Source organism: Bacillus sp. FSL K6-3458, assembly GCF_038005045.1.
In the GTDB taxonomy this organism is placed as follows: domain Bacteria; phylum Bacillota; class Bacilli; order Bacillales; family Bacillaceae; genus Bacillus; species Bacillus altitudinis.
In genome coordinates, this window is record NZ_JBBOSI010000001.1 from 3516134 (window position 1) to 3573804 (window position 57671).

Annotated in this window: 63 protein-coding genes, 7 tRNA genes, 1 pseudogene and 1 riboswitch (1 of these 72 cut by a window edge); of the genes and pseudogenes, 15 read left to right on the forward strand and 56 right to left on the reverse strand. The window is 41.4% G+C overall.

The genetic code is table 11. From position 1 onward, the window contains the following. Positions 1–322, reverse strand: the 5' end (the start) of a protein-coding gene (locus MHH23_RS18630; RefSeq protein ID WP_073415861.1) for an MFS transporter. The gene continues 875 nt to the left of window position 1, outside the view; the window shows 322 of its 1197 coding nt (coding positions 1–322); the start codon lies at positions 320–322; the stop codon falls past the left edge of the window. A 31-nt stretch (positions 323–353) separates the two neighbouring features. Next, positions 354–959 (reverse strand): TetR/AcrR family transcriptional regulator, encoded by a 606-nt coding sequence (locus MHH23_RS18635; protein ID WP_007496429.1) that lies wholly within the window; start codon positions 957–959, stop codon positions 354–356. Between the two features lie 137 nt (positions 960–1096). Between MHH23_RS18635 and MHH23_RS18640 the strand changes: the two genes are divergently transcribed. The 3 genes from MHH23_RS18640 (at position 1097) to MHH23_RS18650 (ending at position 2788) form a co-directional block, all read left to right on the forward strand. Beyond that, positions 1097–1282: a hypothetical protein gene (locus MHH23_RS18640; protein WP_041507606.1), complete on the forward strand. Its 186-nt coding sequence runs from the start codon at positions 1097–1099 to the stop codon at positions 1280–1282. A 103-nt stretch (positions 1283–1385) separates the two neighbouring features. Further along, complete coding sequence (locus MHH23_RS18645; RefSeq protein WP_019743356.1) at positions 1386–1838, forward strand: MarR family winged helix-turn-helix transcriptional regulator; 453 nt, start codon at positions 1386–1388, stop codon at positions 1836–1838. A 56-nt stretch (positions 1839–1894) separates the two neighbouring features. After that, complete coding sequence (locus tag MHH23_RS18650; protein WP_268430875.1) at positions 1895–2788, forward strand: alpha/beta fold hydrolase; 894 nt, start codon at positions 1895–1897, stop codon at positions 2786–2788. 34 nt (positions 2789–2822) lie between these two features. On the opposite strand, the gene MHH23_RS18655 is transcribed toward MHH23_RS18650, so the two are convergent. The 6 genes from MHH23_RS18655 to MHH23_RS18685 all read right to left on the reverse strand — a co-directional run bounded on the left by MHH23_RS18655 (position 2823) and on the right by MHH23_RS18685 (position 9262). Then, entirely contained in the window at positions 2823–3971 is a 1149-nt protein-coding gene (locus MHH23_RS18655) for a type II asparaginase (protein WP_007496435.1), read from the reverse strand. A 716-nt stretch (positions 3972–4687) separates the two neighbouring features. Next, positions 4688–5449, reverse strand: a complete 762-nt coding sequence (locus MHH23_RS18665) for an SDR family NAD(P)-dependent oxidoreductase (protein WP_116307480.1) — start codon at positions 5447–5449, stop codon at positions 4688–4690. Between the two features lie 111 nt (positions 5450–5560). Beyond that, entirely contained in the window at positions 5561–5938 is a 378-nt protein-coding gene (locus tag MHH23_RS18670; RefSeq protein ID WP_019743360.1) for an MmcQ/YjbR family DNA-binding protein, read from the reverse strand. A gap of 149 nt (positions 5939–6087) precedes the next feature. Then, a complete protein-coding gene (locus tag MHH23_RS18675; protein WP_019743361.1) occupies positions 6088–6981 on the reverse strand; it encodes an alpha/beta hydrolase in 894 nt (297 codons plus the stop codon). A 190-nt stretch (positions 6982–7171) separates the two neighbouring features. Further along, on the reverse strand, positions 7172–8611 hold the full coding sequence (locus MHH23_RS18680; RefSeq protein WP_116307478.1) for a DHA2 family efflux MFS transporter permease subunit: 1440 nt from the start codon (positions 8609–8611) through the stop codon (positions 7172–7174). Between the two features lie 72 nt (positions 8612–8683). Continuing rightward, on the reverse strand, positions 8684–9262 hold the full coding sequence (locus MHH23_RS18685; protein WP_116307476.1) for a TetR/AcrR family transcriptional regulator: 579 nt from the start codon (positions 9260–9262) through the stop codon (positions 8684–8686). Between the two features lie 266 nt (positions 9263–9528). Here MHH23_RS18685 and bglS point away from each other — a divergent pair, with 266 nt between their 5' ends. After that, positions 9529–10260, forward strand: coding sequence for a beta-glucanase (gene bglS, locus MHH23_RS18690; RefSeq protein WP_340960044.1), 732 nt, complete (start codon positions 9529–9531; stop codon positions 10258–10260). Between the two features lie 42 nt (positions 10261–10302). Here the strand turns inward: bglS and MHH23_RS18695 are convergent, their stop codons facing one another. Then, positions 10303–10704 (reverse strand): MerR family transcriptional regulator, encoded by a 402-nt coding sequence (locus tag MHH23_RS18695; RefSeq protein WP_039169850.1) that lies wholly within the window; start codon positions 10702–10704, stop codon positions 10303–10305. A 223-nt stretch (positions 10705–10927) separates the two neighbouring features. Here MHH23_RS18695 and MHH23_RS18700 point away from each other — a divergent pair, with 223 nt between their 5' ends. Beyond that, positions 10928–11977, forward strand: a complete 1050-nt coding sequence (locus MHH23_RS18700) for an NAD(P)-dependent alcohol dehydrogenase (protein WP_096881049.1) — start codon at positions 10928–10930, stop codon at positions 11975–11977. Positions 11978–12227: 250 nt separating this feature from the next. After that, entirely contained in the window at positions 12228–12689 is a 462-nt protein-coding gene (locus MHH23_RS18705; protein ID WP_096881048.1) for a CarD family transcriptional regulator, read from the forward strand. A 290-nt stretch (positions 12690–12979) separates the two neighbouring features. Here MHH23_RS18705 and cspC read toward each other — a convergent pair whose 3' ends face one another. The 16 genes and pseudogenes from cspC to MHH23_RS18785 form a co-directional block, all read right to left on the reverse strand. Continuing rightward, a complete protein-coding gene (gene cspC, locus MHH23_RS18710) occupies positions 12980–13183 on the reverse strand; it encodes a cold shock protein CspC (RefSeq protein WP_008346765.1) in 204 nt (67 codons plus the stop codon). A gap of 360 nt (positions 13184–13543) precedes the next feature. Beyond that, positions 13544–13921, reverse strand: a complete 378-nt coding sequence (locus MHH23_RS18715; protein ID WP_024719193.1) for a hypothetical protein — start codon at positions 13919–13921, stop codon at positions 13544–13546. A gap of 396 nt (positions 13922–14317) precedes the next feature. Continuing rightward, positions 14318–14590: pseudogene (locus MHH23_RS18720) on the reverse strand (alpha/beta fold hydrolase); the annotation flags it as partial. 155 nt (positions 14591–14745) lie between these two features. After that, a tRNA-Leu gene (locus MHH23_RS18725) sits at positions 14746–14829 on the reverse strand. A gap of 48 nt (positions 14830–14877) precedes the next feature. Beyond that, positions 14878–14960, reverse strand: a tRNA-Leu gene (locus MHH23_RS18730). A 7-nt stretch (positions 14961–14967) separates the two neighbouring features. Further along, a tRNA-Lys gene (locus MHH23_RS18735) sits at positions 14968–15043 on the reverse strand. 30 nt (positions 15044–15073) lie between these two features. Further along, positions 15074–15148 (reverse strand) — tRNA-Gln (locus MHH23_RS18740). Between the two features lie 21 nt (positions 15149–15169). Next, positions 15170–15241, reverse strand: a tRNA-Glu gene (locus MHH23_RS18745). A 9-nt stretch (positions 15242–15250) separates the two neighbouring features. Then, positions 15251–15341: transfer RNA gene (locus MHH23_RS18750), tRNA-Ser, on the reverse strand. Between the two features lie 4 nt (positions 15342–15345). Beyond that, positions 15346–15420, reverse strand: a tRNA-Asn gene (locus tag MHH23_RS18755). Positions 15421–15629: 209 nt separating this feature from the next. Further along, on the reverse strand, positions 15630–17477 hold the full coding sequence (locus MHH23_RS18760) for a sigma-54-dependent Fis family transcriptional regulator (RefSeq protein WP_256689029.1): 1848 nt from the start codon (positions 17475–17477) through the stop codon (positions 15630–15632). A gap of 108 nt (positions 17478–17585) precedes the next feature. Then, on the reverse strand, positions 17586–18965 hold the full coding sequence (gene lpdA / locus MHH23_RS18765) for a dihydrolipoyl dehydrogenase (RefSeq protein WP_335352463.1): 1380 nt from the start codon (positions 18963–18965) through the stop codon (positions 17586–17588). A gap of 18 nt (positions 18966–18983) precedes the next feature. Continuing rightward, complete coding sequence (locus MHH23_RS18770) at positions 18984–20114, reverse strand: dihydrolipoamide acetyltransferase family protein (RefSeq protein ID WP_217967515.1); 1131 nt, start codon at positions 20112–20114, stop codon at positions 18984–18986. Positions 20115–20131: 17 nt separating this feature from the next. Continuing rightward, the gene (locus tag MHH23_RS18775) at positions 20132–21169 is read right to left on the reverse strand and encodes an alpha-ketoacid dehydrogenase subunit beta (RefSeq protein WP_024719198.1); all 1038 of its coding nucleotides are present in this window, start codon (positions 21167–21169) and stop codon (positions 20132–20134) included. 20 nt (positions 21170–21189) lie between these two features. Further along, the gene (locus tag MHH23_RS18780; RefSeq protein WP_203144132.1) at positions 21190–22167 is read right to left on the reverse strand and encodes a thiamine pyrophosphate-dependent dehydrogenase E1 component subunit alpha; all 978 of its coding nucleotides are present in this window, start codon (positions 22165–22167) and stop codon (positions 21190–21192) included. Between the two features lie 191 nt (positions 22168–22358). Continuing rightward, positions 22359–22832: a SprT family protein gene (locus tag MHH23_RS18785; protein ID WP_268363222.1), complete on the reverse strand. Its 474-nt coding sequence runs from the start codon at positions 22830–22832 to the stop codon at positions 22359–22361. A 99-nt stretch (positions 22833–22931) separates the two neighbouring features. Between MHH23_RS18785 and cmpA the strand changes: the two genes are divergently transcribed. Then, the gene (gene cmpA, locus MHH23_RS18790; protein WP_008346893.1) at positions 22932–23066 is read left to right on the forward strand and encodes a cortex morphogenetic protein CmpA; all 135 of its coding nucleotides are present in this window, start codon (positions 22932–22934) and stop codon (positions 23064–23066) included. A 19-nt stretch (positions 23067–23085) separates the two neighbouring features. Here the strand turns inward: cmpA and MHH23_RS18795 are convergent, their stop codons facing one another. The 14 genes from MHH23_RS18795 to acpS form a co-directional block, all read right to left on the reverse strand. Beyond that, positions 23086–25245: a Tex family protein gene (locus MHH23_RS18795; protein ID WP_047946999.1), complete on the reverse strand. Its 2160-nt coding sequence runs from the start codon at positions 25243–25245 to the stop codon at positions 23086–23088. Between the two features lie 76 nt (positions 25246–25321). Beyond that, positions 25322–25921 carry a PP2C family serine/threonine-protein phosphatase gene (locus MHH23_RS18800; RefSeq protein ID WP_017358391.1) on the reverse strand — a complete coding sequence of 200 codons (600 nt, stop codon included), beginning with the start codon at positions 25919–25921 and terminating at the stop codon, positions 25322–25324. Next, positions 25921–26709: an RNA polymerase sigma factor SigB gene (sigB, locus tag MHH23_RS18805; RefSeq protein ID WP_012009000.1), complete on the reverse strand. Its 789-nt coding sequence runs from the start codon at positions 26707–26709 to the stop codon at positions 25921–25923. The genes MHH23_RS18800 and sigB overlap by 1 nt, the downstream gene beginning before the upstream one ends. Next, entirely contained in the window at positions 26675–27163 is a 489-nt protein-coding gene (gene rsbW / locus MHH23_RS18810; RefSeq protein ID WP_108611672.1) for an anti-sigma B factor RsbW, read from the reverse strand. The genes sigB and rsbW overlap by 35 nt, the downstream gene beginning before the upstream one ends. After that, the gene (locus MHH23_RS18815) at positions 27160–27489 is read right to left on the reverse strand and encodes an anti-sigma factor antagonist (protein WP_017358393.1); all 330 of its coding nucleotides are present in this window, start codon (positions 27487–27489) and stop codon (positions 27160–27162) included. Before MHH23_RS18815 ends, rsbW begins: the two co-directional genes overlap by 4 nt. A 59-nt stretch (positions 27490–27548) precedes the next feature. Beyond that, positions 27549–28556 carry a PP2C family protein-serine/threonine phosphatase gene (locus tag MHH23_RS18820; RefSeq protein ID WP_017358394.1) on the reverse strand — a complete coding sequence of 336 codons (1008 nt, stop codon included), beginning with the start codon at positions 28554–28556 and terminating at the stop codon, positions 27549–27551. Between the two features lie 10 nt (positions 28557–28566). Beyond that, positions 28567–28968, reverse strand: coding sequence for an anti-sigma regulatory factor (locus MHH23_RS18825; protein WP_003214085.1), 402 nt, complete (start codon positions 28966–28968; stop codon positions 28567–28569). 2 nt (positions 28969–28970) lie between these two features. Beyond that, the gene (gene rsbS, locus MHH23_RS18830) at positions 28971–29339 is read right to left on the reverse strand and encodes an RsbT antagonist protein RsbS (RefSeq protein ID WP_003214235.1); all 369 of its coding nucleotides are present in this window, start codon (positions 29337–29339) and stop codon (positions 28971–28973) included. A gap of 4 nt (positions 29340–29343) precedes the next feature. Further along, positions 29344–30174: an RsbT co-antagonist protein RsbRA gene (locus MHH23_RS18835; RefSeq protein ID WP_058336383.1), complete on the reverse strand. Its 831-nt coding sequence runs from the start codon at positions 30172–30174 to the stop codon at positions 29344–29346. 114 nt (positions 30175–30288) lie between these two features. Further along, on the reverse strand, positions 30289–30639 hold the full coding sequence (ndoA, locus tag MHH23_RS18840; protein ID WP_003214169.1) for a type II toxin-antitoxin system endoribonuclease NdoA: 351 nt from the start codon (positions 30637–30639) through the stop codon (positions 30289–30291). A gap of 4 nt (positions 30640–30643) precedes the next feature. After that, positions 30644–30925, reverse strand: a complete 282-nt coding sequence (locus MHH23_RS18845; RefSeq protein WP_003214273.1) for a hypothetical protein — start codon at positions 30923–30925, stop codon at positions 30644–30646. A gap of 293 nt (positions 30926–31218) precedes the next feature. Next, positions 31219–32400 carry an alanine racemase gene (gene alr, locus MHH23_RS18850; protein ID WP_159159395.1) on the reverse strand — a complete coding sequence of 394 codons (1182 nt, stop codon included), beginning with the start codon at positions 32398–32400 and terminating at the stop codon, positions 31219–31221. Between the two features lie 127 nt (positions 32401–32527). After that, entirely contained in the window at positions 32528–33544 is a 1017-nt protein-coding gene (locus MHH23_RS18855) for an outer membrane lipoprotein-sorting protein (RefSeq protein ID WP_007496489.1), read from the reverse strand. Between the two features lie 160 nt (positions 33545–33704). Further along, positions 33705–34070 (reverse strand): holo-ACP synthase, encoded by a 366-nt coding sequence (gene acpS, locus MHH23_RS18860; RefSeq protein ID WP_017366663.1) that lies wholly within the window; start codon positions 34068–34070, stop codon positions 33705–33707. A gap of 94 nt (positions 34071–34164) precedes the next feature. Between acpS and MHH23_RS18865 the strand changes: the two genes are divergently transcribed. Further along, on the forward strand, positions 34165–34770 hold the full coding sequence (locus tag MHH23_RS18865) for a rhomboid family intramembrane serine protease (protein WP_007496491.1): 606 nt from the start codon (positions 34165–34167) through the stop codon (positions 34768–34770). A 55-nt stretch (positions 34771–34825) separates the two neighbouring features. Here MHH23_RS18865 and MHH23_RS18870 read toward each other — a convergent pair whose 3' ends face one another. The 7 genes from MHH23_RS18870 to MHH23_RS18900 all read right to left on the reverse strand — a co-directional run bounded on the left by MHH23_RS18870 (position 34826) and on the right by MHH23_RS18900 (position 42272). Further along, entirely contained in the window at positions 34826–36322 is a 1497-nt protein-coding gene (locus MHH23_RS18870) for a PH domain-containing protein (protein WP_024720487.1), read from the reverse strand. Next, a complete protein-coding gene (locus MHH23_RS18875; protein WP_340960050.1) occupies positions 36312–36791 on the reverse strand; it encodes a PH domain-containing protein in 480 nt (159 codons plus the stop codon). The genes MHH23_RS18870 and MHH23_RS18875 overlap by 11 nt, the downstream gene beginning before the upstream one ends. Before the next feature lie 110 nt (positions 36792–36901). Beyond that, positions 36902–38392, reverse strand: coding sequence for a degradosome RNA helicase CshA (gene cshA / locus MHH23_RS18880; protein WP_041507152.1), 1491 nt, complete (start codon positions 38390–38392; stop codon positions 36902–36904). A gap of 166 nt (positions 38393–38558) precedes the next feature. Next, positions 38559–38897 carry a n-acetylglutamate synthase gene (locus MHH23_RS18885; protein WP_113767287.1) on the reverse strand — a complete coding sequence of 113 codons (339 nt, stop codon included), beginning with the start codon at positions 38895–38897 and terminating at the stop codon, positions 38559–38561. Between the two features lie 127 nt (positions 38898–39024). Further along, positions 39025–39717, reverse strand: coding sequence for an alpha/beta hydrolase (locus MHH23_RS18890; RefSeq protein ID WP_045035109.1), 693 nt, complete (start codon positions 39715–39717; stop codon positions 39025–39027). Positions 39718–39743: 26 nt separating this feature from the next. Further along, entirely contained in the window at positions 39744–41108 is a 1365-nt protein-coding gene (locus MHH23_RS18895) for a UDP-N-acetylmuramoyl-tripeptide--D-alanyl-D-alanine ligase (RefSeq protein ID WP_268430847.1), read from the reverse strand. Positions 41109–41189: 81 nt separating this feature from the next. Next, positions 41190–42272 (reverse strand): D-alanine--D-alanine ligase, encoded by a 1083-nt coding sequence (locus tag MHH23_RS18900; RefSeq protein WP_039169882.1) that lies wholly within the window; start codon positions 42270–42272, stop codon positions 41190–41192. A 184-nt stretch (positions 42273–42456) separates the two neighbouring features. Here MHH23_RS18900 and MHH23_RS18905 point away from each other — a divergent pair, with 184 nt between their 5' ends. Further along, positions 42457–42777, forward strand: coding sequence for a thioredoxin family protein (locus MHH23_RS18905; RefSeq protein WP_008346934.1), 321 nt, complete (start codon positions 42457–42459; stop codon positions 42775–42777). 338 nt (positions 42778–43115) lie between these two features. After that, a complete protein-coding gene (fbpB, locus tag MHH23_RS18910) occupies positions 43116–43265 on the forward strand; it encodes a Fur-regulated basic protein FbpB (protein ID WP_017366658.1) in 150 nt (49 codons plus the stop codon). 98 nt (positions 43266–43363) lie between these two features. Here the strand turns inward: fbpB and MHH23_RS18915 are convergent, their stop codons facing one another. The 8 genes from MHH23_RS18915 to MHH23_RS18950 form a co-directional block, all read right to left on the reverse strand. Beyond that, a complete protein-coding gene (locus MHH23_RS18915; RefSeq protein ID WP_017366657.1) occupies positions 43364–43699 on the reverse strand; it encodes a hypothetical protein in 336 nt (111 codons plus the stop codon). Positions 43700–43816: 117 nt separating this feature from the next. Continuing rightward, on the reverse strand, positions 43817–44584 hold the full coding sequence (locus tag MHH23_RS18920; RefSeq protein ID WP_148943814.1) for an ABC transporter permease: 768 nt from the start codon (positions 44582–44584) through the stop codon (positions 43817–43819). Continuing rightward, the gene (locus tag MHH23_RS18925) at positions 44562–45488 is read right to left on the reverse strand and encodes an ABC transporter ATP-binding protein (protein ID WP_144668458.1); all 927 of its coding nucleotides are present in this window, start codon (positions 45486–45488) and stop codon (positions 44562–44564) included. Before MHH23_RS18925 ends, MHH23_RS18920 begins: the two co-directional genes overlap by 23 nt. A gap of 126 nt (positions 45489–45614) precedes the next feature. Beyond that, on the reverse strand, positions 45615–46889 hold the full coding sequence (locus MHH23_RS18930) for a dicarboxylate/amino acid:cation symporter (RefSeq protein ID WP_082627000.1): 1275 nt from the start codon (positions 46887–46889) through the stop codon (positions 45615–45617). A 44-nt stretch (positions 46890–46933) separates the two neighbouring features. After that, positions 46934–47067, reverse strand: a riboswitch (cyclic di-AMP (ydaO/yuaA leader). A gap of 63 nt (positions 47068–47130) precedes the next feature. Beyond that, complete coding sequence (locus tag MHH23_RS18935; protein ID WP_007496515.1) at positions 47131–48153, reverse strand: AI-2E family transporter; 1023 nt, start codon at positions 48151–48153, stop codon at positions 47131–47133. Positions 48154–48362: 209 nt separating this feature from the next. Continuing rightward, positions 48363–49631: a C4-dicarboxylate transporter DctP gene (dctP, locus tag MHH23_RS18940; protein ID WP_007496516.1), complete on the reverse strand. Its 1269-nt coding sequence runs from the start codon at positions 49629–49631 to the stop codon at positions 48363–48365. A gap of 124 nt (positions 49632–49755) precedes the next feature. Then, positions 49756–50439, reverse strand: a complete 684-nt coding sequence (locus MHH23_RS18945; protein ID WP_039166112.1) for a response regulator — start codon at positions 50437–50439, stop codon at positions 49756–49758. Then, complete coding sequence (locus tag MHH23_RS18950) at positions 50436–52055, reverse strand: ATP-binding protein (RefSeq protein WP_041507162.1); 1620 nt, start codon at positions 52053–52055, stop codon at positions 50436–50438. Before MHH23_RS18950 ends, MHH23_RS18945 begins: the two co-directional genes overlap by 4 nt. A gap of 67 nt (positions 52056–52122) precedes the next feature. On the opposite strand from MHH23_RS18950, the gene MHH23_RS18955 reads away from it, so the two are divergent. Then, positions 52123–53220 carry a TRAP transporter substrate-binding protein gene (locus MHH23_RS18955; protein WP_159145424.1) on the forward strand — a complete coding sequence of 366 codons (1098 nt, stop codon included), beginning with the start codon at positions 52123–52125 and terminating at the stop codon, positions 53218–53220. 26 nt (positions 53221–53246) lie between these two features. Here MHH23_RS18955 and MHH23_RS18960 read toward each other — a convergent pair whose 3' ends face one another. Further along, on the reverse strand, positions 53247–54077 hold the full coding sequence (locus tag MHH23_RS18960; RefSeq protein ID WP_024720476.1) for an EcsC family protein: 831 nt from the start codon (positions 54075–54077) through the stop codon (positions 53247–53249). Positions 54078–54233: 156 nt separating this feature from the next. Here MHH23_RS18960 and MHH23_RS18965 point away from each other — a divergent pair, with 156 nt between their 5' ends. From MHH23_RS18965 to MHH23_RS18980, 4 genes are all read left to right on the forward strand, one after another. Continuing rightward, complete coding sequence (locus tag MHH23_RS18965) at positions 54234–54494, forward strand: GlsB/YeaQ/YmgE family stress response membrane protein (RefSeq protein WP_003214275.1); 261 nt, start codon at positions 54234–54236, stop codon at positions 54492–54494. Positions 54495–54723: 229 nt separating this feature from the next. Then, entirely contained in the window at positions 54724–56001 is a 1278-nt protein-coding gene (locus MHH23_RS18970) for an Nramp family divalent metal transporter (RefSeq protein ID WP_008346963.1), read from the forward strand. Between the two features lie 67 nt (positions 56002–56068). Then, entirely contained in the window at positions 56069–56638 is a 570-nt protein-coding gene (locus MHH23_RS18975; RefSeq protein WP_340960055.1) for a GNAT family N-acetyltransferase, read from the forward strand. 99 nt (positions 56639–56737) lie between these two features. After that, positions 56738–57001 (forward strand): hypothetical protein, encoded by a 264-nt coding sequence (locus MHH23_RS18980; RefSeq protein ID WP_008346966.1) that lies wholly within the window; start codon positions 56738–56740, stop codon positions 56999–57001. Between the two features lie 40 nt (positions 57002–57041). Here the strand turns inward: MHH23_RS18980 and MHH23_RS18985 are convergent, their stop codons facing one another. After that, positions 57042–57266, reverse strand: coding sequence for a hypothetical protein (locus tag MHH23_RS18985; RefSeq protein WP_024720475.1), 225 nt, complete (start codon positions 57264–57266; stop codon positions 57042–57044). Positions 57267–57671: the final 405 nt, after the last annotated feature.

Genomic DNA, 57671 nt, shown 5'->3' on the forward strand with positions numbered 1-57671 from the left:
CTAGAAGCCTTGCAAAATACAGAACATACACATGTGTCCCAAGGCCAAAAACGAGTTCTGATAACGCGAATAGAAACAGCCCAGACACAATCATGATCTTTCTTCCGTATCGGTCTACCCATCTTCCCGCAATAGGTGATGCGATAAGCTGTGCAACAGCAAACGCCGCCACAAGATATCCCATCGTACTGCCCGTTAAATGCATGACATTCATAAAGAGCGGCATGACAGGTATAATCAGACCGATACCTAAAAACGCAATAAATATATTACTTAATAAAATAACAAGTACGGCTTTTTGCTCACGAATCGGTTTTTGCATGATGTTTGTTTCCCCTTTACTGACTCACTTGTTACTCATGATGATTGATTCCGTGAATAAACAATGAGATCGCCTCTTTTTGTAATTCCTTTTTCTGCTGCATCGTGTCGTTTTTATATAACACGTCTAATCCATAGAATACGGAAAGTAATATTTTCACTTTTGATTCAACATGCTGAATCGACCAGCTGCCATCTTCGTTTCCTTCAAGCAGGATGTCTCTCATCACATCATCAAAGTCCACATCAATTTTGTTCAGACGCTCCATGACTTCATCTGATGTAAATGCACTGGCACAGAATTCTTCACTTGCTCTCATTAAAGGATAGTTAATCCCCATTTGACTAAGCAGCTCTGCAAACCCTGCGAGCTTATCAATGGCCCGGTGCAGCGTTTGTTTCTCTTCATGCCACGTCTCCATCATGAATCGATGATCCTCTTCCATAATATGAAGGAACAAAAACTCTTTTCCTTTAAAATGATGATAAAGGTTGCCTTTACTAATCTCAGCCGCCTCTAGAATATCTCGCACGGATGTTTCAGAATATCCTTTTTTCGCAAATAAATCACGTGAAGCGGTGACAATCTTCTGCTTCGTCTTTTCACTTTTTCCAGCCCCGCTTTGTGTACTTGTCATCTATGAACAATCCCTTCTACCTTGCTTTTCTTCACATGGACAAATAAAACCGACCAGTTGGTTTATTTTTTTATTATAAATGGAGATCGCCCATAATACAATGAAAAAGGCATCGACTTCCTAAGGAGTGAATCTAAGTGAAAACAAACAAAACGATCATTTATGCTATCACCAAAAAGGACGTATACTTGTTTTTCTTTTATGATCTATTCATTGCCACCTTAGCCTACTACATGTTCAAAATCAAACCAACTATGTTTTATGAATGCTTAGGGATAACAGGAAGTATTCTTTGTCCATTGTTGATGAGAAAGTGGAAGTAGAGGTCATTTTCTCATCACATCTATCCCTCTTTTATTTAATTTTAATTAACATTTAACTTCACTTAAATATTAAGATCGCATATAATATAGGAGAAAAGAGGTGATGTCATTGGATGAGGATATCATTCATTACAGCAAAAAAATCATTGAGTACTCAAACGCACTAGGTTCTATCTATGTAGAAGAGTATCAACGATTCTTAAAAAATGAGTATGCAGATTTAACAAGCAAACAAGAACTGACACTTGAATTGCTGCGGTCGAAGACGAGAACAATCAATGAACTAGCTGATTATTTCTCCATTTCATCTAGTGCCGCTAGCCAGCTCATATCAAAGCTTGAACAGCTTGGATATGTGAAAAGAGAGATTAATCCACATAACCGTAGAGAAATCATTGTTGATTTTGCTCAAAAGGGCCATGACTATCATAAAGATATTGAAAAAATTCAGCTGCATCTTATTCAAAAATACTATGCCAAGCTTTCAAAAGAAGATCTAAAAACATTATTATCGCTTTACGAAAAAATCTATCAAATTGCGAAAGAAACGCCTTAACCCAGCCTTTCATGCATGAATATGTAAGCTAGATAAACGATGAAGGGGATGATCATATGGACAGGATTCATTTGCAAGATGGACGTCATATTGGTTTGTCTCAATACGGTGATCTTGAAGGATTCCCAGTATTCTTTTTTCATGGGACACCTGGATCGAGAGTGATGTTTTTAGATGATGATCCAATCTCAAAAGAGCTTGGCATTCGTCTCATTTCTTTAGACAGACCTGGTTTTGGTTTATCTGATCCGCAACCTGACCGCACCATTTTAGACTGGGCAAAAGACGTACAGGAAGTGGCCGATCATCTTGACATCTCCCATTTTTCAGTGATTGGTGTCTCTGGAGGTGGGGCATTCGCTGCTGGTTGTGCCTATCAATTGCCAGATCGCATTCTTTCGGCTGCTCTCGTCTCAAGTACCACTCCATTTCAGGATGGTAAACCGCCTAAAAGTATGCTAAAGGAGAACAAGATTGCCTTTTTCCTCAGTAAAAGAATGCCTTGGCTCTTAAAGGCAAGTTATCGCGCTCAGAAAAAACTAATTGAAAAAAAACCAGAGAAATTCAAGAAACTAACGAAAAAAGGGAACAAACATTTACATCCATCGGATCGGCAATTTCTTCAAACCGATGAGCAACTGGAGCTGATGATGATGCATTTATACGAAGCCACTCGTCAATCGGTTGATGAATGTATTTATGAGCCAGATTTACTCTCACGGTCATGGGCATTCGATATGAAAGATATACAAATCCCTGTGGATGTCTGGCATGGAAAAGAGGATCAGATGGCCCCTTTTGCAGAGATAGAAAGCATTGCTCCGAACATTCCAAACGCCAAAACGCACTATATCGAGCAAGCAGGACATTTTCTTACTGATATAGATGATGTTTGGAGAGACATTTTACTCTCTTTAAAAAAACGGGCTGAACATCAGGTACACATATAAAAAAGACCCAATGATACGTCGGGTCTTTTTCTTTTTAATACTGCTCGTAATAGGATTGAATTTTATCTGGATCTTTTGTTTTCGTCAGAGCCAGCATGAGTAGAATGCGGGCTTTTTGTGGATTTAATGAATCCGATGAGACAAAATGATGTTCATCATCCATTTTTTCATGTGTGACAATGCCATTTCCTGCACGGCTTGACCTCACGATCACCACGTCTTTCTTCACTGCATCTGTTGCCCCATTGATCGCTTCTGTTGACATCGTTCCATTTCCTGCGGCGGCAACGACAATGCCTTTCGCTCCTGCTTTAACCGCAGCATCATACACATACTTTTGATCATTTTGATAGCCGTATAAGATATCCACTTGCGGCAGCTCTTTTAGCTTTGAAATATCGAATTCACTGTCAGCTGTATGTTTTCTTGTCGGTTCGTTATAAAAAGAGACAACTTCACCCGCCACTTCTCCAATGTACCCTTGCTCAAGAGACTTGAACGAATCGGTTGTGGTGGTATTTGTCTTCGTAATAAAACGAGCAGAGGCAATTCGGTCATTTAATGTCACCATTACACCTTTGCCTTTGGCTTCTTTTGTCGAAGCAATTTTCACTGCATGATACAGGTTAAGCGGGCCATCCGCACTAATGGCAGATGCTGGCCTCATGGAACCCACAACCACCACTGGCTTATCACTTTTTACAACCAAATGTAAAAAATAGGCCGTTTCTTCTAAAGTATCTGTACCATGTGTCACCACAATGCCATCCACTTGATCATCATTTAAAAGCTGATTGACTCGTTTCGCTAATTTTAAAAGAAGAGCGTTATCCACATTTTCACTGCCGACGTTCGCTACTTGCTCACCCGTGACATTTGCAATATCTTTCAGCTGTGGTACGGAAGCAATGACTTTATCGATTCCAAGTGCACCAGATTTATATCCAGTCGTATCTGTATTACTATCTGAACTACCGGCAATCGTTCCGCCTGTTGCCAACACCTTAATATTGGATAAAGATTTGTTCCCTGTCTCAACAGCCGTGTTTTTTTCTTTTGTTTCACTAGTAGTGCTTTCTTGATTACTTTGATTATTCTCTTGAGTGCTATCGTTCGCACAAGCTGCGGTCACCAATAGTGAAACAGAAAGAAGGGCAGCACCAAACCATTTTGTTACGTTCATAAGATCATCTCTTTTCTTAAATGTGATGAATAATTATCTGTCTATAGGGTTTACTTTATACCATTCCTTCATTCATCAGCATGAGGTGAAAGTCACAGAACCAAATAAAGGAAAAAGGGCACTATTATCAAAATTTATTTATACCATAATACCTAAATTGACTTCAGAAATTGTTCTCAACCCATTTATGATAAAATATAGGAAATCTTACAAAAAAGGAGTACATACAGTGCGTTCCGTTCAACCATTTTACAAAATCCTACTCACACTATTCTTCAGTTCCATTTTACTCAGCTTGTTCGTATGTTTATATCCACCGATTCAGGGCGAGCCTGCGTTTATGATGTTTTACACTCCCATCTTTTTTGTTTATTATTTCATCTTTGCGGTACCTTTACAGTTGTTGTTTTCTTTACAGCCCAAGGCTTTTCATCCTCTTTATTTAGCGGCTTACTTACTGATAGCAATGATTGTCATGCTTTTTGTTATGGATGGAATTGAGAGCTCCACATCCCTTCCGATCATGATTGTCAGCAGTCTCATCTACTGGACCTGCGATTCTTTGATTTATCAAAAAATGCATAAAAAAACACCTAATGTGTAGGTGTTTTTTTCTATTCTAGTATGTGTTGACAGTGCTCCACATTATCCAAGACATCTTTCGGCTCGGTGACCTGCTGATCGCTAAGAGAATCTATCTCAGTGATTGGAACTTTTTATTTCATGCTTGTGCCAGCGTGTGAAAAAATGGGGTCCTTCAATTCAAAATCAAATGTCTTCCCATCAACGATACCAACTGTTTGTGAACTGTCGTAAAGCTCAAGCAAGCACGCTGCCATTTCTTTTGATGTGTGATATTTCTTGATAGTGCCTTCATATTCGAATTGATCGACATCTAATGAACGCTTTGCAAATTCCGATTCTGTCGCAGCAGGCGCTAATACTTTTGCCTGTAATTTGGCTCCTTTTTCTTTCAATTCTAGGGCCAGCCCTTCTGTAAAGGCGCTCACATAAAATTTCGTTGCTGAATAAGTGACAGCATTGGCGACGACGGTATAACCCGCTCTTGAAGAGATATTGATTAGCTGCGTCCCCTCTTTTTGCTCATAATCACGGACATACAGAGTGGATAAAATTGTTAACGCTTCAATATTGAGATGAAGCATGTCCCCAATTTTTTTCACATCCTGCTCTCCTATTGAACCAAAATGGCCAAACCCAGCATTATTAATGAACGTATCCAGCTCATCACCAGCTAATGACTCATAGAAAGAATACACTTGCTCTCTGTCTGTTAAATCAACAGACTGGATTTTCACTTGAATATCGGGATATGTTTCTAGAATCTTTTCTTTCAGTTCTTGGAGTTTATCAAGCCGGCGTGCAGCTAAGATCAGATTTTTTCCTCTTGCTGCAAAGGCCAAAGCCGTTTCATATCCAATACCTGAACTTGCCCCTGTAATGACTGTATAGCCCATTGTATATCCCCCTATTCGTATCTTCTAGCTGTTTAAAGTATAGCGAGAGCATGTGACTCTAGTCAATTTTGAAGAAATTCAAAGAGTCATGAACAACTGAACGTTCAGCTTTTAATCGGTTTCTTTTGAATCATGTTGGAGGATAGCCTGCTGAGCTTTTTTTGTTAATTTGTGAAAAACCAGTTGATAGGAATGTTCAATTAGCTCTTCGACAAATGAAGATGGAATATCTGCATCGAGATAAATAGAATTCCAATGCGTCTTATTCATGTAATAGCCGGGAATAATTCCTTCATGCATTTCTCTTAATTCTTCAGCGCGTTGCGGATCACATTTTAAAGTGATGACTGGCTTGCGATCGACGTCTCCCCCCATCATGGCGAACATCTTTCCACCTATATGATAACGATCTGCCTGCCACTCAGGTTGATAGTCGTGGGTTGCTCCTTGTAAAGAAAGACAAAATGCTTGTAGTGTCTCTTTTTTCATTCTATTAGCTCCTTTTTAGATGTCTTCTATCTTACTATTATATCGACAGTTGTGATTGTTGTATCTACACTTCTTTTCAGGACGTCAGCAAGAACAAAAAAAAGCACAGAAAAAAAGGTCTGTGCTTTTTACTTATATCCGAATATTTCTTATTCAAACGCCTTCTTAAGCTGATCGCTCATCAGATGCCAAGCCTCTTCAGCTATCTCTAAGTCTCCGGCATGAGTGAACGCATGAGGGACTCCTTTAAATTGTTTGTATGTGACATCTACCCCTGCTTCTTTTAACTTGTCCGCATAATGCTCAGCTTCTTCAGCTAGTGAATCTTTCTCAGCTGTGATAACAAGAGCTGGGGGCATTTGTGCTAAGACTTCTCTCTCTGCAAAGACTGGAGAAACGAGCGGATTGTGCGGATCTTGACCTTGCAGATAGAAGGCATTAAACAGTCTCGCCATTTCAACTGGAATTGCTTCTTCAAACGCTGGCTTTTGTGCTGGATCAGTAGCTAAATCAAGCGGCGGATAATCAAGCACTTGATAGACAATCGGAAGTTTGTTCCCTTTTTGGATATCAAGCAAACAAACCGCTGTTGCCAAATTCCCACCTGCACTATGTCCGCCAATGGCTAATCGATTTGGGTCTATTTGTAGTTCATCAGGATGTTCATATAACCATTTCATCACATCGTAGCATTCATGAAGAGCGGCCGGAAAAGGGTGTTCCGGTGCCAGCTGATACTCCACATTGACAACGATACACTCCGCACGATCTGCTATGACCGGACACCAATGATTATCCATTTCAGCACTTCCAAGTATAAAACCGCCCCCATGCAAATTCACGAAAACAGGTAGGGGTTGTTTCAATGTTTTCACAGGTTTAAATACCCACACCTTTGTTTCACCAGCACCCGTTGGGATATCATATTCCATTTTGTTCACTTCAGGAGGGTGGACTGGCTTAAGTTCTGATTGACCAGCTAATGAATCTTCAGCTGGTTGACGCAATGACTCAGCCATTTTAATTTGTTCGTCTAAGTTCATGATCTCAGCTCCTATCTTATTCTTTTATCTCTATCCATTCGTTACGAATTTCGCCTTTTCCTTCAATGTCGTCAGAGAGTCGTTGCTTTTTATCTATCTCCCCATTTTCAGCTCCTTTGAAACAAACATTCACCCCTATGAGTAAATAAAAAAAGCACTGCGGCGCTAAGTCCTCAGTGCTTTTCATATATTATGATACTTGTTGTTCTACTTTCACTCGTTTAATAAAGAAAGCAATCACCAAACCAATCACTGTCATAATGACAGCAAAGATAAAGGCATGCTGGACGCCATTTGTAAAGGCGAGCAGCTGATTGACTGGATTTGCGGGATCACCCACATTTTCCATAAAACTGCGCGCTCCTGATGAAAGGATCGAGATACCAACCGCAGTCCCAATCGCTCCTGACACTTGCTGCAATGTATTCATAATCGCTGTACCGTGCGGATATAGCTCTGGCGGCAGCTGATTTAATCCATTTGTTTGGGCAGGCATCATGATCATCGCAATTCCTATCATTAACGTAATATGAAGCGTCACGATATAACCGATGGACGTATTCACACTTAAGTTCGTGAAGCCAAACATGGTCGCTGCAACGATGACAAGGCCTGGGATGACAAGCCACTTCGGCCCAAATTTATCAAAAAGCCCACCCATGATTGGCGATAACAGTCCATTGATAATTCCACCTGGTAATAGCATTAAACCTGCTGTAAATGTAGAAAGTGCCAAGGACGTTTGCAGATATAATGGCAAAATCATCATAGCAGACAGCATCACCATCATACACACTAAAATCAGAAGTAACCCGATCACAAACATTGGATATTTAAATGGGCTTAAATTCAACATCGGTTCTTTCATGTTTAACTGTCTTAGGGCGAACACAAGAATGCCAATGATACCTACAACAATCGCCACAATCACATGCATACTGCTCCAGCCGCCGCCTTCACCAGCACTGCTAAAGCCATACACAATTCCACCGAAACCGATGGTTGATAACACAATCGATAAAATGTCGATTTTCGGTCTTGTGGGTTCCGTAATATTTTGCATAAAAATATACCCAAATACGAGTGCAGCAACTAATAACGGAAGCGAAATCCAAAAAATCCAATGCCATGTTAACGATTTAAGAATAAGACCAGAGACCGTTGGACCCACTGCTGGGGCAAACATAATGACAAGACCGATAATCCCCATTGATCTACCTCTTTTATGAGGCGGAATGATGACCAAAATCGTATTAAACATCAATGGAAGGAGCAAGGCTGTTCCTACTGCCTGCACCACACGTGCCACCATTAAAATACTGAAGACTGGTGCAACGGCCGCAATAAATGTACCGATGATCGAAAAGACCAGTGAGGTTATGAAAAGCTGTCTTGTTGTAAACCATTGAAGAATGAGACCTGAAATTGGAACAAGAATCCCTAGTGTTAATAAATAGCCGGTTGTAAGCCACTGAGCAGTCGTTGCTTCAATACCAAAGTCTAATGTTAAACTTCTCAGCGCCATGTTGAGTGCCGTTTCACTAAACAGTCCAATAAATCCAGCTGTGATAAATGAAATAATAATGGGCAGCGTTCGAATGTCGGAAGCTGCTGTTTGCTGTTTGTTCATATTAAGTTGGCTCCTTTTCTTTTTCAATATTGAGCAATCTTAGGAAGTCAGGCTAGTCAGAAATGAGCCACTTCATTGTCGTTGAAAAACAGATAAAATTTGTTTTTCCGCAGCGAATTGTGCAATTTTTTCGATTGAGTAGCCGGATTCATGAATATAAAACATGAGTTCAGGCGTCATTGGAGAGGACATACATAATGTCGTCAACTCAATGTCTTGTATGTTCGCTTCTCCTTTTACTTTCGCTTCCTCGAGCAAATCACGAATGATTTGTTTAAGTGATTGACTGTAATGACAATCATATACTTTACTTGTCTGCTCTAAGTTCCCAGAGATTGTGAGCATGCGAATCCAATCTAAATGATGACCGACGATGAGATGAATTTCTTCAAGAACATATCGTAAACGCTCACGAACCGGCTGATCACTGATTTTCCTTAAGTAAAGATGCAACGCAGGGATCAGCTGTTCAAATCTTTCTCCTAGGATCGAAAGGCACAAATCACTTTTATTGGCATAACGGCGGTAAAGAGTACCCTGCCCAACACCAACTGTTTTAGCAATTTTATGCATGCTGACATTCTCTACACCAAACTCTTGAAACAAAGAAAAAGCGACCTCTTCAATTTCCTTTCCAATATCCTTTTCCATGATGCTTCACCTTCTTTACCTTCATCCACCTTGCATATATCTCTATGTGTAAATCAAATTTCTTTCATTTTCATTAGGACAATTGTACCGGTATTATCTTACGGACAACTGTCCGCTTTGTCAATCATTATTTTTTACCTATCAATTTTCTTTTCATTCTATTAAAAAAACACACTGTTTATCATTATTTAGACCGATTTTCCATTTTGAGAGAATCATGTATGATCAAAAAGAAAACGCTTTCAAAAAGAGAGGGGAATGCCTACATGTCTTACGGTGTAAAACGAATGTTGATGCTGCTTGTCACTGGATTATTCTTAAGTTTGTCCACATTTGCTGCAAGTGCCTCGGCACAAACGGGTGGGTCGTTTTATGAACCGTTCAACAACTATAATACCGGGTTATGGCAAAAAGCCGATGGGTACTCGAACGGAAATATGTTTAACTGTACGTGGCGCGCAAACAATGTCTCCATGACGTCGTTAGGGGAAATGCGATTATCGCTCACAAGTCCTTCGTATAATAAGTTTGACTGCGGAGAAAACCGCTCCGTTCAAACGTACGGCTATGGGCTATATGAAGTAAACATGAAACCAGCCAAAAATGTTGGGATCGTGTCTTCGTTCTTTACTTATACGGGACCGACTGATGGTACGCCTTGGGATGAAATCGACATCGAATTTCTAGGAAAAGATACGACAAAGGTTCAGTTTAACTATTATACCAATGGTGTCGGAAATCATGAAAAAATCGTCAACCTTGGTTTTGATGCAGCAAGCTCTTATCACACATATGCGTTCGACTGGCAGCCTAACTCAATTAAATGGTATGTGGACGGTCAATTAAAACATACGGCTACTACTCAAATCCCTCAAACACCTGGAAAGATTATGATGAACTTATGGAATGGTGCAGGTGTCGATGAATGGCTCGGCTCCTACAACGGTGTTACCCCACTTTACGCTCATTACAATTGGGTGCGTTACACAAAAAGATAACCACATCACAAAACCTGTGACAAGTCACAGGTTTTTCTTCATTTAAATAGAGCTCGTTTTTAATTGATGAACTAGTTTTTGTTCATAGCTGTGGATAATATCTTCATAACTTTCGATCTTGTAATCTAACCGTTTAATCGTTTCTTCGATTTCCTTTTGTTTGTCTACGAGTCTTTCTCTCTCATTGACCAAAATACTCTTCCTTGAGGACAATGTACGATCCTCTCCCTCGATAAATAAAGCCGTATATTCTCTAAGAGCATCAATTGACAGACCCGCATTTCTCATACATTTAATAAATTCTATCCACTGAATATCTTCTTCTGTATAATCACGAACACCATTTTCATCACGCCTGATCGGTCTAATTAAACCTATATTCTCATAATACCTGAGCGTAGCAGTAGATAAATCGAGCTGCTTGGCGGCTTGTGCTATTTTCATTGTTTTCACCCTTCTCTTCTTTCTCTTAATTGACGATCTCCCTTTTCCCATCATCTCCATTTTTATCGAGAAGACAAGATACTTTTGGCTCAAATCTTGATTCAAGGATGATGCTAAAGCCTGAATTGAGGCGATCAGAGGGTTCTATGTTGACTTAAAGTTCACTTTAAGACGTACAGTATAGAGGAAGGACCGAATCTTACTTTTGAAAGGATGATCAAGAATGTGTCAGACGCACCAATCAAACGTTTTAAGTGTTTCCCATGCAAAAGCAAACTTTGAACGGACAACCATTGAACGAAGAGCACTTCGTCCACATGATATTTTAATTGATATTCAGTTTAGCGGGATCTGTCATTCAGATATCCACAGTGCCTTTGATGAATGGGGCGGCGGTATTTTCCCAATGGTTCCGGGTCATGAGATTACTGGAGTTGTTTCAGCTGTTGGGGATGCTGTCACGAAATTCAACATTGGTGATCGTGTAGGTGTTGGTTGTTTTGTCGATTCTTGCGGTACATGTGAATATTGCCAAAATGGAGATGAACAATATTGCAAGAAAGGAGTCGTTCAAACTTATAATAACCTGGATTATGATGGAGAACCAACTTACGGCGGCTACAGTCAGAAAATTGTTGTGACAGAACGATTTGTTGTCAATATTCCTGACCAGCTTTCCCTCGATGTCGCCAGCCCCCTTCTCTGTGCCGGCATCACAACATATTCTCCGTTAAAACACTGGAAGGCTGGGCCTGGCAAAAAAGTGGCAATTGTCGGAATGGGCGGTCTAGGTCATGTCGCCATTCAATTTGCACGCGCACTTGGCGCAGAAGTGACTGTATTAAGTCGTTCTTTGAATAAAAAAGAAGAGGCGCTGTCATTTGGTGCAAAAGACTATTTTGCTACAAGTGACCCTGATACGTTTAAGACACTAGCCGGTCAATATGACCTCATTCTCAATACCGTCTCTGCCAATATCAACGTGGATGCCTATTTGTCCTTACTTCGTGTTGACGGAACATTAGTAAACGTCGGTGCACCACCAAAGCCAGACAACTTCCATGTGTTTTCATTAATTACGGGACGTCGCAGCATCGCCGGCTCACTCGTTGGCGGCATCCAAGAAACACAAGAAATGCTCGATTTCGCAGCTGATCACAATATCGCACCACAAATTGAAGTGATCAACGCAAACCAAGTCGATGAAGCATATGAACGTGTGCTCAATAGTGATGTGCGTTATCGGTTTGTGATTGATATTTCGACATTATGATCGGATTCTATTTGGAAAGACCAGCTCAATGGCTGGTCTTTTTTTAATGGTGGATATTCTGTTTTTCTTGTAGCAAGGATTCTTGAGGATATGATCAAAAACCATCCGAAATTCACATGAAAAAATCTCTCTTTTTCAGAACAAAATTTATTGACAAAAAATAAATAAACATGTTATTATTAAAAATTTGATTATTTTACCCATAAGTGTGGTACCCTTAAAGTAGATACATGATATGGAGGCGGATGATATGTTTCAAATTGGTGATAACATTGTTTATCCAATGCACGGAGCAGGTATAATTGAAGCCATAGAAGAAAAAGAATTCTCTGATGAAAAACAGCAGTATTATGTGATCAAAATGTCAATCAGTCATATGAAAGTGATGATTCCAACACGGAAAATGTCAAGTTCACGTATTAGACCTGTTACAGATATACTGGCATTAAACAATGTGATGCACATTTTCCAGCATGGCGAATCAGATCAATTACTGACATGGAAAGAACGCCACACAATTAATACAAACAAAATAAAAACGGGTGACATCCAAGACGGTGCTGAAGTTGTACGTGATCTGATGCGGATGAAGAAAGCGAAAGCACTAAATGCAAGTGAAAAGAAAATGCTAGATGATGCTCATGAATTTTTGTTAAGTGAATTAGAAGTTATCGAAGGGATTACAGAAAAACAAATTAAAAGTTTCTGTTAAGAACTCTGCCGGGCTTTACGGTATCCCTCACCATTTTTGAATACATGTTCTCTACGAATTGATCCATCCTTCAATTTTGTTAAAGAAAAAAAGAATTTATTTAAGCAAATTCCGCATATTGTAAATCCAATATGCTATACTGTTGATAAACCTTTGAAGCATGAATTTTTTTACGATTACCTTGTAACATCTCCCTACTTGTACGTTGAGTAGGGTTTTTTATTGCAGAAATAAATGAAAGCACAAAAAAACAGGCTCTCTACAGAGAACCTGTTTTGATAGAATGAAGATTAAGCAATTTTTTGAACGTTAGCAGCTTGAGCTCCACGAGAACCTTGCTCTACGTCAAATGATACTTTTTGACCTTCGTCTAAAGATTTGAATCCGTCACCTTGGATAGCTGAGAAATGTACGAATACATCGTCGCCTTCTTCACGTTCGATAAATCCAAAACCTTTTTCTGCGTTAAACCATTTTACTGTACCTTGTTCCATGTTTGTTGCCTCCTAGTGCGTTATCACACAATGTATTATACTATCCTTGCCCAAAGTATCCTCAAGACGAAAAGTCTTTCTTCATGCTATCCTTTACGCCGAACAAAAATAATTATTCTTATTGTAACATGAATCGGAAATTATTGCAATTTAGGATTTAAAAGAGTAAAATCAACGATCATATTCAATTTTGTTCTTCTCTGACTTTAAGATATTTTTTCTACAAAATGGGCGTTCAATCATGAAATGAATAAATAAGTTCATAACGCAAACCTTTTTTTCAGACATCTGTCAGTTTTATTTAAAAGTAAAGAATAAGAAACATTACTTTACTCTTAGAAAATTGATGTCATTTTTATTTTAGTTAAGGTTAGCATCTCTATTCCTATCAATTCTTAAAGTAACTATAAGACTAGCTACGCTGGCTAAAGTTCCTGCAACAGAAACAACAATTGTTAAAAAATCTGGAATAAGAAATCCTATTGGAATGAGCCCCAGAAAAGATAGAACAATAAAACATTGATATACACTAGATATAGTTCTCACAATCAAGTGACTGAAAAAGGACATCACTAACGGAGGAATGAATAAACATAACATTATTCCAATTGATATTATTAAGATGTGAGGCTGATCAAATGAAATGACATTATCCCCAGGGGAATTTTTGGCAGCCACTAGCAAAACAACTATAGACATCATGAGAGTAAGTAAAACTAGAGAAAACCTTTTTATCATGTTATAACTCCTTTGGTTGATCTTATGCGACTTAATTTATTTTTATCAAATTATCTCATTATCACCTTTATTTAACAATATAAAAGGTGATTAGAAAACCACCCCATCATAACTAACAACTATTCTCTAGAGGATAGTCATTAAGATTTCACAGCTAAGTTAATTTGAAGTGGAGTCGTTTGTTCAAAGAGAAACTGATATTAAAATCGACTGGACACGTTTCCACCCTGCATATAATCGATGTATCTTGTGATCTCTTTCTAATAAAAGAGCACATAAAAAAATACCAAAGGTACACTACCCTCGGTATTTTTTAGAGGTGATCGAGAGGACTTAAACCTCCATGGGTTATTCACCCCTGACTCCGATTTGCACAAATTTTGCACAAGATCTAATCTATTTCTTCACATTTTCCGACTCAAGTCTGTTTAACCAGTTATGGACTAATGAATGAAACACATCGGGTTGTTCAATCTGCAGGTTGTGACCTGCCATATCAAGCACTGCAAAAGTGGCCCTTGGATAGTCTTCGATCAGCCGCCACGCATCTTGATATCCGACTACATCGTCTTGACGTCCTGTGATCATGAGCGTGGGATATTGAAATTCAGCTGAAATGTCGAAGGTATAGCCATATCCATTTTGAAGAATGTTATTGATGAATTTGTAACAAAACCAAACTTAGGGGGAAGTATAAAAATTTAACACAGATCATATAATGCTCTTACTCGAGAAATATAATATTATACAAATTTTTCTCTCCAAAATAAGAACATTGAAAATAAAACAAAAAACCAAAGGTCTACAACCTTTGGTTTCTTAGATGCGGCCGAGAGGACTTGAACCTCCACGGGTTATTCACCCACTAGGCCCTCAACCTAGCGCGTCTGCCATTCCGCCACGACCGCGTGTATGATGTGCTCATATATTCATAAGTGCACTGTTTGAAAAAACAATGCGGGTGAAGGGACTTGAACCCCCACGTCATAAAGACACTAGATCCTAAGTCTAGCGCGTCTGCCAATTCCGCCACACCCGCGTGACAATGGTGAGCCATGAAGGACTCGAACCTTCGACCCTCTGATTAAAAGTCAGATGCTCTACCAACTGAGCTAATGGCTCATCTGCTATGCAGAAAAACATATAAAAAAATGGCTGGGCTAGCTGGATTCGAACCAACGCATGACGGAGTCAAAGTCCGTTGCCTTACCGCTTGGCTATAGCCCAACGAATCAAAATAACAAAACATGACCCGTACGGGATTCGAACCCGTGTTACCGCCGTGAAAGGGCGGTGTCTTAACCGCTTGACCAACGGGCCATATCATAATGGCGGAGAAGGAGGGATTTGAACCCTCGCGCCGCTCGCGCGACCTACACCCTTAGCAGGGGCGCCTCTTCAGCCACTTGAGTACTTCTCCATTATGGCTCCGCAGGTAGGACTCGAACCTACGACCGATCGGTTAACAGCCGATAGCTCTACCACTGAGCTACTGCGGAATAATAAGACATGTTTCATTATATCTATGCCAGAAAAATGTGTCAAGAATTTTTAAACGTTTCATTCCTGCTCCATTTGCGACGGCTTTTATAATTTAACATATACTAATATAACAGTCAAGCCTTTTTCCATGCCATTTGTTTAACTTGGCAGAAAGCCCCCGACCTCCACGTAGACCAAGGGCCTTGATGCAGCCTTCCTCATAAGATTAAGACAAATGAAACTTTCGCATCCACTTATAAAAAGTACTTCTTGGCACTCCTGCTAACCTCGCTGCTTCTGACACATGACCTTTTGTTTTATGCAGTGCGTCTATCACTGTTTGCTTTTGAATGCGTTCCCTGAATGTGAGTTCTTTTGAAGTCTCGGGTTGCTCCGCTGGATGCAGCTTCTGTTTTTTCTGATCAATCGTCTCTAATACTGAAGCATATTGCGATTCACCAATCCATCCACCTTTCGGAAAGAGGACCCTTAGATGTTCAAACAGGTTAAAAAGCTCTCTTATGTTTCCTGGCCAATGATACGCCTGTAATTTCTGAAAAAATGATTCAGCAAACGCTGCATTCCAGTGATGCTTCTTTTGGTAATAACGATACAAATCATGAATGTCTTCTTTTCTTTCTCTAAGCGGCGGGATATTGATCGGATAGACATGAAGACGGTAATACAAGTCTTCTCGTATTTTTCCTTCTTTCAGCAGTTCGTTCATATTACGGTGAGTCGCTGTAATGATTCGAATATCCAAAGGGATTTCGTGTGTCCCGCCGAGCGGTACGACTGCCCTTTCTTCTATCACCCGAAGAAGCGCTACTTGCATCGCATATGGGATTTCGCCTATTTCATCTAGAAAGAGTGTTCCTTTATGGGCTTGTTCAAATTTACCTTTACCTCCGTGGCGTTTTGCTCCTGTAAAAGCACCTTCAGCATAGCCAAACAGCTCACTTTCTAACAGGCTTTCAGGAATGGCTCCGCAATTAACAGCAATGAACGGCCCTTTATGCCTTTCACTGGCGAAGTGAATGGCTCTAGCGGCGAGTTCCTTCCCTGTCCCTGTTTCTCCCCAAATATACACATGAGCATCTGTTTGTGCCGCTCTCTTCATCTCACTAAGCGTCTGTTGAAATACCTTACTTGTTCCTGATTCCCCGGGAAATTGAGCAAAAGAAACGGTCATGCTGCTTTTCGCTACTTCTTCAAGAGAAAGGGATATGCCTAGCACCTTCCCGTCTTGCTCTGATTGAATGATCTGCTTTCCCCGGATAACAAATGGATGATCCTTAAGCCGCTCAACATCCATTCCATGCCAGTCTGAAAATCGATCTCTAATCGACCTGCTGGCAGACACAATTTGCTTTTTTTCATTACAGACCACATACGGTTCATCTGCTTCCACCTGCTGAAGACAATGAGTGATCAGTTCCATCTCTCTCCTTTTTTGCTCGACTTGAATGTCTCTCTCTATGGCATAAGCAACCGTTGAAGCCATTCCAAGCATAAAAGGGTGCTTGTTATCCGTCATACAGGAGATATCAATCACCCCTATGATCGTACCGTCCGCATCGCGAATTGGAGCAGCTGAACAACTCCAATGATGAGAGGCGATAGAAAAATGCTCCGTTCCGTTGATCGTCACCGCTTCTCCGATGACGAGTGCCGTTCCGATCGCATTTGTCCCTACATCTGTTTCAGTCCAGCGTGAACCCTCCATAAAATTAATTCTTCTGGCTTCCACCATCGTTCTTTCGCTTCCTGTCAGACTTAGCACATAACCATCTGCATCGATGAGTAAGGCCAGCATATCAGAATCTTTTAATTGCTGATTGATTTTATTTAAGTAAGGAAGAGCCGCATTTAGGAATAATGAATATTTCTTTTTTTGGGCACTGAATCGTTCCTTTTCTAACAACGACTGTCCTTTATCTAAATACGGATTCACATTTGCCTGTTTACACCTGTGCCATGATTCTGCCACTCTCTTATTCAGACGAGACTGATCAAGCAAACCTTCACGAACAAAACGTTTCCACGTATTTAAATAACAAGGCGTCGGATTCATTCCATCCTCTCCTCTGGGGGCTTTTTATTCATTATAGATAAACATAAAAGCGCTTTCAATTATCATTGGCTAACCCAAGAAGTCAATTGGATAGAAAAGGAGTCTCTTTCAGCAGTGCACCGCTCTTCCAATGGTTTGCAGAACGGCTTCGTGTATTGCCTCTGACAGTGTCGGATGTGCCGCAATAAACTGCTCTAATGTATCAGCGGTCAACTCTGCATGCATCATCACCGCCGCTTGTCCAATCATTTCTGTTGCATTCGGTCCAATGATTGAAACGCCTAATATTTCTTGATATTGCGGCTCTACAATGACCTTTACGTGACCGGCTGGTTGATTTAAGATTAATGCTTTTCCATTTGCAGAAAATGCACATGTCCCTATCCGAATCTCCTCATATTGTTTTCTAGCACTCTCTTCATTTAAACCAACACTCGCGATTTCTGGAGAGGTGTAGATGCACCTCGGAATCACTTGTTCATTGACCTTTATATGTTCACCTGATGCATGGGAAGCCGCAACCGTCCCTTCATGAAAGGCAGTATGAGCAAGCTGGACACCACCTGTCACATCACCGCACGCATAAATATGCGGGAGATTGGTTTGCATATGTTCATTGACGTAGATTCCATTTCTATCAAATTCAATTCCAATCTGATCAAGATTCAACTCTCCAAGTTGCGGAGTTCTGCCAATCGCCACTAAGCAAAGATCCGACTGGATGTCACAACGTTCTCCTTGATTATTCTCCACCACTACTTTTCTTGAAGAGGAATCAAGCTGTTTGACTGCGGCGGACGTCAAAATGTTTACACCCGTTTCTTCGAGCTGCTCGTGAAGACATTGTGCTGTATCACGATCTTCTTCTGGTAAAATGTGCACTGCACGTTCAACCATAACAACCTTTGATCCCATTCTGCTAAAGATGCTCGCAAACTCACAGCCAATCACCCCGCCCCCAATGATACAAAGTGAATCTGGGATCGAAGAAAGTGACATGGCGTCCTTGCTGTGAATGATCCATTCGCCATCAAAAGGTGCAAACGGTAAAGCCGCAGGCACAGCCCCTGTTGCAATAATGATTTGTTTTGCTTGAATGATTTCAGACTTTCCTTCACTTTCTATGAATAGCTCATGTGCTGATAGAAATGAAGCCTTCCCATTTACCACGGTAATTTTGTTTTTATTCATCAAGTAACGAACACCATCAGTGAGCTGCTTGACGACAGACTGTTTCCGCTTTTGGACAGCATTCCATTGAATGATAGGCTCATGTTCTGGAAGCTCAATTCCAAAATGTCCAGCCGATTTCACATGCTCATACATATCGGCGCTTTGCAAAAGTGCTTTGGTCGGGATACAGCCTTCATTGAGGCAGGTACCTCCCAGCTGACCTTGATCAATTAACACAACCTCTCTGCCAAAACGGGCGGCTGTTATGGCCGCCACATAACCTGCTGGTCCGCCTCCTATAATGACCAGTGTCATGGTACATTCACCTTCTTTCTATAAAAGAATGGATAATGGTTCTTCTAAGTGTGCTTTGACCGTTGATAAAAATGCAGAGGCAGGCACCCCGTCCAGCACGCGGTGATCAAACGTAAGACTGAGTGGTAGGATGGTCCCTTTGCACAATTCATCCTCTCGATAAACAGGGGTGTCATACATTGTTCCGACGCCAAGGATCCCCGCTTCCGGCGGATTCAAAATTGGTGTGAAATGCTCTACACCATACGCTCCAAGATTGGTGATGGTAAAGGTAGAACCTTTGATTTCGTCATGTAGAAGCTTTCCTTCACGTGCTTTTTTACCATACAATTTAATGCCCTTCGCCAGCTCTATCAGCGTTAACCGCTCCGCATGCCGAATGACCGGTACAGCCAATCCGTTATCTAACGCAGCAGCAATCCCAAGATGAACATTCTCAAAGGTTTCGACAACTCCGTTATGATATTGACTGTTCATCGCAGGATGTTCTAACAACGATAGGATCGCTGCTTTGGCTACAAAATCGGTGATGGTCAACTTTGTCTCGTAACGTGCGATGGCTGTTTCATTCAGCTGTTGTTGTAGGTTTGTCAGTTTTGTCACGTCCGCTTTCATCGTAATGGTTAATTGTGCACTTGTTTGCAGGCTTTCCATCATTCTTGAGGCAATTGTTTTCCGCATCATGTTAATAGGCTGTTGCACTGTCTCGTTTTGTTTCTTCTCTTTCCGTTCAGGAAGTGCACGAAGCACATCCTCTTTCGTAATTCTTCCACCTGGTCCTGTCCCCACTAGCGTATCAATGTCTAGATTTGCGCTATTCGCCATTTTACGGGCAACAGGGGAGATTTTCTTTCTCTCTTTCTTTGGTTTTGACTGGATTTCTTTTTCTTTCTTTCTCTCCACCTGTTCATTTCCTTCACCGATATAGCAGATGACCGTGCCGGGCGGTACACCTTCTCCCTCAGACACTTTTATATCCAAAATGGTTCCTTCAGCAGGTGATTCGATCTCCATTTCAATTTTTTCGGAGTTGATGCTTGCAATGCTTTCTCCTTTACTTACGGTCTCACCGACCTCTTTATTCCAGACAGATACCGTTCCTTCTTTCATCGACATGCCCAATTTAGGCATCACAACTTCGACAGCCATCTCCCTCTCTCCTTTCTCTAGTTCAAGATCTTGTCATGACTCTTGCCAATCATCTCTAATACGGTGTTCACAACTTTATCAGGTGTTGGCAGATAAATATCTTCAAGAGGTGGTGAAAATGGTACCGGTGTATGAGGAGCCGTCACTTTTTTGATTGGTGCGTCCAGTAAATCAAATCCTTTATCTGCAATCAAAGAAGAGATATCTGCGGCAATTCCGCATCTTGGATTTGCTTCATCGACAATGACAAGTCGATTTGTTTTTTCTACTGAAGTCAGAATGGCCTCCTCATCGAGCGGCGACAAGCTTCTTGGATCAATCACTTCCGCTTCAATACCTTGAGCAGACAATTGCTCTGCCGCTTCGAGTGCTGTATACACTTGTTTGCCCACCGCAAAGATGGTTACATCAGAACCTTCCCTCTTCACATCTGCTTGACCAAGCGGCAATGTGTAATACCTCTCCGGCACATCTCCTGTGATATTGTAAAGCGTCTTGTCTTCAAAAAAGATGACAGGGTCCTGATCCTCGATGGCTGCCAGCAGCAGCCCTTTGGCATCATATGGTGAAGAAGGCACAACTACTTTCAATCCAGGGATACTTGTAAATAGTGCATACAAACTTTGCGAATGCTGGGCAGCTGCTCTAAAACCCGCCCCATGGGTCGTTCTAATCGTGATTGGCACCTCTGCTTTTCCGCCAAACATGTATCGAAATTTTGCGCCTTGATTCAGCACTTGGTCAAGACAAGTACCGATAAAATCATTAAACATGAGTTCAGCAATTGGTCTTAGCCCTGTTGAAGCAGCAGCCATGGCCGCACCTATATAGCCAGCTTCACTAATCGGTGTATCAAGGACACGTTCACGCCCAAATTCCTGAACAATCCCTTTTGTTACACCAAGAACACCGCCCCATGCTTCATCATCCTGTAAGTGATCTACATGAGCACCTCCCGCAACATCTTCCCCCATTAAAATGACATCTTCGTCTCTTCTCATTGCCAGTTTAATCGCTTCATTCAAAGCACTAGACATGCTGATTTCTCTTGTCATTTCCCTCTCTCCTTTCAGATTTATTGATACGAAACATACACATCAGTTAGCAATTCAGTATGATCTGGATATTCACTTTCTTCACTAAATCTCACGGCTTCATCTATCGCTTCTGCTACAGACGCTTCAATACTTGATATTTCTTGATCTGTTAGCAGCTGCTGCTTTAATAATTCATTTTTAAAAAGAGTGATGGCATCTTTCTCTTCTTGATGTTCGGCTTTTTCTTGATTGGTTTTGTAGCGCTGAGCGTCTCCTTCAAAATGACCATAATTCCGATATGTCATGCATTCAATCAATGTCGGACCTTCTCCATTTTTTGCTCGTTCTATCGCTTGTTCTGCTGCTTGATAAACAGCTGTCACATCTTTTCCATCCACTTGAATACCCGGAATACCATAACTGGCAGCTCGATCCACAATCGATTTGCAGCTTGAAGCATACGAAAATGGCGTCGCTTCCCCGTAACCATTGTTTTCTGCGATGAAAATGACGGGCAGTTTCCAGATAGCGGCGAGATTGATTCCTTCGTGAAAAGTCCCTTGATTATTAGCACCATCCCCAAAAAAGCAAACGCTTACATTATCTTTCTTTTTATATTTAGCCGTGAGGGCTGCCCCGCACGCAAGTGGAAAGCCGCCTCCAACAATCCCGTTGGCACCGAGCATTCCTTTATCAAAATCTGCAATGTGCATAGATCCACCTTTACCTTTACAAAGACCTGTGGCTTTTCCATAGATTTCTGCCATCATTCCTTTTAGATCACAGCCCTTGGCGATACAATGACCGTGGCCACGATGTGTACTTGTAATACTGTCTTGTTCATTCAGATGAGCGCAGACTCCTACAGCAACAGCTTCTTCACCAGCATAAAGATGGACAAAACCTGGCAAGATCCCCTTTGTAAAAAGCGTGTGTACTTGATCTTCAAATTGGCGAATTTCCTGCATTTTTTGATACATCCAAACGGCTTTTTCTTTTGTAAGTGCCATTTCCATGTTAAAACCTCCTATCTTTTTTGCTTGCACTTCTATACAAGCAAAAAGCGTGCCAACATCATGGCGCTTGAAAGCTTAGGATTTGAGCGATTCCCATCGATCAAAAAAGAGACAAAATGAGACTCGCGTCTCTATTTGTCTCAATATGTCTACTTCATCTCACAAAAAAAGCATCCCATAAGGAATGCATATCACTCTGAACCGATTGTACGCTGCCATTTTAATTTTCCTTTGCAGACGCCGCACACATAACGAGAGGTATCAACTCGCCTTTTCCTGATAAAATACTGACCGCATCCTGTGCAAACATATTCTTGTCGCTTCTGTCCACGTCGTTTATTTTGTACGGTCTTTAGCGCTGTACAAAAACGCGGGGCTCCTACTTGTTTTAATAACTCTTTAAAGGATCGGTCACGATGCTGATAGCCTTTTCCCTCAAGATGCAGATGATAATGACACAGCTCATGCTTGATGATCCCGATTAATTCTTCTCGTCCATGTTCTTCTAGGTATCGGTGGTTCAATTCGATATTGTGTGTTCCAAGTAAATATCGCCCGCCTGTCGTTTTTAAACGGGGATTGAAAACAGCCTGATGGCGAAACGCCTTACCAAAGCACTGCTCTGAAATGTCTTCTGTTAACTGCTGTAACTCTCTCTCGTTCAATCAAGATCGTTCCTTTCTATAAAAACCTCGAACGGGACAATTTCCTCTTTGCATACATTGAAGGTACACCCACTGTTTTGATCAAAGGAGGAATGGGCGATGCCCAACTGGCTGAAAAATCAGATGCAGAAAGCATTTTATGAGAAAAATCATTATCAAATCAAATTGCTTAATCAATGCTGGTACTTCTATAGAAAAAAGCATTCAGTCACATCAAGGCACACCCCATCCTAAGGTGCGCCTCGTTTTTTGTTTACTCTGGTTTTAGCATTGATAGAGCCACTCTGCCTTTTGCCTGGTCAACGGAGTCTACCCATACGGTCACAATGTCACCAACTGACACGACGTCAAGTGGGTGCTTCACAAAGCGGTTGCTCAGCTTGGAAATGTGGACAAGTCCATCCTGTTTTACGCCAATATCAACGAATGCGCCGAAGTCTACGACGTTTCTCACCGTTCCTTGTAGCTCCATCCCTTGCTTCAAGTCCTCCAATTTCAACACATCTGTTTTCAAAAGAGGTTTTGGTACTTCATCGCGCGGATCACGCTCAGGTCTTGTGAGCTGATCAATGATATCCTGGAGTGTAATTGGACCAATGTCAAGCTGCTGTGCGGCTTCGTCTAGCTTGACCTCTGCGATTTTCTCTTTTAACTGCTCTGTACCAAGATCGTCTGGCGTCATCTTAATCATGCGTAAAAACTGTTTTGTTTCTTTATAGCTTTCAGGGTGAATACCTGTGCGGTCAAGTGGATCTTGTCCATCTGTGATGCGCAGGAAGCCGATACACTGCTCATATGTCTTTGCACCAAGCCTTGGGATATCCTTCAGCTCTTTTCTGCTTGTGAATCTCCCAATCTCTTCACGGCGCTTGACGATGTTCCCTGCGACGGCTTTTGAAAGACCTGACACATATTGCAGCAGTGCCTGTGAAGCTGTATTAACGTTCACACCGACTTGGTTAACAACCGTCTCTACCACAAAGGTTAACGAGCTGTTTAATTGCTTTTGACTCACATCGTGCTGGTATTGTCCTACACCGACAGATTTTGGATCTATTTTCACGAGCTCTGCTAATGGATCTTGTAATCTTCTAGCAATGGATATAGCGCTTCGTTCTTCGACTTGCAAGTCTGGAAACTCTTCTCTTGCCAGTGCAGATGCAGAGTATACACTTGCCCCTGCTTCATTCACGATCAAATATGAAACTGGCTGGTCCAGCTCTTGGATCAAGTCTGCGATGAATTGTTCGGTCTCTCTTGAGGCTGTTCCGTTTCCGATCGCAATGACTTCAATGTTGGATGATTGAATGATTTCTTTCACTTTTTGTTTGGCTTCCGCTTTTTTCTGCACAGGCGGGTGCGGATAAATGACGCCAATATGATGGACTTTTCCTGTATCATCCACGACGGCTAATTTACAGCCTGTACGAAACGCAGGGTCTACCCCAAGTACACGTTTCCCTTTCATCGGCGGTTGAAGTAGGAGCTTTCTTAAGTTTTCAGCGAAAATATGAATGGCTTGTTCCTCTGCTTTTTCTGTCAGCTCTTTTCGTATTTCCCGTTCAATTGAAGGCTGAATCAAGCGCTTGTATGCATCATCAATGGCCGCTTCAATGTAAGGCCTCGCCGTCGTTTGCTTGCCTTTTAAGACTTGTTTATCGAGGTAGAAACGAATATTTTCAGCAGGTGGTTCGATGGTTGCTTTCAAAATCCCTTCTTTCTCGCCTCGGTTGACCGCAAGTACACGATGAGGCACAATTTTTTTAATCGGCTCTTGATAGTCGTAATACATTTCATAGACGTTTTTCTCGTCGTTTTCAACGTCTTTTCCTGATGTGACAAGACTTCCCTTTTGGTACGTCTCACTGCGAATCCATTTCCGCATATCAGGATCATCCGCAAGCTGTTCAGCAATGATGTGCTGGGCGCCCTCTAGTGCTTCTTCTGCGGTTGTGACTTCTTTTTCTTCATTAATAAAAGCCGATGCTTTCTTTTCGATCTCATCGTTTGGCAGCTTCAGTAAATACTCCGCAAGCGGCTCAAGTCCTTTTGCTTTGGCTACATTTGCCTTCGTTTTTCGTTTTTGTTTAAATGGTCGATATAAATCTTCGACCTCTTGCAACTTATGCGCCTGTTCGATCTTCTGTTTTAATTCATCTGTTAATTTGTCTTGTTCAGCGATTAAGCGAATCACTTCTTCTTTTCGATTCGTCACATTTTGGATATATGTATAGCGTTCAGAAATGGTTTGAATTTGCACCTCGTCTAGTGAGCCTGTCTGCTCTTTCCGGTAGCGTGCAATAAACGGGACGGTGTTGCCATCCTCTAATAGCTGGATTACACTTCCAATTTGTTTTGTTGAAAGCTTTAATTCTGTCGCAATTTGTTTCAATAAAAAGTCAGATGTCTTCATACTTTGCATCCTCTCACTGTGTCTTCTCTTTTAGTGTATCAAAAAAACTGGCAAAACAGAAAAAAGGTCAGCTATTTCATGTAAGCTGACCAAGTACATAGGTGAGATCGTCTTTCTTGTCTTGTGTGTATGTTTCAAGTTCTTTTGCGATGTCTGCAACTGAATGGCTATGCTTTAAACACATTCGCATGTTTGGCACATTCAGCCCGTCTGAATACATAATGAATGTCGAACCTTTTTCGTAGGAATAGGTGTATGTTTTGTATTTTCTAGGTTTACCTGATAGATATCCTGATGTCGGAAGTGGATAAATATAGTCGCCAGAAGGTGCATTCAAGATAAAACGAATGTTACCAACCGAACAATAGGTAAACTGCTGCTGGGAAAAATTCACCTTTAATATGGCTACAGTGGCTCCGCGTTTATTTTTCATGGCCTGATTGCATCTATCGATGAGGGTTGTCACATCCTCATGTCCATATTCTTCGACAATTTCGCTGACTAAAGAAGATGATTCATTGGCGAACTGGCCGCTGCCTAATCCGTCTGCTACAGCACAAATTAGTTCTTCATCATCTGCTTTAATAAAAAAACTGTCCCCGCAGCATGATTTTCCTTCTTTGTTCGATTGATAGATAATGGCGTTTACATGCTCATGCTGTTCGATCTGCTTCATTACCCTAGCTCCATAGACGCATCTTCTGACAATGCATCTCGCAGCTTTTTAACTGCCTTCCGCTGCAGCCTTGATACATGCATTTGAGATATGCCGAGTAAATCGCCTGTTTCTTTCTGGCTTTTATTTTGCAAATACGTGAGATTGATAATTTCTTTTTCTCTATCTGTCAGAACGTGAAGCACACTTTCAAGCATCATTTTTTGGTTTACACGTTCGTACCCTTCTTCTTGTGAGCCGACGACGTCTAAAATCGTCACAGTGCTTCCTTCAGAATCTGCCTCTACGCCTTGGTCAACAGACAGCGCTTGATAGCTTTTGCCCATCTCCATTGTTTCAAGAACTTCTTCTTCTGTTACATCTAGATATTCTGCGATTTCTTGTACTTTAGGTGACTTTTGCGTTTCCGTTGTCAGGTGATCAACTGCCATCTTGATTCTTGGTCCAAGCTCTTTAATTCGTCTTGGTACATGGACACTCCATGTTTTATCACGTAAAAAGCGTTTGATTTCCCCGATAATGGTTGGAATGGCAAATGCCTCAAATGATTTACCGACAAGTGGATCATAACGCTTAATTGCGCCAAGTAGACCAATCATTCCAACTTGTCTTAAATCCTCATGAAAGCTTTTTCCTTTGGAGTATTTCTTCGCGAGCATATCCACAAGATTTGTATAACACTCAACTAGTGTCAGCTGCGCCTGCTCGTCTTGGTTGGATTGATAGCTTTGAATGAGGCGATCCACTTCATCTTTAGTTAGTTTCATAGTTTTGGATGGTTGTGTCATGGTCAACTCGCTCCCTGTTTAAAAACTTTGTCATCGCCACGGTAACTCCGGAGTTTGCTTGCACCTCGACTTCATCCATCAATGTTTGCATTAAGTATAAACCAAGACCTCCTTCTGCCAATTGATCCACCGTATGAGCAGATGTGTACGGCCCTAGGTCTTCCTGCTTTTGCTTAAAGTCAAAGCTACCGCCTTTGTCTGCGACAATGATTTCTAGACGATCTTCGTAGACAAGAAAGCGAACCGCTACCTCTCCATCTTCACCGTCTTTTCCTTTATAGGCATGCTGAACTGCATTTGTACAAGCCTCACTGACGGCAATTTTCAAGTCTTCAATCTCTTCGTAGACATAGCCCATTCGGCTCGCTACGCCTGAAAGAGTCAGACGAATGATGCCTACATATTCTGGTTTTGCCGGTATTTTCATCTCGATTAGATCTACTGTTTCGTTCATTGTACCCCACCCTCTGACTTTGCAGAAATGTCAATGATGTCCTTTAATCCAGTAATTTCAAACAACCTTACAAGCCGCTCTGACAAGTTCTCAAGCTTTAGTGTTCCACCTGCTTTTTGAGCTGCTTTAAACAACCCAACAAATACACCTAATCCTGTACTATCCATATACGTAACATCCTTCAAACAGATCTCTAGATGCTCGCCCGCCTCGGCTTTAGGCATGAGTGTTTCTCTTAGCTGAGGAGCAGAGTACACATCGATTTCTCCACTAACACTAATTTTTGTTTTTTGATCTATTTGATGCTCTTTTACAGACATATTCATTATGCATTCACCTCGAAATTCTTGTTTCCTTGAATTTTATTTACCCGTCTATGCACTTTCTAAACCTTCCTTTTGAGGACAAGTAACGTAAAATCATCATGCAGCTGAAATTCTTGCAGCTTGAGTAAGCTGTCATAGATGGAATCCACCATTTCCTGAGCTGAATAGGATAGGTTCTCAGATATCAGGGCTTTGATATCCTCACGCTCTAGGAAGCCATCCTCCGATTTGGATTCTGTGACACCATCAGAGAATAAGATCACCATATCCCCTACGTCCAAATGCTTCTCATACTGCTTATAATCAAAATCTGGTGCAATTCCAAGCACAAGACCCTTTGCATCTAAATCGTAAAATTGATTCTCTTTTTTGCAATAGAAAAAGCCCGGCTCATGTCCAGCCGATGCGTACTTAAATTCATGTGTTTCTTTATTATAGCTGCCATAAAACATGGTGATAAACATGCTTGGGTCTACGTTTTGCTCGACCACACGATTAAGGGTTTTGAGCACTTTCGTTGGGCCGCTGCCTGACTCTGGCAAGGAGTCCATCGCATACTTAATCATCGACATACAGAGCGCAGCTGGAATGCCTTTCCCAATGACGTCTGCAATCGCGATATTGATTGTATCGTGATCTGTTACGAAATGGTAATAATCCCCGCTCATCTGTTTTGCCGGCACACTGATGGCTCCGATATCAAATGTGTCTCCTTCTGGAATTTTCGTTTCCAGAAGGGTTTGCTGAACATTTGCAGCAATTTCAATTTCCGACTTAATTTCTTGCTGGATGCCTCTTAGTGTTAAATGCTCCTGGTAGGCAAGTCCGTATCCAATCATGACTTCAATTAAGAAGTCTAGTGAATGAAAGACATCTTCCGGCAAATCAGGGTAAAGCTCCTGAATCACTTTTCGGTGAACACTCACTATTTCTTCAGGAGGTATTTGATGCTCAATGGTTTTACGGCTAAATTTTTGAGCTTGATAAAGCGATGTTTCAGTTAAATCACTGATATAACGACTGAGCAGCTGATGATAACGCTGCTCCATTACCTCCTTAAAATCCATGGTTTCCCTCCTAGCGAAGCCACTTGACAGCTTGTATCTCAGTTCCTTGTTCTGGTGCGGAATCTAATTTAAATTCATCCATCAGTCTTCTGACGCCCGGCAAGCCTGCTCCGAGTCCGCCTGATGTAGAAAATCCGTCTTCCATTACTTTACGTATATCCATGATGCCAGGCCCCTCATCGGCTGCGATGACTTTGAGTCCACGCTTTCCGCGCTCCATCACTTCTTCTATACAAATCTGACCTTTACCAGCGTATAAATAGATGTTACGAGCTAATTCTGAAATGGCCGTCGTAATTCTTGCTTGGTCAACTGTTCCAAAACCAAGTTCTTTTGCAACATTCCGCCCCAATTGTCTTGCTGCGACTATGTCCCATTCCGTCAATATTTTTACACAGGATTGGTCTTTCATATCTATTCCCCCAATTCCCGCTTCAGTGTCTCAAGCCCTTGTTCAAGATCTAGTGCTGTCTGAATTTCTTCCAGTGAAATGCCAAGTTCAATAAGCGTCACAGCGACTGCCGGCTGTATTCCTGTTAATACAACTTTTGCCCCCATGAGCTTGGACATGGTGATCACATCGCCTAATACCTTTGCGATAAATGAATCAATCATATCGACGGATGTTAAGTCAATGACCACACCGTTTGCTCCTGTTTCATGAATTTTATTCAGTAAGTCTTCTTGAAAGTGAAGAGCTGTTTGATCATCAAGCTCCCACTGTATTGAAATCAGAAGACAATTATATAATTTTAAAATTGGAATCTTCGGGTGATTTCTCAATTGGTTATCCCTCCAATGAAACAATTTTTCGATTTGTCATTTCCAAAGCAGTTTGAATTCCTTTTTGAAGGGTATTCTTTGTTGTAACCTGAGATAAATCAATTCCAAGGTTAACGATTGTTTGGGCTATTTCTGGGCGAATACCGACAAGTAAACACTTCGCTCCTACTAATCTCACAGCCTCTGACGCTTGAATAATATGGTGGGCCACCATTGTGTCTACGACAGGTACACCCGTGATATCAATCAAAACGACCTGTGAGCGATGTTTGACGACACCATTAAGTAGGTTCTCCATAATTTTTTTCGCACGATCTGTATCAATTGTGCCAACAAGTGGCATGACGGTGATGTGCTCAAACACAGGGATTAGCGGGGCAGAAAGTTCCTGCAGCGCAATTTTTTGAAGGCTGACGGTTTTTTCCCATGAGATGGAATACTGGTTTAAGATCTCATTATGGATGGGTGTGATGAATCGATCGATTTGCCAGATGAGGTCATGACTTTCTTGTGTTGTATCTTTGTCATCGTTCATTTTTTCATATAAATGTGTACGGATTTCCGTTAGACCGTTTGCCAGTAACTTAAGTGATATACCCATTTGAACGATTTTCAAAGCAAAATTTTGCACTTTTTCTTCAAAATCTTCATTATCCCCCTCTGAAAGAGATGTAATGATGAGTTGAACATATTCCGAACAGATGGTTTCATACATTTTGTCGTTCAGCATCATGTCCGTTTCTTTTTCTCCGAGTCGTTTTAAAATGTCCGTCCACTCTGTTTCTAATTCCTTTTGGTGCTTTCTTGCAAAAGCTAACACGATATGATTCGACATGTTTTACCCCCTACTTACATTTAAAGCTCTTCTTTAGTCTTTCTTCATTATAACGTTAAAAAAAATTGAACACAAAAAAAGTTGCTCCCAATAGAGCAACCAAGTATCACCATATTAAAAATCAATAAGAGCCAAACTAACTTGTAAGGCTTCATCAACCTTCTCCATCATCTCATCATCAAGATGTGTGATTTTATCTGTCAATCTTTGTTTATCGATTGTACGAATTTGTTCCAAAAGAATGACAGAATCTCGTTCAAAGCCGTAGCGCTTTGCATTAATTTCGACGTGAGTCGGTAATTTCGCTTTTTGTATTTGGGCTGTTATGGCTGCAACGATAGCAGTCGGGCTGAAGCGATTTCCAATGTCATTTTGAATCACCAATACCGGGCGAACCCCGCCCTGCTCGGAGCCAACAACAGGAGATAAATCAGCAAAGTAAACATCACCGCGTTTAACAATCAAATGTTTAACCCCCGCTGACTAATCGCTCAACTGTATTCTCAGCCTCAAATTCTGCGTATTGTGCCTCTGAAGAGATATTCAGATTAATTTTCGCCATCTCCATGTAGCCGCGTCTCATCGATTCACGATTTTGTCGAATATTACGTTCACGAATATACGTTTTTGTCGCTCGGTAGATCAATTCATTTCTTGTTACCTTATCCTGCTCTGCTACTCGTTCGATCTCAGACATTAAAGCCTCCGGCAGTCGAATCTTCATTTCGTTTGTTGCGCTGGATTCAGACAAAAAACATACACCTCCACAAAACTTACGGATACCGTTTCGATCCATTCCAAGACTAATCATACCATTATTCAATGCACAAGCAAAGCTGTTTTTTCATGATTTCTTATTAGAACATGAAGCGGCTCGCCACCCGTAAATCAAGATGATAATGGAGTTCCTCTTTCCCATTATACGCTTTTTTCCGAAAATCATACGGTATTTCCAAAATCTCTAAAAAAGGGAGAATGTTTATGATGCCTTTGTAGAATAAAAGAGAACGATGTCAGTTTGAACATCGTTCCCGTGGATGCTGTTTATAAAAAGCTTGGACCGCCTTGAAGCAGCGGATTTCGTACATGAACCCTTTCGCCGTCCTCTATATAGACTCTTGGGACGCGATAGCCAACAGAACATGTGACTTCGTAGTTAATGGTTTCAAGCCGCTTGGCTATTTCATCGACAGATATCTTGTCTTCGCCTTGTGTCCCGATGAGCACGACTGGCTCCCCTGCCGGAATGTCCTTTTTCAAATCAACCATGAATTGATCCATACACACCCTTCCAGCAATCTTTCGGCGTTTTCCGCCAACGAGCACTTCTGTTCCAGCAAGCTTCCTGATCCAGCCGTCTGCATACCCGATTGGAATCGTACCAATCCATGTATCTTGATTCGCTGTATAAGTTGCACCATAGCTCACGCTCTCACCCTTTTGAATGGGCTTTACATGTGCAAGTTTTGTATGAAGAGATAATGCTTCTTCCAGTTGAAACGGCAATTCATCTTTGATTTCTTCCGACGGCGACAGCCCGTACATACTGATGCCAAAACGAACCATATTAAATAAAGTGTCTTTAAACCTTAGACCTGCTGCACTGTTGGCGCAATGAATGAGCAGTTTGTCCGTATGAAGCGGTTGAAGCAATGTTTTAAACGTATCAACCTGCATACCGAAGTAGTTTTCATCTTTTTCATCCGCTGTGGCAAAGTGAGTAAATACTCCTTCCAGCTGTAAAAAAGAATGATCGTGGACAAGCTCTTTTACTTCGCTCACCTGCTCGATTGTTTTCACACCTAACCGATTCATGCCGCTGTCGATTTTCAAGTGGAAACGAATGGGTTGTCCCATCTGCCCTTTCATCACTTTGACGACTTCTCTTAGCCAATCGATCGAGTAAGCAGTCATGATAACGTTGTATCTAACGGCGACTTTGACATACTCTGCCGGTACTGCGCCGAGCACAAGAATAGGTGCTTTTACACCTTTATTTCTTAAAGAAATGGCTTCATCTAAAAAAGCGACGGCTAACAGGTCTGCTCCTGCTTCGAGGGCAGCTCTTGCCACTTCTATATCTCCATGTCCATATGCATTGGCTTTCACAACAGCCATTAGTTGGACGTTTTGACCAATATGGTCTTTCATATGTGAAACATTATGCTTGATTGCTGTTAAATCAATTTCTGCCCATGTGTCTCTATAAAAGGCATTTGTGTCCATTCATCACACTTCCCTATTGAATGATTCAATACTTCATTATGATACTAAAAATCCAGAATAATGTGAAACAACTCAAAGAAAATCAGCCCTGCACAGGGCTGATTTGTTGTTATGTTAAGAATCTCGCCTATTTCGCTGACTGTCCTTCTACACTTTTGGCGACCATTAAGAGCTCTTCCTTCGATAAATCACTTGAAGAAATCAAGTAGTCAACTCCATCAGATGTCCAAGAAAGAGATTTGTCTGTCAGAACCCCCACTGTCATGCCAAGATCGACTGGCTCGCCGTTCATCGTAACAGGCGTAGACGCTTCTGCTACCCGCGCTTTTTCCTGAATGAGTGTGAAGGATTTCTTTCCGCCATACGTCATCACATAACGCTTCCCGGCATCTGTTGTCATTTCTTTCTCTTCCATTTTCTTCACGCCCTCTGGCATATCCACAGGCGTTTTCACCGCAAAGCTGTCAGATGGATCTGCACTTGTGGCAACATCCATTTGAGAAAGTGTCATATTTTTCTTCTCATCAAAGGCGTCTTTGTCAAAGGATTTGTTGAATTCAAAGTGAGAGAATTCTACTTTCACCATTGGCTTTTTATCGCTGTCCAGTACTTTCACACTGGCAGGCGCCATTGTTTTTTTATGAAAAGTAATCTCTTGGGTTGGCAGCATTTGGTTGTGCTGATAGTTGGTTTTTGTTTCAAAAACGTACTTCGACTCTTTTGCTTTGAACTGAGCTGCACTGTCATTTTTAATGTCTTTCACAAGTGATTCAAATAAATACACCTGACTGCTGTTGTTCGGCCAATCGCTATGGAAGCGGAAGCTTTTGTTTAATGAAGGTGTCAGCACAAATACACCATTGCCATTTCTTAAAATGACTTGACTCTGATCCTTCTTCGGATTTTCTAAGTAGACACGGTAAAGCTCCGGCTTCTTGTACCAAATTTCCACATGGTATTCCTGCGGATCATTTCCTGTCTCAATGGTCATTTTTGCTTTGGCTTTGTATGATGTCATTTCCTCTGCCTTTTTGTTTAAATCTCCAACGATATCCTGTTGAGATTTTTGACCGCATGCGGAGAGAATCAGTACAAAAAGGATCCCCGTTACAAGCAAAACAAAGCTTTTTCTCACCCTTTTCAACCCCTTCGTTAATTGTGTTAAAAGGAAGAAACCGCTTGTTTGACTTTAACAGTACGCCTCAAGAGTTAACTGCGTACCGCGAACCATCAAAGCCTGTTAGCAACTCGCCCTTCCTTATCGCACTACCCAATATATGAAGGGGGGACAAACAATATGCAGACTAGCTTGACAACCTTTCAATTAAAACTTGTGCTGCAGCATATTCTTTTGTGTGTGTAATGGATACATGAACGTAGTCTTCTTTTGTTTTCTCACTTTTGATGAGAGGTTTTCCGTTCGCATCTTTTTGTATCTCGATGTCGTGAAAGCTGACATACTGACCAATTCCCGTACCGTATGCTTTTGCGAATGCTTCCTTCGCCGCAAAACGTCCTGCCAGAAACTCCAGCTGTCTCTTTTCACTTAGTGTGCGAAAGACTTCCTGTTCACGTAAAGTCAAAATTCGTTCTGGTAAACGGGGCTGCCTGCTAAGCACTCGTGACAGCCGGCCGATCTCTACAATATCCATACCGATTCCTTTAATCATGAGGTACCTCCTATGATACTCGTACTAATTTGGTTGTTCGCTTCATAAACGTGTTACTATAAACTTACCATTATCTAGTCAAAAGGGGTTTGTTATGTTTATTCGAACGGAGAGCTTTCAACAATTTATTAGATCGTATCCAATCGTAACAGCGATCCTTGCTTTGCAAATCGGCCTATGGCTTTTATTTGCAATCCCTATTCCAATGATCCAGCTTGGGCAGGACCATCTCGTTGGTTTTAATTATGGTGTTGCAGCAGGAGAATGGTGGCGGCTTTTAACGCCTATTTTTCTTCATGGAAGTCTGACACATATTCTGTTCAATTCCATGTCGCTCTTCCTATTCGCTCCAGCACTTGAGTATTTGCTTGGAAAGGTTCGATTTCTTGTGATTTATCTGGGTGCTGGATTCATTGGCAATCTCGGAACCTATTGGGTGGAGCCTTTAGAGTACGTACATGTCGGGGCTTCTGGTGCGATATTTGGTTTATTTGGCGTCTATCTTTATCTTGTCCTATTTAAACCGCATATGATGGACCGTGGTAATTCTCAGGTCATCTTAACGATTCTCGGCGTTTCTGTCATTATGACGTTCGTCAACTCGAACATCAACATCATGGCCCACTTATTTGGATTGATAGGTGGCATGATCCTAGCACCGATCACCCTATTCTTCCATTCAAAAAAACGACGCTATTAAGCTCATAAAAAATGTCGATCACTCCGTTTAACGGGAGCTGATCGACATTTTTTGTTTAAGTTGATTGATTCGTTTCATAGGAATACCAATCGCATACACGTGCAGCATCTTCCTCTTCAAGGTGATGCACACCAAAGGAATCAAGCAAGGCAGAGGACTTCACAAAGGTGTGAATACTTGCCACCCGCCCTTTCTTTTGAAAATAGGATTGGGTCATCGTATAGTTTTGCATTCGTTTTCTTAAAACAATTCCGGTGGTCTTGCCGATACCTCTTGTCGTTAATTGAATCAGTTGATCTTTGATCACATATCCTGATTGTTTATAGGCTAAATACCCAAAAAACAAGGCAAATGGTAATGGAATCAGCGCCAAATATCCCCATGGTGGAAAACGTACAGAAAGGATTATACCTACAAGTAATGGAACAAATCCGTAAGATATCAGATAACGTTTTAGTGAACGCTTCGGCACTTTTTTCAATTCACTTTCTGGTGCCAGCTGATATTGATCTGTAAATTGCGTTAACAATTCATTGATTTTTTTCTTCCGTATGAGTGGAAATAAGACAGAAGAGGTCTCTTTTTCTGTAATGGAACCTCCTGCGCTGACAAGCATGACCGTCGCAAAACCAAATGGTTCACGCAGAATATTTTCTTTGATTTTCACTGCTTGAATTCTCGCAAGCGGAATGGTCATTTGATGCCTTTCGATGAGTCCTCTTGTGATGATGATGTCTTTCCCTTTTCGTTTTGCGTTAAAATTCGCATATTGAAGGGCTGTTACCCCAACACTAAGAATCCACGCAATCAATACGGCAATAAATATGAGAATCGCATAAATCTCAACACTCGCATGACTTAAAAAAGAAAACCGTTTGAGGAATCCGTCCAAAGGCAAAATTTCATCTATTTGTGTGTAAATGGCGAGACACCCAGAAATAATGACGCCGATTCCGCTTGAAGTGGTCGCAGCCAAAAGCAGCTCTGGTATACCCATTCGGTAGGAAACACTGATTTCTTTTTCTACAGGCTGTTGCGCTGTCAGAGGATCAGGGATATCTAAATTTTCATCATTCATTTCTTCTTGTTGCAAGCTTTTCTTCCGGTTGAAAATCGATTGCTTTAATTGCTCAGCTTCTGCTTTTGTAATGGCCGTCAGGCTCACTTCAGGTCCATCCGTCCCGCCTGCCGTTTCGATTTGCACCCGAACCAAACCGAAAATCCGCTGGAAGATGCCTTCACTTGTATTCACCGTTTGAATTCGTTCTAACGAGATATACTTTTTCTTTTTGGTGATGACACCTGATTCTACTCGAAATTCATCGTCTTCCATTCGATAGGTGAATCTTCTCCATGCTAAAACGGTTGAAACAGCTTTCCATAAAAGAAGCACACCAAGAATGATAAACGCATAAAAACGAATACTTGAATTCGAGTTCACAAAAATAAGCACGAAAAAAGGGATAATGAAGTTTTTGATCATGGATACGGCATCTGATATAAAATCAATGAACATCGAGATTGGATGTACACGTTTTGGTTCAGACATCATCTTCCGTCACCCTTGCTAATCGAGATATGTAATCGCGAAGCTCATCTGCCTCTTCTAATTCCAGTGCCGGAATATCATGCACTGTCGCAGCAGTAGAAATTTGAACAGATGCCAACCGGTAGCGCCTTAAAAGCGGCCCTTGGGATGTATCCACATGCTGAACACGTACCATTGGCACAATGACACGTGTGACACGTATCAGTCCGTGCTGTATTTCAATTTCGTTCTCAAATACTTCGTAGCGCCAGATGTGATGGCGGATTTTCGGTATGAGCCAGATTCCGAAGATGACCTGTAAAATCCACAAACCGATGAGGATGGCTCCAATCCAATATGGCCATTGAAAATAATAACTAGCTACAAATACCCCAAAGATGATGAATAAGAAAATCAATGAGATAATTCCATTTTGAAGACGCCATACTTTTAATCCATTTAAGCTGATTTGACGTTGCGGCTGTTTTCTCACATTCTTCCCCCATTCTCTTACTTTTCTATCAATATATTACGAAAGAAAGCCTAAAAAGTTTCATTAGGCCTGTTAAAAAAAGCGAACCCTGCAAAGGATTCGCTTTTGAATTAGTTGTTATAAGATTTCTTTTGACGACGATCGTTAGAAGAACGATTGCGGTCATTTGAAGAACGCTTTTTATCACCGTAAGATGAACGGCTTTTTCCGCGATAGCCGCCTCCGCCGCCACCGTCTCTACGTTTTGAAGAGCTGCGGTTGTTACGATTGCGTTTTGAAACCATTGGTGCTTCATCTGTCAAACGAACAGGCGTTGCATCTGGCTCTTTTGTCATCATTTTGATGGCAGCCGCAACCACTGTAACAGAATCATGATCTTCTAATAATTCAGCAGCTGCTGTCATGTAGAAGTTTAAGTTGTTTTCACTGATGATTGTGCGCAGACGATCAATGGTTACTTGTTGTTGTCCTTCGATTGCCTCATCTAGTGTTGGTTCTTTCATACGATCCATTTTACGCTTAGTCGTTTGCTCGATCGCACGAAGCATATCTTTTTCACGTGGTGTGATGAATGTCATCGCCATACCTGTACGTCCAGCACGTCCAGTACGACCAATACGGTGTACATAGCTTTCTGGATCTTGTGGCACGTCAAAGTTATACACGTGTGTTACGCCTGAAATATCAAGTCCACGTGCTGCAACGTCTGTTGCTACAAGCACATCGATTGAACCTTCTTTGAATTTACGAAGCGCAACCATACGTTTCGCTTGAGTCAAGTCACCATGAATTCCTTCAGCTGTATAACCTCTAAGGTTCAGTGCTTCAGTCAATTCGTCAACGCGGCGCTTTGTACGGCCGAAGACAATTGAAAGCTCAGGTGATTGAATGTCAAGAAGACGAGTCAATGTATCAAACTTTTTACGTTCATGGATATCCAAGTAGAACTGCTGGATGTTAGATACAGTCATTTCTTTCGCTTTTACTTTTACGTGTTCTGGGTTTGTCATGAAACGTTCTGCAATACGCTTAATTGGTGCAGGCATTGTCGCAGAGAATAAAAGTGTTTGGTGTTCACTTGGTACATTTGAAAGGATCGATTCAATGTCTTCGATGAAACCCATGTTTAGCATTTCGTCTGCTTCATCGAGCACGACTGTTTCAACATTTTGAAGACGCATTGTACGACGGTTAATGTGATCGAGTAAACGTCCTGGAGTCCCTACGATGATATGAGGATTTTTCTTGAGCGAACGGATTTGGCGACCGATATCTTGTCCACCGTAAATCGGAAGTACGCGCGCACGCTTGTCTTGGCCAATTTTGTATAGCTCTTCAGATACTTGAATCGCTAATTCTCTTGTTGGCGCAATGATAATCGCTTGGATATTTGGAGACGCTGGGTCGATTTTTTCTACAAGAGGAATACCAAACGCTGCAGTTTTTCCTGTTCCTGTTTGTGCTTGTCCAATGACATCTTTATTCTGAAGACCGAGAGGAATTGTTTCCGCTTGAATCGGTGTTGCTTCTTCAAATCCCATGCGGTTAATAGCTTTCATGAGACTTTCGCTTAATTGAAAATCTTGAAACGTTATAGTCAAATTATTCAAACTCCTTCTAATTGCTGTTTCAGTAATCTCGTGAATGATCATTAAAAACTGCCCTTTGTATGAAAGGACAGGTCCATTATATACAAAGCCCGAATTACCCTACATTATATCTTACCATTACACTATTTGTTTTTCAACAAGACAGAAATGGATATATCTACTGCTCGACAATGACCGATTCACCTTCACTTTGATCTCCGTCCATCCATTTCCACTTTTCAAACAGTTGAATTTTTCCGTTATCCAGCTGCTTAGGAGTGGAATGACATGAACCGCTTCTCATGCTGCCATCCTTACTAACATGATGATATCTAAAATGAAGTGCTCCGTCTATATTCACAGTTCCTACAAGCACGCCAGATTGAATACTGCCGCCTTGATATGTGCCCGTTAAAATATTCCCGTCCTGACGATATTGAAATATGGTTCCTTCCGATACTTCCCCATTGCTCGAATTAGACTGCGGGATAAAGGTTTTTCCGTCATATTGAAACAACCGAATCGACCACCTTTTCTTACCTATTGTAACATAGGCCTGTCACTCATTCGACAAAAATGATGCAAATTTTAACAAGTGGGATTCAATTTATATTAGTTTAGCCACATTTTAGCTTTTCTATAGATTAAATTGTTTTTTTTAGAAATTGTTCGACTTTCTCAAACAATTGCTGTGCACAAGGCTCATGACAAACGTGATGTTTACAATCAGGTAAATAGAACATTTCTTTCTGACGGGACGGGATTTTATGATAAATGAATTCTGCACTAGAAGCGGGGACGATCCCATCACTTTCACCTTGAACGATCAAGACAGGTAGATGAAGCTTTTCAAGAGAACCTTTCGTTTGCTTCACCAATTTCATAAATTCTACAGCAGCTGATAGCGGTGTACTCGTCAGCTTATGACGATATCGATCATACAATGGGTTCGTCTCAATCAAACCAGACAAGGATTCCTTCACCATCTGCCTTGTGTCTTGAATCATTTGTTTTGGGTTTACATATTTAGCAGCGGCACTTAACAGAACAAGACGGGCCACTGGATACTTCGCTGCTAAATATGAGGCAATCATCCCGCCCATAGAAAAGCCGACCAAATAAATGGTGTCACATGTTCGGTAAAGGGATAAGAGTTCTAATTCAGCGGTGGCAATCCACTCCTGATAGAGAATGCCTTTGAGCTGAAGTTCCTCCCCATGCCCCGGAAGCGTGACAGATTGTACCGTCCAATCTGTCGTCTGCTTTAAATATTCCGCAAGCGGCTCTACTTCATACGGGGCACCAGTAAAACCGTGTATACATAGACAGCCAATCACCCTGTCACCTTCTTTGCCGATCTGATTTATAGTGCAGTAATAACGTCTTCCAATCTCATGCCACGGGAAGCTTTGACCAGAACGACATCGTCAGGTCCTGCCACATCCGCTAGTTTTTTCTTCAGTTCTTCTTTGTCCATATAAGAAGACACGCGGTCGTCTCCAAATGCTTTCTTTGCTCCTTCAGCAATGAATGCGCCAAGACGGCCAAACGTTAAAACATGATCAATAAACTCAGGCTTGATGTACTCCCCTACTTCAAAATGATAGGTCTCTTCTTCACTGCCCATCTCCAGCATATCTCCGAGAACGAGTATGCGGTTAGCAAAGCCATCCATATCTCCTACAAGATCAATCGCTGCTTTCATCGACGTAGGACTCGCATTATACGCATCGTTGATAACCGTGATGCCCTTATCTGTTTTAAACAGTTCTAAACGCATGCCTGTCAATTTCGTTTGCATCAGCCCTTGGGCAATTTGTCTTTCATTCAGACCGAAATGCTGGCCGATTGCAATAGCTGCAAGAGCATTCTTTACATTGTGTTTCCCTAATACAGGAATGAGAAACCCTTGAGCATATCCCTCCACTTGAAATTCAGTGCCTTCAGCGAGTTGGTGGATGTGAATCACCTTGATATCACAGTCCTCTGATTCTCCAAACGTTTTTACGCTGCGTGCCAGGGCATTTGCTCTTTGGCGGAGTAAAGGCTCGTCTCCTAAATAATAAAAAGTCCCATCCTCTTTTAACCCTTTTGTGATCTCACATTTTGCATCTGCAATGGCTTCTCTTGATCCTAGATCCTGCATATGAGATTCTCCAATATTGGTGATGACAGCTGCATCAGGTTCAGCGAGATTAGATAAAAATTCGATTTCCCCTTTTGCACTCATGCCCATCTCTAATACAGCAATCTCGGTTCCTTCTGGCATCGCAAGGATGGTCAGCGGAAGTCCAATGTGATTATTAAAGTTGCCATCTGTTTTGTGGACTCTGTATGTCGTTTGTAAGACTGAATGGATCATATCTTTCGTCGTTGTTTTGCCATTACTTCCAGTAATACCGACAACTCGAGGATTTTCCTCTTTTAAGTATGATTTTGCAAGCTGTTGGAGTGCTGTCAAAGTATCCTCTACAAGTATGACAGGTACACCGAACGGTGGATTCGCTTCTGTTTGATTCCAAAGAACCGCTGCCGCTCCAAGCTCCACTGCTTTTGAAGCAAAAGTGTGACCGTTAAAATGTTCCCCAATAAGCGGGATAAATAGTGCGCCTTTTGATACTTTTCGCGTATCTGTTGTCACTCCGTGTATCTGTTCTTCGCCAAAAGCTTCATTCGATAATGTGCCACCAGCCATTTGAGCGACTTGTTTCACTGTACGTTTGATCATGTTTTTTCGCCTCTCTTTCTCATTTCACGTTTGAAGGAAAAGAGACACTACCTGTAGGATAGTGTCTGCTTGCTTCTCACATTAAAAAGTGGTTTTAATGGTTTGTTTTTCTTGATGGCGTTCAATTGCAAGTGACACCAGCTTCTCAATCAGCTCAGGATACTCTACACCAGTATGTTTCCAAAGCAGCGGGAACATACTAAAAGGTGTGAACCCTGGCATTGTATTCACTTCATTGATCAGCACTTCGCCTTCTTCTGTTAGGAAGAAATCTGCACGTACGAGGCCAGATCCATCAATGGCTTTAAATGCCTTAATCGCCATATCGTGAATTGTCTTGTACTCTTCCTCTGACACACTCGCAGGAATGATCAAATCTGTATCGCCATCTTCATATTTTGCTTTGTAGTCATAAAAATCTGTTTTAGGTGCAATTTCACCAACGACTGAGCATTTCGGCTCGTCATTTCCTAATACACCTATTTCAATTTCTCGTCCTACAACGCCTTCTTCCACAACAACACGACGATCATATTGGAAAGCCAAATCAAATGCTGTTTGCAGCTCTTCTTTGCTGCGGCATTTACTAATTCCGACACTTGATCCCATGTTGGCAGGTTTCACAAAACAAGGATACCCGAGTACTGCTTCTACCTGTTCTAGACTGTCTGATATGGCTTTCTCATAATCCTTTTTATTGAAGGAAAGATGCTTTGCCTGCGCAAGCCCAGCTTGAGCAAACACATCTTTCATCATGACTTTATCCATACCCGCAGCAGACGCGAGAACGCCGTTACCGACATACGGGATATTCATTAGTTCAAGTAACCCTTGCATGGTCCCATCTTCACCATTTGGCCCATGTAGCAATGGAAAGACGACATCAATCTTTTCATCAGCTGATGCAGGCTGTGGAAACATGCTTTCATTTAAAGAAGTTGGTAAAAACGTCTTTGCATTTTGTTCAAATTGAAGCATTTTGACGTTTGATACTGGTTCAGTGAGTTTTTCTCCTCTTAGCCATTCGCCCTCTTCTGTAATATAAATTGGATGTATATCGAACTTCTCAGTGTTAAGTGCTTTCGTAACTGCAAGGGCTGTTTGCAGTGATACATTATGTTCGGCTGACTTTCCGCCGTAAACCAATCCTAAACTTATTTTCAATGGATACTCCCCCCACTAAAATTCATCTTTACTATCTTATCACTTTCAAGCAAAAATGCTCTAATTAATTTTTGTTGTTACGGAATTGAAATGATTTGTAAAGGTTGTAAGCGCCCCCCGAGCATTTGTATGTCATTCGCCTTTATTTTATATTAAAATGACATTGAAAAGGAGTTGTGACAAATTGAAAAAAATTACAAGCACTGAACAATTCAACGAAATCATTCAATCAGACAAAGAGGTCATCGTTAAATTCTTTGCGACATGGTGCCCTGATTGCACTAGAATGGACATGTTCATTCCAGACATCTTAGAGGCTTATGCTCAGAATGAATGGTTTGAAATAAACAAAGACGACTTTCCTGAGTTAGCGGAAACGTATCAGGTCATGGGAATTCCTAGCCTGTTAATTTTCAAAAATGGCGAAAAAACAGGTCATTTACACAGTGCCAACGCTAAATCACCTGAAGAAGTAACAGAGTTTCTTCAAGAACACGTTTCATAACTCATTTAAATGGAGACATCAGCCAACTCATGCTGGTGTCTTTTTTATATCCTTTTAAATCAAATCTCTTCATAAGACGAGATGTGCGGCTAAAATGTTTCAACATCGACAGGAATGTTTGATCTGATTTCATGACAAGGTTTGACAGCGGATTATTTCCTGGGAAAGAATTCATCGTCGATATGGATGGGAATATGTCGGTTACGTGAATTTTCTGAATTGAATCTTTACTTATGACATTCTGCTTTGTATAATGGAGATGCTAATTGAAAATGATTATCAATTTCATCTGTGTGAAATCTTATAGAGTCCATTCTACCAAAGGAGCGTTGAGTTACATGTCTAAGAAAAAAATCAAAACGTATCAGCAATTGATTGAAGAAAACAAAGAAGCGATCATGCGAGACCCTAAGATGATGGAAAGTATATACGCAACCATCGACAAAAAGCACCAGAAGCAGCTTGCCGCTGCTGGACGTGAATCATAAACACAAGAAGAGCAGTCAAACAGATGGCTGCTTTTTTATTTGCCTGAAGAAAAGAAAAAGCCGATAAAATCTATTCTTCGATTTTATCGGCTTTTGTTTTAATGTGATTTCGCTACACGGTCTTGCTTCATTCCTAAATAGATGAGCATATATGTTAGATAACCCATTGTCATCGTTAAACCACCGAAGAAGAATTGTGAAAACACGGGTTCTTCAAATGTCGTAACGGCAGCAAGAACGATCCAGCTCGCATATAAATAGACCATGAACCATTTCATGTTTCTTTTAAGTGTATACAGAAAGAAAAGACCCGCTAATGAAAAGATCCCTAGCGCTAGTCTGAAATAAACAAGATGATCAAACTGGAAGGCAAAAGACACAAACGAAAACGACAACAGCAGCAAAATAGGTAAAGCCGTAATAAAATTTTTCACGATAGTGCCACCTCCATGACTCTGTCTTATTATAAGACAAAATCAGCCGGTTATCGTGAAATACAGACTCGTTTTCACAAAGATGTCACGAATTTTTCTTGTTATTTGACACAATTTTTACACATTTACATCACGCTTCCAAAAAAGGAGCCAAGCAGCACCAACAAAGAAAACGAAATGCGCCCCTACAATGAATAGCGAAAACAGAGGGTTCATGCCCTGAAAGAGCGGCGGACCTTGAAAACTGTATTGTGTGAAGTCCGTATTAGCGAAAAGTAGAATTTTCCCCCACTGATTTTCTAACAGAGACATGATCGACACTAATGATTTCGCCGCGTATAAGACGAAAAATGAAGTCACAAGTGCAATCAGACTGTTTCTAAACAAACTTGAGCACAGAAAAGCAAAGCTTGCCATCATGACCACTTCCACCCACTGTGATCCAATCACAGCAAATGTGTGCAGAAATAACCGGCCAGTGCTTTCATCAAAATCAGTACCAAAGAAAATAAGGCCAAAAAGAAAAGCGAACACATAATAAAAAACAAACAGGTAAAGGACCATCAGCACAAGAGTGATGTATTTTGACAAGAAAATATGAAGCCTTGTCTTTGGCCGGATCAACAAGAACTTGATGGTTCTTTTTTGAAACTCTGTTGAGATCAATGTGGCGCCAATCACGACAGCGAACACTTGTAAAATAAACACAACATTCGTGGAATAAGCAAAATAGTTCGCGACTGTATCTTGCCCGCCAAGCCCGGAAATGACTCGTTTTAATGCTAGTGCCATCGTCAATTGAAAGACAACAATCAGTCCAAGTGCAATGAATGTGATCTTTTGTCTCGTGATTTTTTTATGTTCATTCTTGATGAGTTGAAGCATCTTCCGTCCCGCCTTCCGTCCATTTCATAAAGGCCTCTTCAATTGATTGTTTTTGAGGCGTCATTTCAAGTACATCAAATTCTGCTAAGACAAGCTGTTTATTCAGCTCCGGCACACGGTCTTTTTTCAGTTGAACCAGCACATGCTGATCCCTTTGTTCATATGTATATCCTTGCGTATCTAGCCATGAAACTGCCTTTTCTACTGGCTGAATATTCATCAGCACCTGCTCTTTTCCTTCCATGTCGCGAAGGTTTGTATTGGCTTTGATCTGTCCTTTTTGGATGATGATCATGCGGTCACAAAGCTCTTCTACTTCATGCAAAAGATGTGTAGCAAATAACACAGAGACACCTTCTTCTTGTACAAGCATTTGCAAGTGCTCTCGAAACTCCTTCATTCCTGCGGGATCAAGCCCATTTGTTGGTTCATCTAAAATGAGCAGATTGGGCTTATGCAAAATGGCTTGTGCAATCCCGAGCCTTTGTTTCATCCCTAGTGAATACGTTTTGACCTTCTGGTGAATGGCGTGCTCCAGACGAACTCTTTTTACCACTTCAAAAATGCGCTCTTCTGAAACTCCATCATGCATAGATGCATACAGCTCAAGGTTTTCAAAACCTGTTAAATATGAATAAAATTCCGGATTTTCTATGATCGCTCCAACAGATGACATCGCCTTTAGATGATCATCATCTTGAGAATATCCATTCATGATGATCCGGCCGTTGTTTTTTTTCATCAAGCCAACAATCAATCGAATCAAGGTCGTTTTTCCAGACCCATTTGGTCCAAGTAAACCGACAATTTCCCCTTGCCTAATGTCCATCGAAATATGTTGTAAAATTTGATGACGGCCAATTTGTTTATCGACGTTCTCTATGTGTAAAACAGCAGACTGCAAAGTGGTTCCTCCTTCTGATGTAAAACCTATGGCGGCAGTTACGGCCGCTTACCCTGTAAAAAGTATATCACGCTAGACAAGCCGTTCCACGAAAAAAAGGGCTGATCCAGTCAGCCCTTCTTGTTGTTACAGTGATAAATTAGGTGTTGGTGCTTCCTTCTCATGTTTCTTCTCGGTTTCAGAAACAATCACCGCACATGCTGCGTCACCTGTAATATTGACCACGGTTCTTGCCATGTCTAATAAGCGGTCTATGCCAAGGATCAGCGCAATGCCCTCAACAGGAAGATTCACGGAATTTAAAACCATGGCTAGCATGATGAGCCCTACCCCTGGGACACCTGCTGTGCCAATACTTGCTAGTACTGCCGTTAAGACAACTGTCAGCATTTGAACAAGGGTTAATTCAACTCCATACACTTGTGCGATAAAAATAGTCGCAACCCCTTGCATGATCGCTGTACCATCCATATTAATGGTCGCACCTAGCGGCTGCACAAAGCTTGAAATAGGTTCTGGCACCTTTAAGCGCTTTTGAGCTGTTTCCATTGATACTGGCAGCACTGCGTTACTGCTTGATGTACTAAATGCCACAACCATCGCTGGAGAAAATCCTTTGAAGAATGCCATTGGATTTCGTTTAGCTAATAGGGCAACGGTTGACCCATAGGTCAGGAAGAAATGCAAGATCAGCGCAATTAAGACGACTGAGAAGTAAAGTCCCATCGCTTTCATGGCATCGAGCCCCTGACTGCCAATCGCCGTTGCGATCAAACCGAATGTCCCGTACGGTGCGAATTTCATCACAACACCGACAAGATACATCATTAATTCATTTCCTTGTTCAAACAGCTTCAGCAAACCTTCTGTTTTTTTACCGAGCAAGGCAATGCCAAGACCTAAAAATACACAAAAGACGATAATTTGAAGCATATTTCCTTCAACTAGAGATTGGACTGGATTGGTTGGAATAATATTGAGTAGTGTGTCTGCCATTGATGGGGCTTCCTTAGCGGAATATTCTGCCGCTTTCGTATCAAAATTGCCAAATGCGCCTGGCTTAATAAGTAAGGCCAATGAAATGCCAATAATGATGGCAAAAGTCGTAGTGAGTAGAAAGTAAGTAATGGTTTTTACGCCGATTCTGCCAAGTTTTTTCGGATCGCCAAGGCCTGCTACACCAAGTGTGATCGAAAAGAAGACAATCGGTACAACTAACATTTTAATCAGGTTTAAGAAGATTTGACCTAGAGGTGTAAATAGATAAGGGTCTAACACTTTGAATACATTTGGAGCAAAAATGTTGAGCAGTAGTCCTGTGATTGCACCTACAATTAAAGCAATAATAATTTTCGTCGCAAGCTTCAATAAAATCTCCCCTTCCTCGTCAAAAAGGCCCACGAGAGAGTCTTCTCGTGGGCCTGCGTGTCCATACGTGTACCACTGTCTACTCTCTTCACGCTGATGAGGTTAGCTGACGGGTTAGGACGAAGAGATGTCCTTTTTTCTTAAATAAGAAAAATTCACCCCAAAAACTTGGGTCCCCCATTCCTTTAGAAGGATTAAGCGTGTGGTAATATGATATTTTCATACTATTTATACCTTATTTTTAGAAAATTGTAAACAGGTTCATATGAACTTTTTAATTACTTTCTTCCTTATTCGTGACCTCCAAGATATCTAAGATAAACACAAAGATTGGGATGCCGATAATCAGTCCCCAAATGCCAATATAGTGTTCAGAAAAGATCAGGACAATAAATGTGAAGAAAATAGGGAGCTCTGTTTTAGCTGACATGAGCTTCGGATTTAAGAAGTAGGCTTCAATGGCATGGATGATCACGATCACCAGCACAATATATAGGACGTACATTCCGCCTCCAAGTGTATACGCAATGATGCTGAGTGGAACGAGGGAGATGACCACACCCGCTACCGGAATTAAACCTAACAAGAAGACCATGACCGCTAATCCAAATAATTGCGGGAAGCCCATAATGCCAAGCGCAATTGTCGTTAAGACACAGTTAACTGTTGCAATGATGAACTGTGCTTCAAGTACCTTACCAAATGTTCTGGAAAACTTACGTCCAAAGAAGGCAATTTCATGATAGAACACGGAGATTTTACTCGTTTTGAACTTATTCATGAATTGAATGAGGCGTTCCTTTTCGAACAGGAAGAACATGCTTAATATTAAGGACATAATGACCTGGATACTGAACGTGCTGAAATCTGTTAAGTATGTATAGAGGAAATTAAACCCTTTCTCGAAGAAAGAAGATATTTTGAAATCTCCGAACACATTGGTGACGACGTCAAAGAAGGGTAAATCTTGTGGATGATCTGCAATCTTTTTCCCTAAATGAAATAACTGTTCCACCTGTTTAGCAATGATGGGCACAAACACAAAGCCGCCAAACGTCAATCCACCAGCCAGAAGGATGTACAAAATGGTGATGACTGATTTCTGTCCTATTTTCAGGAAGCGATTTAAAAAGCCTCTTATGACCTCTTCTAACCGGTTCATTAAAAAAGTGAAAATGAAGGTCAGGAGGATTAAATTCATCATTCCTCTTAATAGATATAATGCTGTGGCTAATACTACAAATACTGAAAACCTCTTGACACCAGGTTTTTCGAACAATTTAAAAAATGCCGCCATACGTTACACACCTGCCAGGACTAAAGTCTATTTTTCGTTGGATCTCCTATTCATTATATCGGATCTTTCTGTAAATTATATAACAAAAGGTCAATGAGGTCTTACGATTCGTCCTAAATTAATCAAGCTTTTATGTTTTTTCTTTTTTTACACAAGAAAAAACCGAACCCCATGTAGACATAAGGTTTCGGTTTTTAGTTGTTTTTATACTAAACAGCCTGCTTGATATTTCGCATTTCCTGTAGCGCTGTTTTACTCTTCGCTTCGTCAAATTCCCCTTCACTTTTCGCTACAACAATTGTAGCAATTCCATTTCCAATCAGGTTCGTAATCGCTCTTCCTTCACTCATGAAACGGTCGACCCCTAATAGCAGTGCAAGACCTTCTAGCGGGATAACCTGAAGTGCAGCAAGTGTAGAAGCTAGCACGATAAATCCGCTTCCTGTGACTCCAGCTGCTCCCTTTGATGTGAGCATCAGAACAAGGATAATCGTGATCTGCTGTCCGATGGATAGATCCACCCCAAACACTTGCGCTAAGAAGACCACGGCCATGGACAAGTAGATTGAGGTTCCATCTAAGTTAAAGGAATAGCCTGTCGGAATGACAAGTCCAACAACCGACTTAGAGCACCCGTAGCGTTCCATTTTATCCATCATTCTTGGCAGGACCGATTCTGAAGAACTTGTGCCAAGAACAATTAAAATTTCATCTTTGATAAAACGGAGGTAACCGAACAGGCTGAAGCCATACATTTTACAAATGATGTTCAGCACGACGAAAATAAACAGGAACATCGTCATATAAACGGAAAGCATCAGACTAGCCAGTGGTTTAATTGAAGCTAAACCGAAGTGTCCGATTGTATAAGCCATTGCTCCAAATGCCCCTAATGGCGCGGCACGCATGATGTAACCAATGATTTTAAAGAAGACCAGTGAGAGCTTATCAAGCCATTCGATGATGCCTTTCCCCTTCTCGCCAAGTGCAGCGAGCGCAACACCGAATAAAATAGAGAAGAATAAGACCTGTAAAATATCTCCCTTTGCAAAGGCATCTACCATGTTAGATGGCACAATGTGTGTGACAAACTCCATCCAGTCGATACCCTGTCCCCCATTTTGGGTATATTGCGAGACATCCCCTTTTTCAAGCTTACTATAGTCAAGACCTGCTCCCGGCTTCATGATATTGACCACGAACAGTCCGATGACAAGCGCAAGCGTCGTCACAACTTCAAAATAGATAAAAGCTTTTCCCCCAACTTTTCCAACCTTTTTCATATCCCCCATCTTGGCAATCCCAAGTACGATGGTTAAGAAAATAATGGGTGCAATGACCATTTTCACTGCATTAATAAATGTGTCACCAAGCGGCTTCATTTCTTTCCCGACGTTTGGCCAAACCATCCCAACAATGATCCCGATAATGACAGCTGCAATGACCTGAAATGTCAGGTTCTTCAATAGCCTCTTCATAAAAAATCAACTCCCTCACCCTTTGATGTAAACGCTTAACTGTTATCTGTAGGTAAATGATAGCGATTTCATCAAAGGCTGTGAAGCTTATGGACATATCGTACATTTTGGTCTTTTTGGTCTCTTAGTCAGAATGTACGATATATTTATTCACAGGGCGTCCGACCCCGCCATATTGCATATCTAATTTTAGCTCGCCTTCTTTTACAAGGAAGTCTAAATAACGGCGTGCCGTGACACGTGCAATCCCAAGTGCATTGGCGACTTCCTCTGCAGACTGCGCTCCTTCTTGCAGACGCATATAGGCTTTAATTTCATTCATCGTATGCACATTCAGCCCCTTAGGAAGCCATGTCTCTTCCTGCTTAACTGCAGGCTTTCGTATGATATCATCGAGCATCTCTTGAGAAAATTCTGCTGCGGTACGAATTTTTGATTTGAACGCTTTATAGCTTTCAAGAGATTCTTTCATCCGTTCAAACTTAAATGGCTTAATGATATAATCTCGGGCACCATTTTGAAGCATGGTGCCGATCGTCTCTTTGTCCTTTGCTGCCGAAATAACAATCACATCCACCTGCATCTTTTGCTTTCTGATGTCTTGCAGTGTTTTGACGCCATCTTTTTTAGGCATATACACATCGAGCACCACAAGATCTGGACGAATGTCTTTGATCAGCTGGATGCCCTGCTCGCCATTTCCTGCTACAGCCGCAACTTGAAAGCCAGGGACACTCTTAATGAACTCTTTATTAACTTCTTGCACCATCGGGTCATCTTCAATTAATAGCACCTTAATCTGGGTCATCTGTCTCTCTCCTCTATTGTCATTGGGAATTCGATTGAGAAGGTGGTACCAATGCCGATGCTTGATGTGACTTCTACATTTCCCATCCCTTTGTCGATAATCGTTTTTACAATATACAGTCCGTAGCCTGTTCCGCCTTCTTTACCGTGAGTAAAGCCTTTGTCGAAAATATGAGGAATCATGTCCTCTTCTATTCCAGATCCATAATCTTCAATTAAGATCGCGAGGACATCCTCTGTTTGATCAATACTAATAGAAATGAGTTTTGTGTCTCTTTCTACAGTATCATACGCGGCAAAGGCGTTCTCGATCAGGTTGCCAAGTAGCTTCGTCATATCATGCTGATCCAGCCGCTCTGGGAAATCGCGCAGACTGCTATTTTCATCTACTTCAACCTTGATTCCAAGCTCCTTGCCCCTTCTTATCTTGCTCATCAATAAACCTGCCACTGCGTCATGCTGTATCACACGGTGGAGAAAGTCCGTCACATGCTCCTGCTCTTCGGTCGTTTGGAACGCTAAATCGAGTGCTTGATCGGCTTTCCCCAGCTGAATTAATCCCGCAATTGTATGGAGCTTATTCATATGTTCATGATTTTGCACCCGCAGACCATCAACGAAGTTCTTCACCCCGGTTAATTCCTCCGCCAATTTGGCCGCCTCTGTCCGGTCCTGAAAAATCGCAACCGCTCCGATGATTTTCTTTTTCATCACAATCGGAATTCGGCTGCTCATGATCCGCTTTCCGCTCATATGAATTTCTTCATTGTAGACGGGTTCTGCGCGGTCAATGATTTCTGGAAGCCTTGTATCTGATAGCACATCCCAAATATTTCGGCCCACTACATCACCTGTCACGCTGAAAATTTGCTTTGCTTTTTCATTAAAAATGGTGATCATGTGCTGGTTATCAATGGCAATGACCCCTTCATTAATGGAATGAAAGGTAGCAGTGCGTTCCTCTAGCATTCTGACAATCTCATGCGGCTCTAGCTTAAACATTTGCTGTTTAATATGACGGGCGAGCAAAAATGAACCGACAAGCCCGAAGCTGAGCGTCAGCAAAAGGATCATGAGGATATCCTGCTTCATTTCTCCTAATATATCTGCCATACTCGGCAATGTTCTTCCGACTAGTACAACCCCTGTTTGGTTAAATTTTTCATCTTTTACTGGATAAAAGGCTCTAATGGCTGTGCCAAGCTCTCCCTGTGCTTCTGAGAAATAGATATGCTCTGCAAAAGCAGGTTCTTCATCTGTCCCCTCAGAGCGCTGGCCTATCCTTGTTTTTACTGGATGTGTCAATCGCACGTGATCCATATCCATGACAACAATGTAGTCAGCATCTTGGATAATCCGAATCTCTTCAATGGCATGCTGTAACTGCGCACGCTCCTTTGTCTGATCATCCAATGCCTGCTTTACCTCATTCATCTCAGCTACTGTTCTTGCCGTGTTCATGAGCCTTTTTCGAAGTTCTCGTTCCTCTGTTTGCTGAATTCCCCCGACTAGAACAATTCCTCCAATTAAAAGGGCAAAAATGACAACGAAATATGTGAGGATGGTGAGCTTCCATCTAATAGATAATTGTTGTAATTTCAGTCGATTTCTCATCATTTTTTCACCTGTATCTTTACGAATTCTTCCTCTGTCAAGTATCCTTGACATAAGGGGGATCTGACGCATGAAGAATTTACTCGCCTATACGCTATTGCTCATCATCGGTTTTGTAACCGCTTTATACTTTGGTTTTTATCATATGATGCCTAAATCAGCGACGATCTTCGACGATGAACAGACTGGGCTGAAGGATCAGCTTGTGTTCAAATTCAGCCATGTTGTCGCAGATAATACCCCAAAAGGGCTGGCTGCAAAGAAATTTGCTGAACTTGTTCACGAAAAATCCGACGGCAGGATCAGCATTCAAATCTTTTCAAACGGGAGTCTTTATTCTGATATCGAAGAAATTAATGCACTAAAAGAGAATCAAGTTCAATTTATTGCTCCGTCTACGTCAAAGCTCGGCATGCTGTCCCCTGAATGGCTGGCACTTGATCTGCCCTTTGCCTTTTCTAACTACGATGCTGTCCAAGAAGGGTTACATGGTGCGATTGGACAGAGACTGTTCGGCACACTGCAAAAAGACGGACTAAAGGGAATGGCCTACTGGACAAATGGCTTTAAGCAAATCACTTCGAATAAAGGCCCAATCAAGCAGCCTAGTGATTTTAAAAAACAATCTCTCCGTATTATGCAAAGTGACATGATTGAAAAGCAATTCAAGCTTCTTGGCGCAAAACCCTATCAGGAATCGTTTAATTCAACTTTTCAGCTGCTAGAAACAAAAAAAGTAGACGGTGAAGAAAATACAATTTCAAATATTTATTCAAAAAAATTCTATCATATACAAGACTATATGACGATCAGTAATCACGGGTATTTAGGGTATGTCGTCTTAACAGATCAATCCTTTTTTGATCGTCAAACACCTGAGACGAAGCGAATTTTACTCGAAGCGATGGAAGAAACAACGGCATGGAACGAAAAACATGCCGAACAAATGAACAAGGATCAGCTGGAAGATATTAAACGCGAATCTCCAATTGCCATACACGAATTAACATCAGCAGAGCGGCAAAAATGGATGAAGGCGCTCGATCCTTTGTATGATGAAGCAGAAAGGATCATCGGTTCCACCTTGATCAAACAAATCCGCGAGCTCCGGGCACGCTATGAATATTCTCCGATTCAAGCGTTTGAAGAAGATGCTGAGACCAAATAAAAAATCCCTTCGAGAAAGGGATTTTTTTATGCGCCGGAGTCACGCTGTTCTTGCTGAGCGAGCTCCTCTAATCTTGTTAATATTCTGCGCTTTCGATATTGCATAATGCCTGTTTCGGCAATTCCTTTTAACTGTGAGCGGTTGGACGCTGCACCAAACAAAATCCCCGCAATTGGGACAAGTTGAAACAGCTTCTTCCAGCCAAACGAATCACGGTAGTTATATACGACCTCACGCCATCCTTGAATTTGAGAGATCATGTTTTCGTGCTTCCCTTCTGATGCATGATAGCTCTTCAGCTCTTTTAATATTGATTTTTTCCCAACAACGTCAGCAGAATTCAACTGTAAACATTTAATGATAAAGACTCGTTCTTCTTTATTTTTCGGATCATAGCCATAGGTGACGGCAATATCCTGTAATGTTTTTAAAGAGAGACCGAGGACAGCCGGGATATCTGCCGCTAATGTAAACATACCTCCGACACCTGTTGTCGCACCTTGTACAGTGGCGAGGTTTGTTCGGTTTTTCCCCATCTGATCACTAATGGCATCCATGACCTCGATCGGAGCCGCCTCAATATCTTCAATACGCTGAATCGATTCATCAGCACATTTCTTTTGAAATTGATGAATAATGCCTTTCTCTGACGTCAAATAGACACCGCCTGATTGAATGTAGTGCCCCATCTCATCTAATAACACACCGATTTTCTTTTGAATAAAGGCAGGGGTCAGCTTGTCCAGCATTTGAAATGGAAGCCGGCTGAGTTTCTCCCAAAACCATACCTTTTGCTGGTCTTTCTCCCATTTTTCAATCTCTTTTAATTGTGCTTTTAGCCACTCTCTTTCCTCCATGCCATTTGCCTCCTTAGATGCCGTTCAAGTATATGTCTGTTATTATACACAATCCTTGTCCATCATACGTATCGAACATTGAAGCGGTTCCGAAAGGTTTTAATCTCTTTTAAAACGGTTATTGCTTAGTAAACAAACAAAAGAGGAGTGATCAACATGTTAGGATTTCTGATTTCATTAGTTGTGGCGATTGTCATTGGTCTCATTGGGAGTGCACTCGCTGGAGGTAGTGTACCAGGAGGCTGGATCGGTTCAATGATTGCTGGGCTTGCAGGTGCTTGGATTGGTCATGGATTACTTGGAACGTGGGGTCCTAGTCTGGCAGGATTTGCGATCATTCCAGCGATCTTAGGAGCAGCCATTTTCGTCATTATTTTAAGCTTGATCTTCCGCAGCGTTGGATCAAGGGTTTCTTAAAAAACGATACAAAAGAAGAGGAAGCAGAGGATGCACCGCCTAAGATAAGAGGCGGTGTTTTTTATGTGTTGATTGACAAGGTATCTATTTTTTTCACTTACATATGATAAACAAACCTATTAGTTCAGATAGTTGACTTTTCATGAAGATGGGCATATGATGATTAAAAATTGCATCGAGGAAACTTTTTGTGCCAAAGCAAAACTTTGTAGAATCTAGGTGATGACATATGACAAACAAATACATCGAGGCACAAGCCCACATGTCAGTGGCAGCGGAGCGTGCACTTGAAGGAAAGGTGAAAGGATTTAGAAGGCTCCTTCCTTTTCTCGGGCCTGCTTTTATCGCCGCCATTGCCTATATTGATCCAGGAAACTTTGCGACCAACATTGCAGCTGGCTCGAAATATGGCTACCTTCTGTTATGGGTCATTCTCATATCCAATCTCATGGCCTTACTCATCCAGTCTTTGTCTGCAAAGCTTGGAATCGCAACAGGGAAAAATTTACCTGAAATTGCTCGAGAAGAGTTTCCAAAACCAGTCTCGATCGGTTTATGGATTCAGGGCGAACTCGTCATTATCGCCACAGATTTAGCCGAATTTATCGGGGCTGCCCTTGGTTTATACTTACTCTTTCGTATCCCGCTGCTTGAAGCATCGATTATTGCAGCGATCGGTTCTTTTGCCATTTTAGAGCTCCAAAGACGAGGTTATCGAGCGTTAGAAGCAGGAATTACCGGCATGCTGTTTGTTGTCGTGATTGCTTTCGCTGTACAAACCTTTGTCGCCAAACCTGATCTTGCAAGTGTCGCCGGTGGACTGTTCATTCCAAGGTTTGAAGGGACAGACAGCGTACTGCTTGCCGCTGGTATTTTAGGCGCTACGGTGATGCCGCATGCGATCTATCTCCATTCAGCCTTAACGCAAAGAAGAGTCGTCGGCAGAACGGAAAAAGAGAAAAAGCTGATTTTTCGTTTTGAGTTTTTAGACATCCTCATTGCGATGGTAGTTGCTGGCGCCATCAATGCCAGCATGTTGATTGTAGCAGCTGCTTTATTTTTTAAAAATGGTCTTTTTGTTGAGGATTTAGATGTAGCATTTCAGCATTTTGGAACTCTCGCAGGTCCTGTATCAGCGATCTTATTTGGTGTAGGTCTGCTTGTAGCCGGACTTTCCAGTTCTTCTGTCGGTACACTGTCAGGCGATATTATTATGCAGGGTTTTATTCAGTACCGAATCCCGCTGTATGTCCGCCGGCTGATTACCATCATTCCACCTATTGCGATCATTGCATCTGGAGTCAATCCGACATCTGCGCTTGTGATGAGTCAAGTGGTCTTATCCTTTGGAATTGCGTTTGCTTTAATTCCGCTCATTTTGTTTACAAGTAAAAAACGAATTATGGGCGATTTGACGAATGCTCGCTGGGTGACCGGAATATCTTGGGTGATAGCAGCTCTTGTTGTCGCACTTAATCTGTTTTTAATTGTGGATACGTTTATGTAAAAGACAGTGATCAGGCTGTCTTTTATATCGGGTTGTGGTAGAATTCCCCTTGAGAGGATGTGATCACATGTTTTTTTATCAGGATCAAGATCTATCCATGCGGCTGCTTGAACCAAGAGACGCGAGAAGTCTGTATCTGCTCATCCAACGCTCAAGAGAGCACTTACGTGAATGGATGCTATGGGTCGATTCGACGCAGACAGAAGAAGACAGCATGGCGTTTATTCAAGGTGCCATGCAACAAGCTTTGCAAAACAATGGTTTTCAGGCTGGAATCTGGTCACATGGAGAACTCGTTGGTATCATTGGCACCCACCAAATTCATTGGATTAATCGGACGGTTTCCATTGGCTATTGGCTCGGGGAAGGCTATCAAGAAAAAGGCATCATGACAAAAGCATGCAAAGCGGTCATTCACTATTTATTTGAAGAGTGCGGTCTGCATCGCATTGAAATAAGGGCCGCTGTTGATAATCAAAAAAGCAGACGCATCGCAGAGCGTTTATCTTTTTCACTTGAAGGCATATTAAGACAATGTGAATGGCTAGGCGACCACTTTGCCGATCACTGTGTGTACGCACTTTTACAGCCTGAATATATGAAACAAAAAACGAATTCGATCAATCAGCCCACTTAATTGTGTCGATTGCATGAACTATTTTACAAAGTGAAGCTTTGTAGTATCCGTTGTGATTGGCATCTGATAAAATAGAAGGAAAAAATCGAGGTATGATGTATGTCTCTTATTATTTTATTTTACTTATGGATTGTCCCTTTATTATTTGGCATTTTCTTCTCATTCCTAACAAAGAAAGCCACATACAAACGCCGCTTTGTCCCATCATATAGCATGGCAGGACTCAGCATCGTGTTTCTCATTCTGGCACTCGTCTTTTCAGCCAGTCATTTTCTATTCATTTGCGGTATGTTCCTATTCGCCACTACACTTGTCGGCACAGGCATCCCGTTATTTTTAGCCTTTACCAAAACACCTTCATAAACAAAACCACCTTTTCACGATGGAAAGGTGGTTTCTTTTTTTACTGCTGAGGCATTCGATAGGTCATCGTACCATTTGGGTTTTTTTCAATTACTTTCACAATGTCTTGAAGGATCTCTGACGCTCGATCGCTTGAGTCATACTTGCCGAGCGTCTTGACCCAAGAATCACTGCCTGCGATAAACCCTTCAATCTTTTTACCGGTTACTGTGACTTCGTGAACATTAACGAAACTTTGTTCGTTTTGCGTGAAAATCCATAGCATGGTTTATTCCCCTTTTTTTGTGGTGATTGGGTTAGTTTAACATATGATTCCCAATTATGTGTGGGGTGATTTGGTATGAAAGTGAATTTACAGTTTAAAAAACCTTGATTTTATCAGAAATATCAAGGTGAAATTTTCCATCTATGATAATCGTAATTCCTTCTACGAGTTCACCCATATTTTTATTTTCAAATTTCTCGGATATGATACTTATTTTATTGTCAATCTATGTTTTCACCGTTTCTTTCAAAATTTTATAAAATGATCCTATATATAACATTCCACGTAGAATTCAATCACCAAAGGACTTCTGCAATTCCATGAAAATCCCTATGCTCAAGAGAAAGGTCATTAGACAAACAATCTTATGTACGAAAAAACGATGGCTTATTTATCCATCGTTTT

What these genes read in the sequence shown, in the direction of transcription:
- MHH23_RS18770 (WP_217967515.1), bottom strand. Translation starts at nt 20,114, where the DNA reads ATGGCTGTCGAAGTTGTGATGCCTAAATTGGGCATGTCGATGAAAGAA.
- MHH23_RS18975 (WP_340960055.1), top strand. Translation starts at nt 56,069, where the DNA reads ATGTTTTTTTATCAGGATCAAGATCTATCCATGCGGCTGCTTGAACCA.
- MHH23_RS18680 (WP_116307478.1), bottom strand. Translation starts at nt 8,611, where the DNA reads ATGAACAAACAGCAAACAGCAGCTTCCGACATTCGAACGCTGCCCATT.
- MHH23_RS18950 (WP_041507162.1), bottom strand. Translation starts at nt 52,055, where the DNA reads ATGATGAGAAATCGACTGAAATTACAACAATTATCTATTAGATGGAAG.
- MHH23_RS18645 (WP_019743356.1), top strand. Translation starts at nt 1,386, where the DNA reads ATGTCATTGGATGAGGATATCATTCATTACAGCAAAAAAATCATTGAG.
- MHH23_RS18960 (WP_024720476.1), bottom strand. Translation starts at nt 54,077, where the DNA reads ATGGAGGAAAGAGAGTGGCTAAAAGCACAATTAAAAGAGATTGAAAAA.
- MHH23_RS18920 (WP_148943814.1), bottom strand. Translation starts at nt 44,584, where the DNA reads ATGCTTCAACTCATCAAGAATGAACATAAAAAAATCACGAGACAAAAG.
- MHH23_RS18635 (WP_007496429.1), bottom strand. Translation starts at nt 959, where the DNA reads ATGACAAGTACACAAAGCGGGGCTGGAAAAAGTGAAAAGACGAAGCAG.
- lpdA (WP_335352463.1), bottom strand. Translation starts at nt 18,965, where the DNA reads ATGACACTGGTCATTATAGGAGGCGGACCAGCAGGTTATGTGGCGGCC.
- MHH23_RS18865 (WP_007496491.1), top strand. Translation starts at nt 34,165, where the DNA reads ATGTTTATTCGAACGGAGAGCTTTCAACAATTTATTAGATCGTATCCA.
- MHH23_RS18700 (WP_096881049.1), top strand. Translation starts at nt 10,928, where the DNA reads ATGTGTCAGACGCACCAATCAAACGTTTTAAGTGTTTCCCATGCAAAA.
- MHH23_RS18945 (WP_039166112.1), bottom strand. Translation starts at nt 50,439, where the DNA reads ATGACCCAGATTAAGGTGCTATTAATTGAAGATGACCCGATGGTGCAA.
- MHH23_RS18695 (WP_039169850.1), bottom strand. Translation starts at nt 10,704, where the DNA reads ATGAAAATAGCACAAGCCGCCAAGCAGCTCGATTTATCTACTGCTACG.
- MHH23_RS18780 (WP_203144132.1), bottom strand. Translation starts at nt 22,167, where the DNA reads ATGGAAATGGCACTTACAAAAGAAAAAGCCGTTTGGATGTATCAAAAA.
- MHH23_RS18670 (WP_019743360.1), bottom strand. Translation starts at nt 5,938, where the DNA reads ATGAAAAAAGAGACACTACAAGCATTTTGTCTTTCTTTACAAGGAGCA.
- cmpA (WP_008346893.1), top strand. Translation starts at nt 22,932, where the DNA reads ATGCCCAACTGGCTGAAAAATCAGATGCAGAAAGCATTTTATGAGAAA.
- acpS (WP_017366663.1), bottom strand. Translation starts at nt 34,070, where the DNA reads ATGATTAAAGGAATCGGTATGGATATTGTAGAGATCGGCCGGCTGTCA.
- MHH23_RS18665 (WP_116307480.1), bottom strand. Translation starts at nt 5,449, where the DNA reads ATGGGCTATACAGTCATTACAGGGGCAAGTTCAGGTATTGGATATGAA.
- rsbW (WP_108611672.1), bottom strand. Translation starts at nt 27,163, where the DNA reads ATGAACGAAACAGTAGATCTAATCGAGATGAAAATACCGGCAAAACCA.
- MHH23_RS18815 (WP_017358393.1), bottom strand. Translation starts at nt 27,489, where the DNA reads ATGAATATGTCTGTAAAAGAGCATCAAATAGATCAAAAAACAAAAATT.
- MHH23_RS18820 (WP_017358394.1), bottom strand. Translation starts at nt 28,556, where the DNA reads ATGGATTTTAAGGAGGTAATGGAGCAGCGTTATCATCAGCTGCTCAGT.
- MHH23_RS18825 (WP_003214085.1), bottom strand. Translation starts at nt 28,968, where the DNA reads ATGAAAGACCAATCCTGTGTAAAAATATTGACGGAATGGGACATAGTC.
- MHH23_RS18760 (WP_256689029.1), bottom strand. Translation starts at nt 17,477, where the DNA reads ATGAATCCGACGCCTTGTTATTTAAATACGTGGAAACGTTTTGTTCGT.
- MHH23_RS18935 (WP_007496515.1), bottom strand. Translation starts at nt 48,153, where the DNA reads ATGGCGGCATTTTTTAAATTGTTCGAAAAACCTGGTGTCAAGAGGTTT.
- alr (WP_159159395.1), bottom strand. Translation starts at nt 32,400, where the DNA reads ATGGACACAAATGCCTTTTATAGAGACACATGGGCAGAAATTGATTTA.
- MHH23_RS18955 (WP_159145424.1), top strand. Translation starts at nt 52,123, where the DNA reads ATGAAGAATTTACTCGCCTATACGCTATTGCTCATCATCGGTTTTGTA.
- MHH23_RS18895 (WP_268430847.1), bottom strand. Translation starts at nt 41,108, where the DNA reads ATGATCAAACGTACAGTGAAACAAGTCGCTCAAATGGCTGGTGGCACA.
- MHH23_RS18685 (WP_116307476.1), bottom strand. Translation starts at nt 9,262, where the DNA reads ATGGAAAAGGATATTGGAAAGGAAATTGAAGAGGTCGCTTTTTCTTTG.
- MHH23_RS18795 (WP_047946999.1), bottom strand. Translation starts at nt 25,245, where the DNA reads ATGAAGACATCTGACTTTTTATTGAAACAAATTGCGACAGAATTAAAG.
- MHH23_RS18650 (WP_268430875.1), top strand. Translation starts at nt 1,895, where the DNA reads ATGGACAGGATTCATTTGCAAGATGGACGTCATATTGGTTTGTCTCAA.
- MHH23_RS18835 (WP_058336383.1), bottom strand. Translation starts at nt 30,174, where the DNA reads ATGTCGAATCATATCGTGTTAGCTTTTGCAAGAAAGCACCAAAAGGAA.
- MHH23_RS18985 (WP_024720475.1), bottom strand. Translation starts at nt 57,266, where the DNA reads ATGCTATGGATTTTCACGCAAAACGAACAAAGTTTCGTTAATGTTCAC.
- MHH23_RS18800 (WP_017358391.1), bottom strand. Translation starts at nt 25,921, where the DNA reads ATGAAGCAGATCGAACAGCATGAGCATGTAAACGCCATTATCTATCAA.
- MHH23_RS18775 (WP_024719198.1), bottom strand. Translation starts at nt 21,169, where the DNA reads ATGACAAGAGAAATCAGCATGTCTAGTGCTTTGAATGAAGCGATTAAA.
- dctP (WP_007496516.1), bottom strand. Translation starts at nt 49,631, where the DNA reads ATGAAGAGGCTATTGAAGAACCTGACATTTCAGGTCATTGCAGCTGTC.
- sigB (WP_012009000.1), bottom strand. Translation starts at nt 26,709, where the DNA reads ATGACACAACCATCCAAAACTATGAAACTAACTAAAGATGAAGTGGAT.
- MHH23_RS18965 (WP_003214275.1), top strand. Translation starts at nt 54,234, where the DNA reads ATGTTAGGATTTCTGATTTCATTAGTTGTGGCGATTGTCATTGGTCTC.
- fbpB (WP_017366658.1), top strand. Translation starts at nt 43,116, where the DNA reads ATGTCTAAGAAAAAAATCAAAACGTATCAGCAATTGATTGAAGAAAAC.
- MHH23_RS18675 (WP_019743361.1), bottom strand. Translation starts at nt 6,981, where the DNA reads ATGAACTTAGACGAACAAATTAAAATGGCTGAGTCATTGCGTCAACCA.
- cspC (WP_008346765.1), bottom strand. Translation starts at nt 13,183, where the DNA reads ATGGAACAAGGTACAGTAAAATGGTTTAACGCAGAAAAAGGTTTTGGA.
- MHH23_RS18705 (WP_096881048.1), top strand. Translation starts at nt 12,228, where the DNA reads ATGTTTCAAATTGGTGATAACATTGTTTATCCAATGCACGGAGCAGGT.
- MHH23_RS18980 (WP_008346966.1), top strand. Translation starts at nt 56,738, where the DNA reads ATGTCTCTTATTATTTTATTTTACTTATGGATTGTCCCTTTATTATTT.
- MHH23_RS18715 (WP_024719193.1), bottom strand. Translation starts at nt 13,921, where the DNA reads ATGATAAAAAGGTTTTCTCTAGTTTTACTTACTCTCATGATGTCTATA.
- MHH23_RS18970 (WP_008346963.1), top strand. Translation starts at nt 54,724, where the DNA reads ATGACAAACAAATACATCGAGGCACAAGCCCACATGTCAGTGGCAGCG.
- bglS (WP_340960044.1), top strand. Translation starts at nt 9,529, where the DNA reads ATGTCTTACGGTGTAAAACGAATGTTGATGCTGCTTGTCACTGGATTA.
- MHH23_RS18870 (WP_024720487.1), bottom strand. Translation starts at nt 36,322, where the DNA reads ATGATGTCTGAACCAAAACGTGTACATCCAATCTCGATGTTCATTGAT.
- MHH23_RS18655 (WP_007496435.1), bottom strand. Translation starts at nt 3,971, where the DNA reads ATGAACGTAACAAAATGGTTTGGTGCTGCCCTTCTTTCTGTTTCACTA.